The following is a 57,671-nucleotide window of genomic DNA, read 5'->3' on the forward strand; positions in this document are numbered from 1 at the left end:
TGTGGAGAATTCATAGAGTGCTCTCTTGATGCAACTGTCGTTAAGTCTTTGTCGCCGTTGAGCGAAATAAAGTCGTGCCGCAATTTGTGGTGAGGGGATTCATCCCCGCTGGGCTGCGTAGCGGCCCCAAAACGGGCTTCCGCGGTGCGTCAGGTTGACTGAGACCAGCCTCAATGGGGCTGCTACGCAGCCCAGCGGGGATAAATCCCCTCGCCACAAGAGCGGAGCACAACCCTACCTCCTTTGACTGCCGCGCCAGTCCGGAGTCATCTCAACCCTGAGCCGCTTCAAACACCCGACGGAACTCGGCCTTTTCAGCGTCGGTCAGCGGCAGCAGCGGTGCACGGGCATTGCCGGCCTGGAAGCCTGCCAGCTCGGTGCCGTACTTGACCTTCTGCACGAACTTACCGCTTTCCAGGTTGGACATGATCGGGAACAGATTGCGCATGACATTCTGCGCACCGGCCAGGTCACCCGCCGTGAACTTCTGGTAGAAATCGACGACTTTCTCCGGGAAAACGTTGGCCGGACCACAGATCCAGCTGGTCGCGCCCCAGATGAAGAAGTCCAGCGCCTGGTCATCGGAGCCACAGGACAACTGGATCTTGCCCTTGTAGTTCTCACCGATCTCGATACCGCGCAGCAGGTTGCCGCTGCTTTCCTTGATACCGACCACACGCGGGTGATCCTTGAGCGCCTGCATCACATCGAAACCGACCTCGACGTTGGTGCGCACCGGGTAGTTGTACAGCACGACGTTGATCTGCGGGAACGCTTCGAGGATCGCGTTGTAGTGGCTGAGCAGCTCTTCCTGGGACGGCAGCGCGTAGTACGGCGGAGCGATCAGCAGATTGTTATAGCCGGCGTCCACCGTCTGCTTGACCTGCTCCAGTACTTCACGGGTGCAGGAGCCGTTGGCACCGGCAATCAGGGTGCCGCGGTCACCGACCACTTCCTTGACGGTCGTCAGGATCTGGCGACGTTCGTCGTTGGTCAGTGCGTAGTATTCACCGGTGGAGCCCAACGGCACGAAGCCATGGACACCCGCTTTCAACTGGTGCTCGATGATGTCGGCGAGCATCGTATGGTCGACCGCACCGGATTTGTCGAAAGGGGTCACGAGCGCAGGCAGAATGCCTTTGAGTTCAAGCATGGGAGTTCTCCTGAAAGAGAGTGGGTTTAGTAGGCATAACGCCGGAGCATGCGGGCCTCGACCACGCCGACCAGACGCGTCAGTGGGAAGGCCACGAGGAAATAGATGACCGCGACGGCCGAGAGGAACTCGACCGGCCGGGCCGTGCTGTTGGAAATGTTCTGGCCGACGAACATCAGGTCCGCTACCCCGACCGAAGAGATCAGTGCACTTTCCTTGAACAGGCTGACCACGTTCGATAGCAACGGCGGGACCGCACGCAACAGGGCCTGGGGGAAAATCACGTAGACCACCTTCACCCGCGGGGTCAGGCCCAGGGCGGTACAGGCGTCATGCTGCTCGCCAGCGATGGACTTGAGCGCGCCGCGGAAGGTCTCGCAGGTGATCGCCGCCATGTACAGGGTCAGGGAGATCAGCACCGAGACGTAAGGGGGAATATCCAGGCCAAACACCACCGGCAGGCAGAAGAAGATCCAGAACAGCTGGATCAGCAACGGCGTGCCCCGGAAGAACTCCACGAACAACGTTGTGGGCACGGTCAGCAAGCGGATGCGGCTATTGCGCAGCAGGCTGAGGAAGAAGCCGCCCAGGCTGCCGATGATCGCGCAACTGACGGTAAAGACCAGCGTCAGCGCCAATCCCTTGAGCAGCACGTGCCAGTAGGAAAGAACGATGGAAAAATCGAGCGTCATGATGTTTTCCTCAACGTGCCGTCGCAGCGTCCTGCCGGCGCTCGACGTATTGCACCAGTTGGGCAATCGGCAGCGACAGGACGAAGTAGATCAAGGCGATCAGGGTGTAGGTTTCCAGCGGCCGATAAGCCTCGGTGGCCAGGCTCTTGCCCACATACATCAAGTCCGAGACCGCGACGATGGCGACCAGGGCGCTCTGTTGCAGGGTACCGATGCCGTTGGTCATCAATACCGGCAGCGCGTTGCGCAGGGCCTGGGGCAATACCACGTAGAACGTCCGGTGAAACGGCCGCAGGCCCAGGGCTACGCAAGCATCCAGATGCTCGCGTGGCACCGCCTGGACCCCGGCCCGATAGGCTTCGGCATTGAACGCGGTGAGATTCAGACCCAACGCCAGGAAGCCCATGGCAACCGGGTCGATGAACACGTTGAACAGCATCGGCACGCAATAGAAAAACCAGACGATCTGCAGCAGCGCCGGCGTGCAACGGAAAAACTCGATAAACAGTTGCGCGGGCCAGCGGATGAAGAACCAGCGGCTCATCGCCAACAGGCACAGGCCGAAGCCGCACACAACGCCGATGAGGTTGGAGACCAGCGCCAGTTCCAGGGTTACTTTCAATCCTTCCCACAAGGCGCCGAAACTGCCATTGAGGAAATGAAAGTCGAATTGATAGTTCATGGCGTCGGCCCTCAGTCCAGGTGCAGGACTTTTTCCAGGAATTCGCGGGTACGGGCTTCTTTGGGCTGGGTGAAAATCTGCTCCGGCGGCCCCTGCTCCACCACCTTGCCGTTGGCACAGAACACCACCCGGGTCGCGATGTGACGGGCGAAATGCATGTCGTGGGTGACGATGATCATCGCCATCTTCTGTTCCGCCAGCTGCAGCATCACGTTCTGCACTTCGATGACCATTTCTGGATCGAGGGCCGAGGTGACCTCATCGAACAGCATCAGCTTGGGTTCGAGCATCAGTGCACGGGCGATCGCCACGCGCTGTTTCTGCCCCCCGGATAATTGACTCGGATAAGCGTTGAGTTTGTTTTCCAGGCCAAGGCGCGCGAGATAGGCACGGGCCTTCTCGGTGGCCTGGGCCTTGGACAGGCCATGGACCTTCATCGGCGCCAGGGTCAGGTTGCTCAATACCGACAAATGCGGGAACAGGGTGTAGTGCTGGAAGACCATGCCGATCTGGGTGTGCAGCGCCGCGTCCAGCGGCTTGCCTTGACGCTTGCTGCCGCAAATGTACGGCTTGCCCTGGAAATCGATGCTGCCGCCCTGGATCCCCTCCAACCCCATCAACACCCGCAACAGCGAACTCTTGCCGCTGCCGCTCGGGCCGATAATCACTAACCTGTCGTCGGCACGCATGTTCAGGTTGAGGTTGTCCATCACCACAAGCTGCTCGCCGTAGGACTTGCAGACACCGCGCAGTTGGATGAAGTCGCCGACAGCAGCCATGTTGCTGGCGTGCGCCGGCTGTGGCTGGGCAGCCACCAGTTGGGGAGTGTTCATGGAAAAGCCTCCAGGAGAGCCGCCACGCTGGGCAGCCCTCGGATTTGAGCAGGATTACTGAACTTTATTGGCGGCGTTGACTTGTGCGGAGGCCTTGTCGACCAGTGCATCGATCTCGCCCGCTTCACGACGCTGACTCAGGTAGATGTTCAGCACCTGAAGGTCGGCGGGTGAAACGTCGCGACGAATAGCGAAGGAAACCCCTTGCTTGGCAATGGCTGGCTTGGGCATGACTTCCTTGGACCAATCGGGGTTGGCCAAGGCGAACAGGTGGTTGGTATCGCTGGCGTCGGCCAACACATCGGCGCGCTTGGACATCAGGGCCAGGCGGGTTTCATCCGAACCCGGCAGGCGCACGATGGTTGCCTGCTTGATCAGCGCCGAAACCGCCTTGTCCGCAGCGCTGCCGGACATCACGGCGATGGTCACGCCGGCCTTGTCGTAGTCGGCAATCGCGGTGCCGGCACCGGTCAGCTTGGGGTTGTCCTTGTTGACCAGCAGCGAGATCTGGTAGTCGGTGGCCGGCACGGTAAAGGCCACCGCCAAGGCACGTTCCGGGGTCTGGTTCAGGGCCATGGACAAGTCCCACTTGCCACTCTGCAGCCCTGCCACCTGGTTGTCCCAGACAGTATCGACAAACTCGACCTTGACCTTCAGCACCTTCTCGCCGAAATCCCGGCACAGGTCCACGAAATAACCACTGTATTGAGACGTCGCGGCATCGCGCATCACGTAGGGCGCCGCCACCGCCGCGCCACAACGCAGCACCCCGGCTTTTTGCACATCTTTCCAGACCTGGGATTCAGCGGCCTGGGCAGGCGCCAGGGCGAGCATGGCGCCAAGAGCCGTGGCACCGAGGATCGCATTGCGAATGGAGCGAGGAAGGAACCGAGTCATTTTTGAATCTCTCCGTAACGTTGTTGTTTTAGGCAGGGAGTTTCATTGCATGCTTTTTTGTGTCTCTCATTGTGCGCATTGCTGCATACAGATTAGGACTGACGGAAAGAGAGTGTCAACAGGCCCGAGAAAACTTTTCCGGAACGACGAGCGACGCGGTGAGCCGTCGGTTGGACGGCCCACTAGAAAATATGGGGGGGGTAGACAGAGGGAGGCAGGTTCAGCGGGACTGCTGGAGAGCGTCCAGAAAGCGTTCGAGAATGAGGTGCTGGCGCCGCCCCTTGCGAGTGGCGATGGCCAGCTTGGCTTCGAAAAACAGCCGATCCGGACTCAGGGCCGCCATCAGTCCTTTCTCCACCCAGTTCGCAGCATAATGATCGGGCAGGAAACCGATGTAGCTACCGGTCAGTATGAGAAAGGCAATGCCCTCGCGGTCGGTCGCGGAGGCGGCAAAGTTGAGCAACTGATGCAAGCCGATGGCTTCAGCGGTCATCCGATAGCTGGGCACCACGGCGTCGGCGGTGGCGAGCTCTTCGTTACTGATGGTGCCAGCCCGCTGGAAGAACGGATGCTCGACACTGCAGTAGAGATTGGAGCGTTCTTCGTAAAGCACGCTGTAGTCCAGGCCCGAGAGCGGTGTGATCAGCGGCACGGCTCCCACGTGCAGACGCCCGTCGAGCAGCCCCCGCTCGATCTCCCCCGGCGTGCTCATGCTCAGGTTGACCCGCACCCCCGCACCTTCGGCACGCATGGCCTTGAGCGCCCGGGTGATGCGCATCCTGGGTTGGGTGACGAGATTATTGACGATGCCGATATTCAGGTCGCCGCGTAGCTGCTGATGCATCTGGTTGACTTCACTGCGGAAGCCTTCGATCGCGACCAGCACCGTCTCCCCGGCGCGCAATACTTCACGCCCTTCATCCGTCAGGGCAAAGCCGGCACGTCCCCGCTGGCACAGACGCATGCCCAAGCGCTTCTCCAGATCGCTCATGTGCAGGCTGATGGCCGAGCGACTGATACCCAAGGTGCCTTCCGCACCTGCAAAACTCCCGCACTCCACGACCGTTTTGAAAACCCGCAACAGGCGCAAGTCAAAATCACTGACCTGATTGAGGGGAGGCTTTTTCGGCATTGGTGAGTTTTCCAATATGTGAGTTAAAGTAATTATAGATTTAACTCATCTATCGAAGCGGCACAATCCAAGAGGAGCAACGCAGATACCAGTCTCCCTCTCCCGTTGGCTTCATCGAGTCGAGCAGCAAATGCACTGATTTTTCAGAAGGTCTACAGTATTTCGCCGACACAGGTCTGATACGCTAGCCGGCTCGCACGCAACGCCATCCCATAACAACGACTAAGGAGAGTTGACGGACATGATTGTGGGCATTGACCTGGGCACCACCCATAGCCTGATCGCGGCATGGCGCGATGGCGCTGCACAGCTGGTACCCAATGCGCTCGGCGAATGGCTGACGCCCAGCGTGGTAGGCCTGGATGATGAAGGTCGGATGATGGTCGGCCGCGCGGCGCTGGAACGCTTGCAAACCCACCCACAAGTCACCACCTCGCTGTTCAAGCGCTACATGGGCAGTGCCCGCCTCACCACACTCGGCAACCGCCAGTTCCGTGCCGAGGAGCTGTCGGCGATGGTCCTGCGCAGTCTGCGCGAAGATGCCGAACGGCACTTCGGCGAGCCGGTCGAGGAAGCCGTCATCAGTGTCCCGGCCTATTTCAACGATGCCCAGCGCAAAGCCACGCGCATCGCCGGTGAGCTGGCCGGGTTCAAGGTCGAACGACTCATCAACGAGCCCACCGCCGCCGCCCTCGCCTACGGACTGCACCAGCGCGACAACGCCAGCACGTTCCTGGTGTTCGACCTCGGCGGCGGCACCTTCGACGTGTCCATCCTGGAGCTGTTCGAAGGGGTGATGGAGGTGCGGGCCAGTGCCGGTGACAACTACCTTGGCGGGGAAGATTTCGACACCTTGCTCCTCCAGGCTTTCGTCGCCGCCCAGGCCGGCTCTGCCGCAGGCCCGGTGCCCCTGGACGACGCGCAGTTGTTCGGCCGCCTGCGCCGTGAAGCCGAACGCGTGCGCAAAGTCCTGGGGCATGAGCCGAGCGCCACGTTCTCGGCGCGCCAGGGCGAACGCGAATGGCGCCATGAATACACCCAGGCGGCAATGGCCGAACTCTACGCCCCGCTGCTGACCCGACTTCGAGCCCCCATCGAGACAGCGCTGCGCGATGCACGTATCCGCGCCAGCGAACTGGACGAAGTCATATTGGTGGGAGGCACCACCCGCATGCCGCTGGTTCGCAAGCTAACGGCCAGCCTGTTCGGACGTTTCCCCTCGATCCAGCTCAACCCCGACGAAGCCGTGGCATTGGGCGCCGCCGTGCAGGCGGGGCTGAAAAGCCGCGATGCAGCACTCGAAGAAGTGGTGCTCACGGATGTCTGCCCGTATTCGATGGGGATCGAGATTTCCGTCGAGTACGGCAACAAACTCGAAACCGGGCACTACCTGCCGATCATCGAACGCAACTGCGTGGTGCCGGTGAGCAAGGTCAAGCGCGTGGTGACCTTGCGTGACCAGCAGAAGGTGGTTCTGCTGAAGGTCTATCAGGGCGAAAGCCGCCAGGTCAGCGAAAACATTCTCCTCGGTGAACTGGAAATAGCCGTGCCGCCCATGCCGGCGGGCGAAGTGAGCATCGACGTGCGCTTCACTTATGACACCAACGGCCTGCTGGAAGCCGATGCACTGACCGTCCAGACCGGGGAACGGCGCAATCTGGTGATCGCCAACAACGCCGGCGTGCTTGGCGAAGAAGAGATCGCCCAACGCCTCAAGGCCCTGGAGTCGTTGAAGGTCCATCCCCGCGACGAACAGCCGAACACCTTGTTGATCGCCCGGCTTGAACGCCTTTACCAGGAAAGCCGCGGCGAACTGCGTCATCGGGTCGACGACCTGGCCACGCGTTTCGCGCAAATGCTCGACACTCAGGAACTGCACGATATCCGTGCCCTGCGCATGCAGATCTCCGAGCAGCTCGAAGCACTGGAGCAGGATGTCTGGCGATGAGCTGTTGGGAAATATTGGGGCTGCCGGAGGATGCCGACAAGCGCAGCGTCAAGCGTCAGTATGCCAGCCTGCTCAAACGCTATCGGCCCGATGAAGACCCCGAGGGCTTCCAGCGGCTGCGAGAGGCTTATGAACAGGCGTTGGAGTGGAGTGAATGGCGGCAGGAGGAAGTGGTCGTCGAACCGCCGTCCGCGCCCATTGACTTACCCCTTGCGCAGTCGCTGTCCCAGCCGCAGGCATCACAAGGCCCCTCCCCAGCCCAGCGCCTGGCTGCGCAATGCCTGGAAGCGATCACCGCGACCAACCTCGCGGATCGCCTGGCCCAGGCTCGCCTTTACGGATGCGCACGGGAATTCGAACACGGCCTGCTGCAGCATTGCCTGATCGACGAAGACCACTACGCGCTCGCCGAGGCCGCCATTGGACATTTGCACTGGCTGACACCCTGGCAACACGAGGACCTGCCTCGTGCAGCGCTCGAACAGCTGCGCGGCAAGCTCATGGAATTGGCCGAGGTCCGCCTGAATGCAGCTTGCGCCGACACCGCACGCTTCCTCGAACTGGCCCGGGAACTGGCTGCCAGCCCATGGCTGCAAGGGCTGGATGCGCGCCAGTGGTTGAACCAGAGCCTGGCCATCGCGCTCTTGCAAGCACCGGTCTGGTCGGAACAACTGTTCGACGCCATTTGTGCGCAGCAGGGCTGGAAGCAGACCGGCCACCATAGCCCCTGCCCCGAGCCGTGGTGGAGTCAACTCCTGGCTCGCAGCCATTGCCACACGTTTCTCCAACAGCAGGAGCGTCTCACTGGGCTTTTCGACAGCAGCGAGTCTCAAGCAGCGCGCATGCTGTTCGGAGCTGCCGACGAAGACGCCCGGATACGCTTGAGCCTGACCTTCAGCGATGCCGATTGGAAGGCTTGCGAAGCGTTATATCGCACCGTCGAACTTCGCTATGCACAATTGCTGTATCAGATGCCGCAACTGGCACCGGACAACTGGCGACCGCTGCGTCGGCGACCACCGGTCCTGGCCGTGCCGCTGGCGATCCTCAGCACATCCGCCTGTATGAGCTGGTTCCTGGAATATCGCCTGGGTGGCTCGTTCTATACCAGTGTGGTCGACATGCTCCTTCGCGCGATGCTGCTCGGCGTCGTCGCCTGGGGACTCAACGCAGCCTGCAAACCGCTGAGCCGTATCGCCTGGCGCCTGGACCAAAAGCTTCATGCGCGCTTCGGCCAGTGGCTGAGCCTGCGACGTCCCGCCCCGCTGCCGATCCGCGAGAGCCTCTGGGTCGGATTGCTGGGTGGGGTCATCTACCTGGCCGGAGGCATGCTCGGCGCAGTCACTTACTTCAGCAGTCTCGCCATATTGGCGCTCCTGAGTGGAAAAGCGTTCTCCGAACGTCGCGCGTCCCTTCTGTCCCGGGTCTATGAGCGGGTGCCTGGGGACATCCTGATCGGGCTCCTTCTCGGCATCCTTGTTCCCCTGCTTCTGCTGGGCAGTGTTCTGGCCGGTAACGCATCCCTCGCCGCGAATGAAGGCCTGCAGGCCTGGCCGCAGCGAACCTGCGCCGCCCGCCAGCTCACGGCCTCCCCCTGCCCATCCCAGTTGTCCGCCAACCAGTGGCACGTGCCCAACGCCACCAAGGCAGGCCAGCCATGATCAGCAGCCGAGCGTTCGCAACCGCCGTGCTCGCCTCGTTGGGCCTGAGTTGGTTGGTCCAACAGATAGACACGGCGAATATCGACTATGGGACCCGTTTGCGCTGGGAGGCAGTCCAGCAAATAAATACCTGCCTGGTGGACGGCGCCGACCTGCTGGAACAGCGCTACAGCGATTACCGCAACCTCGTTGCTCAATCCCAGGAAAAAAACGGGCCCTGGAAGGGTTTTGCCGGCTTCGGCATGGGCTCGGGCGATGTCATGCCTCCCCAGGGCGCGCAACCATCGCCATGCTATCGGTGGTTCGGCGGCGGCGAACCCGGTGGCCTGCAGTACCTGGCCAAAAACTACCTCGGGGCGTATGACAACCTGCGACCGAGCGCCGAGGCCGCTGAACGATGGCTTGCGACTCGGGTGCAAGACCGCCCCCCCTTCGACCCCATCGAGCGAGCCCTGAACCTGCGGCTGCAGGACGCGCGCGACCAGGCGATACCTGTGCGCCAAGCCCTGGAGCAGCCGCAGTTACTCATTCGCGAGGAGCAACTGGCATCCATCGAAGAACGCCTTGGACACGATCAGCATTGGTACACGCTGCGCTTCATGATCCGCGCCCGCCAGACCATCAATGCCCTCGACGCGATGGCCAACGGCGCGTCACTGACGCCGCAGCAGTTGTCCAGCCTGCAGCAATCCCTGGCAAGCAGCTGGTCGGACGCCGATGCCTTCGTAAAGGCACGGCCGCGCCTGCGTTCAGCCAATGACGGCCCGCCCGTCTGGAGCCAGATCAGTCTGTCGGGCGAGGAATGGCTGGCCGCCCTCAACCGCCTGCAACAACACTGGGCCTCCGCAGCCGATGCGGCAGAGCTGAACCAGGACCTGGCCGCCGCCCGGGCCGGTTACGACGAGTTGCTATCGCGGTACAACTTGGCGGTGGCGAAGCAGTATTGATTGACGGGTTTGGCGCTCCAGTGCGCAGCAGTCCTGTTTTCAGGGCTGCTGCGCATCCCTCGCCCGACAGTGCTCTCGCGACCTTGAGCAAATACGGCTAGGCGAACACCTATCGGCATCACCGATCCTGTCGCCCAACGTCCTTCCAGGAGCCTGTACCCGGTGCCAGCCAAATCGACCGATGCTGCCTACATAAAGCGATTCAACACTGTACTCGCCTACATCGGCGCCAACCTCGAGGGCGACCTGTCGGTGAATACGCTGAGCCAGGTTGCGAACTTCTCGGCGTTTCACTTCCACCGGCAGTTCACTGCATACATGGGGTTGCCTGTCGCACGGTACGTGCAACTGATGCGCCTGCGACAGGCGGCCAATCGCCTGGCGTCGCGTGCGGATTATGCAGTGCTGGAGGCAGCCCTCGATGCCGGCTTCGAAAGCCCCGAGGCGTTCAGCAGAGCCTTCAGGCGAGCGTTCGGCGTGGCGCCGAGTACATTCAGGCAGCAACCGAGCTGGCAGGTCTGGAATGCGGCGTTTGAAGTTCCCCACTTTTCCAGGAGCGTCATCATGCAACTACATATCGTGGACTTTCCCGAAGTCAGGGTCGCCGCACTCGAACATCGCGGCCCGGCACAACTTCTCGATGAAAGCGTGCGCTATTTCATCCAGTGGCGCATGCAGAGCGGACAATCGCCAGTGGCATCGAGTCGTACTTTCGGCATTCCCTTCAGCAACCCCGACACCACGCCGCCGGAGGCGTTTCGCTTTGCCATTTGCGGTGAGATACACCAGGCAGTCACGCCGAACACCTTCGGCGTACGGGAAACCCTCATCGCCGGCGGCCGCTACGCCGTGGTGCGCCACGTGGGCTCGACAGATCTCATCAGCGAGAGCATCTACCCGATCTACCGCGACTGGCTGCCGAACAGCGGAGAAGAGCTTCGCGACCAGCCGCTGTTCTTTCACTACTTGAGCGTGTACCCAGAGACACCGAAGGACCAGTGGGAGACGGATATTTATGTGCCATTGCAGTAGAGGTCTCGGGACTGTGGGAGCGCGCCTTGCTCGCGATGGCGGCAGCACAGCCAACATCCCGGCAAGTTGACCCACCGCTATCGCGAGCAGGCTCGCTCCCACAATGGTTCGAGGATGTACGCAGCCTTTTGCATACGCCACAAAACCCTGTGGGAGCGAGCCCTGCTCGCGATGGCGTCAGCACATTCAACACCTGCGTGACTGACACTCCGCTATCGCGAGCAGGCTTCAGATCGGCCTGTCCGCGACCCTGGCATTCCATTGTGCCCGGTAGCGCTCACGCCACCCCGGACTGCCTTTATCCAGCCACTCCAACGTCGCCTCGATACTGTCCGGGCTGATGATGAAGTGATTGATATGTTCCTCGATCCGCTCGTGGGACAAATGCAGCGAATCCAGATAGCCGGTGAAGGACTTCGCCAACACGACGTACTCATCGCCTTGCTGGCGGCGGCCGGTCCAGGCGGGTAGGCCTGCGACCATCGCCGCCACGTCCTGGCGACCTTCACGCAGGTCCAGGAGCAACAGGCTCGCGCCGCCGTCACGTCCGATCGGCAGCAGTCCGGTCGCGGGGAAGCCGGGTTCCGCTCGCAGTTGCTCCAGCTCGAAGGGGTTGGATTCATACGCTTTATCCGGATCCAGCCCATACAGCGAAAAACTCAGCAGTTCCTCGTCGCCGTTGGCCAGGGTCGCGACGACATCGTATTCCACGCAGGCGCCGTTGCAGGTCTTGAGAAACCGCCGGTAGTCTTCCGGCAGGCGGGCGCCAAGGCTGGTTTCCAGTTGCGAGATGGCAAGGTCCGTGGCACCTGCGCGGGTTCGTTCGAGGATCAATCCGTGATATTCCATCATTGGGGCTCACAAGTGCATGACGTGAAGGCGGTACTCGACCAGTGGCCTGTACGTTAATTTGAGTGGGCGAATCAGTCGCGCATTAGCCCTTGGTCGGGGTCTTATCGGTCGGTTTACGCTTTTTGGAAGCAGCCACCTTGTATTCACCGGTACCGGCCTCCGTTGCCAGGTGTGCGACCAATGGCTCGTTGCGAGCGCTGTATTGCGCGGGCTTCCTGGCGTTAGGGCGAGCGGTTTCAATCGGGGTCGGCTTGGCCGGGACTGCCGAGAGGAAAGCACCCGGCTCCATCGCAAACCGTTGTGCCAGCGCGTACGCCATCTTGTGGCTGATGGGCCGATCCCCACTCAACACCTTGGACACCGCCGTCTTGTCGCCAATCTCGGGGAGGTCCGAACCCGTGAGCCCAAGCGTCTCCATCAGGTCCCGGATCAGTTGCACCGGGGTGCATGTCGCTTCAAAAGCGGCGGTGGATTCGCGAAACTGGTCGGAGTCGCGCTGGTAGGCCAGTATTTCGTCTTCGAGTTCGACGAGGATTTTCTCCTCGACCTTGCTCAGTTCACGCCCGTCGGTGAGTTCGTCAAGCAGATCGGTCGCACGCTCATAGTCGGCGGGTGTCCTGATGCCATGCACGAACTCGCCACGCAGACGCTCCAGCACCGCGTGTAGCTCGCCAAGCGTTGCGATCACGGTCTGAAAGTCATTCCTGACTGCGCTCATCGTTTTACTCCTTTGTTTCTTGCATACCAGACGTTGGCAACGTCGTAATCGGCATGTGTGCAGATGTGTTTGACGTAGAACTTCTGTCGGATGTAGTGGACTCCCCCTATCACCCTGAGATTGTTGCCACCTACGTCAATCACGACCCAATTCGCTGTGGCCCTCGGTTTGAACAGGTCGATACCGTGGGTACCGAACAGTTTCTGCAGGTCCGCGAATGCTGTCGGACGGGCCATCTTCAACAGGCGCCGGCAGCGATCGAGCCCGGCCTTGTCGTTCGGGTACAAAATGGCGGCAGCGTCAAAACGTGATGGCTTGAGTATATCCATAGGCTTCCCTGTCCTTGAGTCGGATGCTACTCCAGTTGTGTTTTTTCACAACCGGAATTTTTCGGCAATGGTGAAGGTCAAGGAGCGTTCTCCGGAAAATGGTCGCGCTCCTCCTGCTGATACTGCCTGGGTGTGCAGCCAAACTCCCGACGAAATACTGTGTGCAGATATTGCGCCGACTTGAACCCACAATTGCGGGCAATGTCAGCGATCGCCAAATCCGCTCTCTCCAACCCACGGGCAGCCGCGGCCAACCTGAACCGCAAGATCTCGTCATGCACGCTGCACCCTCGCTCCTTGCGGAAATGCGCTTCCAGCGATGACCGCGACACCCCCACATACCCCGCCACCTGCGCGGTCTTGATGCCCTGGCAAGCGTATTGACGAATGAACAGCAGCGCCTGCATGACGTAGGGGTTACCCAACGGTTGATGCAGGCTCGAGGCCTGCACGTTGATCGCGTCGGGTGGTATCAGTATCTGCGTACCCGTGGACGGCATACCGTGCAGCATCTGATGGAGCAATCGCGCGGCAGTGCGGCCCATGGTTTCGGTGCCTTGGATCACCGAGCTCAGGGGCACTCGGGTCAGGCTGCGGGTCAGAGGGTCGTTGTCGATGCCGATCAGCGCCACTTGTTCCGGCACGGCGATGCCGGCGGTCAGACAGGCTTGCAGCAGTTGGCGGGCGCGGGCATCGCTGACGGCGATGATGCCGATGGGCTTGGGCAGGCTCTGCAGCCAGGCGATCTGCTGTTCAACCGCGCTGTCCCACAGCGGCGCGCTGGTGCCCATGCCGCGATAAACCTCGGCCGGCAAGCCATCGCGTTGCACCAGCGAACGGAAGGCTTTCTCCCGCTCCTGAGCCCAGCGATTGGCCTGTGCTTCGGGCAGGCTGAAACAGGCGAAGCGCGTGAGGCCAGCTTCGATCAGGTGCTCGTAGGCCAGCTTCATCAGCGCGAAATTGTCGGTGGCAACATAGGGAATGCCCTTGGGATAAGCGCGCTCATCCTGATAGGAACCGCCCACCGCCACCACCGGCAAGCGGATCCCGGCCAACGCTTCGCCAATCAGCGGGTCATCGAAGTCGGCGATGATCCCGTCACCCTGCCAGCGTTCGATCCCCTTCAGCCGGCACAGGAAGTCCTCCTCCAGGAACAGGTCCCAGGACGCTCGGGTGCTGCTCAGGTAGTTGCCGATGCCGCTGATGATGCCGCGGTCGTAGATCTTGCTGCCGTTGAACAACAGCGCAATGCGGTGCACGGGGGGGACGGTTTTCATTGTTTTTTCACCCTGGGCCGGTGAACACAGCCTAGGCGTGTGAATCTGGAAGCTCAATACAAAATCGAACGACTCGTTGGTGATTTTCATAATCATCAGCCACAGGGCCGGCGTTAGTATCGAGACACCGCCAAGAATAAAAAGGATATCGCCCATGCCGTACTTCCCCGGTGTCGACAAGATTCGCTACGAAGGCCCCGCCAGCGATTCGCCCCTCGCCTTCCGTCACTATGACGCTGACAAGCTCGTCCTCGGCAAACCCATGCGCGAACACCTGCGAATGGCGGTGTGCTACTGGCACACATTCGTCTGGCCAGGGTCCGACGTGTTCGGTGCCGGCACCTTCAAGCGCCCCTGGCAACACGCCGGGGACCCGATGGAACTGGCCATCGGCAAGGCCGAAGCCGCCTTCGAGTTCTTCTCCAAACTGGGCGTCGACTACTACTGCTTCCACGACACCGACGTCGCCCCGGAAGGCAGCTCGCTGAAGGAGTACCGTAACCACTTCGCGTTGATGACCGACCACCTGGAGCGCCATCAGGAACAGACCGGAATCAAGCTGTTGTGGGGCACCGCCAACTGCTTCAGCAACCCGCGCTTTGCCGCCGGTGCCGCCACCAATCCAGACCCGGAAATCTTCGCTTGCGCCGCCGCCCAGGTGTTCAGCGCCATGAATGCCACCCTGCGCCTCAAGGGGGCCAACTACGTGTTGTGGGGCGGTCGTGAAGGTTACGAAACCCTGCTCAATACCGACCTGAAACGCGAGCGCGAGCAACTGGGTCGCTTCATGGGCATGGTGGTCGAGCACAAGCACAAGATCGGCTTCAAGGGCGACCTGCTGATCGAGCCCAAGCCCCAGGAGCCGACCAAGCACCAATACGATTACGACAGCGCCACGGTCTTCGGCTTCCTGCAGCAATTCGGCCTGGAGAACGAGATCAAGGTCAACATCGAGGCCAACCACGCGACCCTGGCCGGGCACAGTTTCCATCACGAAATCGCCACCGCCACTTCGCTGGGCATCTTCGGCAGCATCGACGCCAACCGTGGCGATCCGCAGAACGGCTGGGACACCGACCAGTTCCCCAACAGCGTTGAGGAAATGACCCTCGCCACCTACGAAATCCTCAAGGCCGGCGGGTTCAAGAATGGTGGGTTCAACTTCGACGCCAAGGTCCGTCGCCAGAGCGTGGACGAGCTCGACCTGTTCCACGGCCATGTCGCAGCGATGGACGTCCTGGCCCAGGCCCTGGAGCGCGCAGCCGCCATGGTGCAGAACGACCGGCTCCAGCACTTCAAGGATCAACGCTACGCCGGCTGGCAGCAGCCGTTCGGCCAGGCGGTGCTGGCGGGCAAGTTCAGCCTCGCCTCGCTGGCCGAGCATGCCTTCGTCAACGAGCTCAATCCCCAGGCGGTCAGCGGCCGGCAGGAGATGCTCGAAGGCGTCGTCAACCGGTTCATCTATCCCTGACTCCGTGGAATTCGCCGGCGCAGCGAGGCTGTTACATTCTCGCGACAAATCTCTGCCCGCAGCGCCTGGCGACTCTCTACAGTTCTACCGGCATCACGCTCATCGTCAGGCAGTGTCTTTCAAACAAAAATAAAAGGACGCACCACAATGAAAAATGTAAAACGCACGTTACTCGCCAGCGCCCTGGCCCTGCTGTCGCTTCCGGTCATGGCCGATGCGGCGCACCCGAAGATCGGTTTCTCCATTGACGACCTGCGCCTGGAACGCTGGTCCCGGGACCGCGACTACTTCGTTGCGGCGGCGGAAAAAATGGACGCCAAGGTCTTCGTGCAATCAGCCGATGCCAACGAGCAGAAGCAGATTTCGCAGATCGAAAACCTCATCTCCCGTGGCGTCGACGTGATCGTCATCGTGCCGTTCAACGCCACCGTGCTGACCAACGCCGTCGCCGAAGCCAAGAAGGCCGGGATCAAGGTGGTGTCCTACGACCGGCTGATCCTGAACGCCGATATCGACGCCTACATTTCCTTCGATAACGAAAAGGTCGGCGAAATGCAGGCCAGCGGCGTGCTGAAAGCCGCGCCCAAGGGCAACTACTTCCTGCTCGGCGGCGCCCCCACTGACAACAACGCCAAGGTCCTGCGCGAAGGCCAGATGAAGGTGCTGCAACCGGCCATCGACAAGGGCGATATCAAGATCGTCGGCCAACAGTGGGTGAAGGAATGGAACCCCACCGAAGCCTTGAGCATTGTTGAAAACGCCCTGACGCGGAACAACAACAAGATCGACGGCATCGTCGCCTCCAACGACGCCACCGCAGGCGGCGCCATCCAGGCCCTGGCCGCGCAGAAAATGGCCGGCAAGGTACCGATCTCGGGCCAGGACGCCGATCTGGCAGCGGTCAAGCGGGTGATCGATGGCACCCAGACCATGACCGTCTACAAGCCTCTGAAGCTGATCGCCTCCGAAGCCGCCAAGCTCTCGGTACAGCTAGCGCGTAACGAGAAGCCGTCCTTCAGTTCGCAGTACGACAACGGCAGCAAGAAAGTCGACACCATCCTGCTTACCCCGACCCCGTTGACCAAGGACAACATCGACCTGCTGGAAAAAGACGGTTTCTATACCAAGGCGCAGATCGCCGGGCAGTAAGTTGAGCACCACCGGTCAGTGAAACACAGTCCTTGTGGGAGCGAGCCTGCTCGCGATGGCGGTCGCACATTCAATATTGATGCAAGCTGAACCACCGCTAAGCGCTCGTCCGAGCGTCCCACAGGGAATTGACCGGCAGGCTTATGTGTAAGACCTTCCCACGAGTCCTTGCCATGTCCGATTACCTGCTGCAAATGAACGGCATCGTCAAAATCTTCGACGGTATCAAAGCCCTGAATGGCATCGACATCAAGGTCCGGCCGGGGGAATGCGTCGGCCTGTGCGGCGAGAACGGCGCCGGCAAATCCACCTTGATGAAAGTCCTTTCGGCGGTCTACCCCTATGGCACCTGGGACGGTGAAATCCTCTGGGACGGCCAGCCGCTCAGGGCGCAATCCATCAGCGAAACCGAAGCCGCCGGGATCGTCATCATTCACCAGGAATTGACCCTCGTACCCGATCTTTCGGTGGCCGAAAACATCTTCATGGGCCACGAACTGACCCTGCCCGGCGGGCGCATGAACTACCCGGCGATGATCCACCGCGCCGAAGCCCTGATGCGTGAGCTCAAGGTGCCGGACATGAACGTCTCGCTCCCGGTGTCGCAATATGGTGGTGGCTACCAGCAACTGGTGGAAATCGCCAAGGCGTTGAACAAACAGGCGCGGCTGCTGATTCTCGACGAACCTTCATCGGCCCTGACCCGTTCGGAAATCGAGGTGCTGCTGGATATCATCCGTGACCTCAAGGCCAAGGGCGTAGCCTGCGTCTACATCTCCCACAAGCTCGATGAAGTGGCGGCGGTGTGCGACACCATTTCGGTGATCCGCGACGGCAAGCACATCGCGACCACCGCCATGGCCGACATGGACATCCCCCAGATCATCACCCAGATGGTCGGGCGGGAAATGAGCAACCTCTACCCTACCGAACCCCATGACATCGGCGAGGTGATTTTCGAAGCCCGCCATATCACGTGCTACGACGTCGATAATCCCCGGCGCAAACGGGTCGACGATATTTCGTTCAGCCTCAAGCGCGGGGAAATCCTCGGCATCGCCGGGCTCGTCGGTGCCGGCCGCACGGAACTGGTGTCGGCGCTGTTCGGTGCCTACCCCGGCCGCCATGAAGGAGAAGTGTGGCTGGATGGCCAACCGATCGACACTCGCACGCCCCTAAAGTCGATCCGCGCCGGCCTGTGCATGGTTCCCGAAGACCGCAAGCGCCAAGGGATCATTCCAGACCTGGGCGTCGGCCAGAACATCACCCTTGCGGTGCTGGAGAATTTCTCGAAGCTGACCCGCATCGACGCCGAAGCCGAACTGGGCAGCATCGACCGGGAAATCTCGCGCATGCACCTCAAGACGGCGAGTCCGTTCCTGCCGATCACCAGCCTCTCCGGCGGCAACCAGCAAAAAGCCGTGCTGGCGAAGATGCTCCTGACCCAGCCCCGCGTGCTGATTCTCGATGAACCGACCCGCGGCGTGGACGTTGGCGCCAAGTACGAGATCTACAAGTTGATGGGCGCGCTGGCGGCCCAAGGCGTGTCGATCATCATGGTTTCCTCTGAACTCGCTGAAGTGCTGGGGGTTTCCGACCGCGTGCTGGTGATCGGTGAAGGCCAGTTGCGCGGAGACTTCATCAACCACGAACTCACCCAGGAACAAGTGCTCGCTGCCGCGCTCAGCCACCCCGATGGCCATAACAATAATGATCGGAAGTCCGCGTAGATGAATCAGGTCAAACAACTCTTCTCCCGCTACAAAATGCTCGCGCTGGTGATCGCCGTGGCGATCATCTGGCTGTTCTTCAGCTGGCAGACCGACGGCGGTTTCCTGACCCCGCGCAACCTGTCCAACCTGCTGCGGCAGATGTCCATCACCGGCATCCTCGCCTGCGGCATGGTGTTGGTGATCATCAGCGGGGAAATCGATCTGTCGGTGGGCTCGTTGCTCGGATTGCTGGGTGGCCTGGCGGCGATTCTCGACGTGGTCTATCACATACCGCTGCTGGCCAACCTCAGTCTGGTGGCCCTGTGCGGCTTGGTCATCGGCCTGGCCAATGGCTTCATGACCGCCTACCTGCGCATCCCTTCGTTCATCGTGGGGCTGGGCGGCATGCTGGCGTTTCGCGGGATCCTGCTGGGCATCACCGGCGGCACCACCATTGCCCCGGTCTCGCCGGAGCTGGTCTACGTCGGCCAGGGCTACTTGCCGCAAACCGTCGGTGTGGCGCTGGGCGTACTGCTGTTCGCCCTCACTGTTTTCCTGACCTGGAAACAGCGCCGCAACCGCGCCCTCCATGGCCTGGCGGCACACTCGCTGGTGCGTGACGTGTTGCGCGTGGTGGCGATTGGCGCGGTGCTGGCGGGGTTCGTCCATACCCTCAACAGCTACGACGGCATTCCGGTTCCGGTGCTGCTCCTGCTGATCCTGCTGGGGGTATTCAGCTACGTCACCAGCCAGACCGTGTTCGGACGGCGTGTCTACTCGGTGGGCAGCAACATGGAGGCCACGCGGCTGTCCGGCATCAACGTGCAGGCGGTGAAACTGTGGATCTTCGGCATCATGGGGGTGATGTGCGCCCTCGCCGGCCTGGTCAACACCGCGCGCCTGGCAGCGGGCTCACCCTCGGCCGGTAACATGGGCGAACTCGACGCCATCGCCGCCTGCTTCATCGGCGGCACCTCGATGCGCGGCGGCTCCGGCACCGTCTATGGCGCCCTCCTCGGCGCGCTGGTCATCACCAGCCTGGACAACGGCATGTCGATGCTCGACGTCGACAGTTACTGGCAGATGATCGTCAAGGGCAGCATCCTGGTGCTGGCGGTGTGGGTGGATGTGAGTACGCGGGTTGGGCGGCGTTGATGGGGGCCTGGCCTGCTGAAAATCTCGTAGGAAATCCGCACCCGTGGCGAGGGAGCTTGCTCCCGCTGGGGTGCGTAGCAGCCCCAACCGACCGCCTCATCTCGCCAGGTACACCGTGGGCTCAGGTTTACGGTGACTGCGTCACCGAGCGGGAGCAAGCTCCCTGGCCACAGGGAGCGGAGGTTGGATCTCATTGGCGTCCCCCTCGCACTGCAGCTCGTCTCGCTGGTATCCCCGCTGTTTCGTACGGGGCAAGGAGAATATCTGGTCTATAGTTTCCCTTCAGGCAACTGATATTTTTCGCAGGGACGCGCGGGTGTCATTCAGGGAGCACATCATGTCGATCCAACGGACAAGTGGACTGAGACTGGCTCCCGGTATCACGGCATCCGAAGACACCACATCCAAGGGCTTGAGCCATATCTTCCGAGATTGGCTCGGCCATCTCAGGGAAGCCTATATCCTGCTGCCGCTGTTGTCCGTTCTGCTCCTGCTTGCCCTCTGGTCCGCCACCCTCTACCTCATCAAGGTCGAACAGACCCGTGCCCAGCGCAACGCAGCAACGGTCAGCCAGGAAATCGGTGCCACGTATGAGGCGCAGATACTGCGTGCGGTGCGTGAGATCGACCAGACCCTCAAGCTCGTCAAGTACACCTACGAGGCCGAGGGCGAGCGCAACCCGCTGCCGCGGCTCAAGGAGCGGGCGCTGTTGCCGCCGGCCCTGTTGTTCGATGTCAGTGTGGTCAACGCCGATGCCAAGCCGATCGCCAGCACCCGGGCGAACGAAACGGGACCTGCCAGCGACCCGGATGAGCTGCGGACATTGCGCAACAACGATACGCTGCTGATCAGCCGTCCCTGGAAGGACCCTTTGTCCGGTGAGTGGCGCTTGCGCTTCAGCCGTCGCCTCAACGCGCCGGATGGCGTGTTCTCGGGTGTCGCCAGGGTCGACGTGGATGCCGCGTATTTCACCAGCAGTTACGATGCCGCGAAACTCGGTGAGCGAGGCGTGCTCGGGCTGCTGGGCACCGACGGTGTCTTTCGGGTACGGCGCACCGGGGAGTCGGTCCGGGCCGGCGATACGGTCGACTATGAGGCGTTGGTGCCGGATACCGAAGACATCCAGACATCGTTGCTGACCAACAGTTGGGATGGTGTGCGGCGCTACACCAGTGCCCGCCAGCTCTATGACCTGCCCTTGGCGGTGATCGTCGGCTTATCCGAAGAAGAACAGCTGCTTGCCGTGAACCGGCAAGCCCAGACCCATCTGCGGCGGGCAGCGGGTGCCAGCCTGTTGCTGGTGCTGCTCGCCGGCTTGCTGAGTCGAATGAGCTGGCAGCTTGCGCAAAGCCGGCTGCAGGCCGCCGAAGCCAAGGTGGCCTATGCCGAGCGCGTCGAATACCTCGCCTATCACGACGCCCTCACAGCGCTGCCCAATCGCAGCCTGTTCAGCAAGCTGTTGATTCAGCACATCCACGAAGCCCATCGTTATCAGCGACAAATGGCCGTGCTGTTCCTCGACCTGGACCGTTTCAAGCAAATCAACGACACCCTCGGCCACGATGCCGGCGACCAGTTGCTGCAAGAAGTCGCGAACCGCCTCAAGGGTTGTCTGCGCGAAAGCGATATCGTTGCCCGATTGGGCGGCGACGAGTTTGTGGTGTTGCTGCCCCAACTGTCCGATGAAAAATATGCAGCGGCCACCGCCCAGAAAATCCTCTCCGCCATTGCCCGGCCCTTCAATCTTCGAGGGAAAGAGTTCCGGGTCACGGCCAGCATCGGTATCAGTCTCTTTGCCCGGGATGGCCAGGACGAACAAACCCTGAAGAAAAACGCCGATATCGCGATGTACCAGGCCAAGCAACAGGGGAAAAACACCTTCCAGTTCTACTCCGAGAAGCTGAATGCGGAATCGTTGGAGCGGCAGACACTGGAACTCGGCCTGCGTCATGCACTTGAACGTAACGAGTTCCGTCTGCACTACCAGGCCAAGCGGGATATCCGCAGCGGCAAGATCACCGGCATGGAAGCCCTCCTGCGCTGGGAGCATCCCGACCTGGGACTGGTGGCCCCCATGCAGTTCATTCCGGTGGCCGAAGAGACCGGCCTGATCGTCCCTATCGGTAAGTGGGTGCTCAGGACGGTCTGCGAGCAGAACGTGGCCTGGCAACAACAGGGCCTGCCGCACCTGTGCGTCGCCGTGAACCTGACGGCCCGCCAGTTTGTCGATGAACACCTCTTGAGCGACCTTGCGACGATACTGGCAGACACCGGCATGGACGCCCGCCTGCTGGAGCTGGAGATCACCGAAAGCCTGCTCATGCAGAACGTCAGGAAGACCCTGCAGGTGCTGACCGGTCTCAAGGAACTGGATATCCGGATCGCCATCGATGACTTCGGTATCGGCTACTCTTCGCTCTCGGCCCTCAAGCAGTTCCCGCTCGACTCGATCAAGATCGACCGCTCGTTCATCCGCGACGTCACCAGCGTGGCGGAAGACAAAGCCTTGACCGAGGCCATCATCACCATGGGCAGGAGCCTCAGCCTGACCGTGGTCGCCCAGGGCGTGGAAACCAAGGAGCAAGCCGACTTCCTGCGGGACAACGCCTGCGACGAGTTCCAGGGGTTCTACTTCAACAAGCCGGTACCTGCCGATCAGTTCAAGGCATTGCTGCAAGCACAGGCCGCGCGACCCGCCACAGGCGTGTAGGCGTTCATTGGGGATCGGACGGCAGTACCCTGACGCTGCCATCCACTTCACGCGCATCGATGTAGCCGATGGAAGCGGGATTGCCGGCGACATGCTTCTTCACTTCCGCACCGTTCGAAACCGTCTCCGGGGGCTGGCCCCGGCCGGTAAAAATGATTTTCGACCAGTGCGTCTTGAGCTGCGCGGCAGATTTGCCGGTGTAGGTGCTGTAGAACTCATCGCGGGCCGCAGAGCCCTCAGGCTGGTCGATTGGAATGGCCTGACCGCCCTCGGGAAAACGACTGGTCTTGCCCAGGAAAATATTTGCCACCTGATTGCTCGCCAGCGCTTTCACCGGGCTGGCCGTCGAGACGATCACTACCACGTCAGCCATTACAAGCGTGCTGGCCGCATACAAGACCACTACCGTCACGGCACATCCCGTGCCCTTGAGAAACCGCATGATCGGCCTCATCAGAAGACAAAATCGACAGCGAGGCTGAGCACGCTGAACGAGCCACCCGGCTCGAAACCCGGCTGGAAGTTGGTCAACGGCCCCGTCGTGATGCCATCCATCCGGGTGTGGTCGTACTGCAATTTGGCGTCCATGTTCTTCGTGAAATCCCAGCGTACGCCCAGTGACAGGGTTTGCTGACGGCTGCCGGCGCCCAGGATGGCGTTGAGTGTCCCGTTGAGTTCCGCCGCGGCATCGGCCGGGCCCGGTGGCAACGTCGAAGTGTCCAACCCTTCGCTGGACGTGTCGCTCAGCGTCTTTGACCGCGCATACGTGATGTAAGGCGTGAACGCCTCGATCCGGTAGCCACCACTGACATACCAGGCGCTCACCTCACCAAACACCGCATGACTGTCGAAATGCCCCCATTCGCCCATGACGAACCAGTCACCCGGATCATAGATGGCCCCAACGCCGACGAAATTGAAGTCCTTGCCCTTGGTGTCGTAGCGATTGGCGATGGCGTTGCCTTCCTCGCCGAACTGCCGGAAACCCTCGAAGAGCGGATTGAACGGCTCGTAGGTCAAGCGCGTGTGCTGATAAGTAATGCGGGTGGTCAGGGCACCGTATTCGGTCAGGTTGGAAACACCCCATGAGCCTCTGGCCCGTGTCTCGCCCGTATCGTTGGGCATCCGGACCGTGCTCTGGCCGACGTTGCCTTGCACGGTATTGATGACATCGCCCATGTGCAGCCGGTAGCTGAGATCCATGCCATCGGTCGCAGTGACGGGGATCATGCTGTAGACCTCCCCCGGTGGGCGCACCCAGGGAAGCGTATAGCCGACCTTGCGGGTGTCGGAGAACAGGAAGGCCGGCTGCACCGTGCGGCCGATACGCAGGCTGAAATCGGGGGTGACCTGATACTTGAAGTTCGCCCATTCGACGTAGGGACGGTAGCTGTTGTCATAACGCTGTTCCGAGATCACCTGCACCACCGCCGAGAGTTCCGGGGTGAAGCGTGCCGTCACTTGCGCACCAACCAGGCTGTCGACATCGGCACTCCAATTGCGCGCGTGTCCGGCGCCGTTGGGCTTGTAGATGCTGGAGGTGAAGTCGGCCTTCTTCTCGCTGGAATGAACCACACCGACCGTACCGAAACTGCTTACGGAAAACGTCGGCCCGTCGGCATCGGCGGCGTTGGCCGTGCAGGCATAAAGCGACATCACGGCCAGGGCCAGCGGACTGAGTCGAGGCGCCATGGAGTCAGTGCGGCCTCGACGGGAGAATCCACCCATCCAGGCAGGCTATTGCTACGGGACCTTGTTCGGGATTTTCTGAAGGAATTGCCACCATTCGTTCCAGTCCTTATGACGTCGGTTCAATACCATGAGCGAATTGTAGACGACAAAACTCCCCGTGCCCGGATCATGCAAGGGTCGCCTGACTCAAGCCCTTGATGGGCAGCTCCAGGGTGAACGTAGCCCCCTGCCCCGGTCCGTCGCTTTGCGCCCTCAGCACACCGCCCATTTCCATCGCCGCCAGGACACAGCTATGCAAACCGAAACCATGGCCCTCTTTGCGTGTGGTGAAGCCATGGGCAAAAATTCGCGTCAGGTTCTCCTCGGCGATCCCTTCGCCATTGTCGATCACCTGGATGATCAGCTTCTGCTCCGCCGTCAGCTCGGCATGGAGGGTAATCAACGGCTGCCGATCCGACATGTCGATCATCGCGCCGCTGGCATTCTTGATCAGGTTGACCATGATCATCAGCACCCGATGCTTGTCCAGCTGCACCGCGGGCACTGCGGAAAACTCCTTCAACACCGTGACCCGACGGGCCTTGATAATGCCCGCGTTCATGCGCAGCGCGTCCTCGAGCAAGTGCTCGACCTGCACGCTCTCACAGAGACTGGACACGCCCGAGTACGACTGCTGGGCTGCGACGACTTCCTTGATGTGATCGATGCTCTTGGCCAACTGTTCGAGCTCGTCGGACATGCTTTTCTGTTCCACAGCCAACGCTTCCGTCACCTGATTCAGATACCCCGGAAGCAACTTGCCTTTCTCGTCTTCAGAGAGAAACTGGCCCAGGTCCGCGGCATGCTGGTTCATCAGTTGCATCGCTTTGCTTAACCCCAGGGCTTTGCTGGTACGCAGCTTCTGCGTCAGGACCTCGGCGGAAACATTCACGCTGTTGAGCACGTTCCCCACATTGTGCAGAACGTTGGTGGCGATCTCCGCCATGCCGGCCTGACGGGCAACCGCCACCAGTTGGGTCTGGGCTTCGGCGGTGCGCAAACGACTTTGCGCCAACTGCCAGCTCGTCCGGCTCAACAAGACAACCAGCAATACCAACAACAGACTGCCTCCTGCGGCCCGCCACTGATAGGTATGGGCCAGCTCGGTGACGGCGGCCAGTTGTTCCTCTTCGGATAACCCGACGATCACCGCCAGGGGCAGGTCATAGAGCTGGCGGGCACTGGTGTAACGCCGCACCCCGTCCCAACTGTTGGTCAACAGCTGCGCCTGGGTGTCCTCGCTGTCCGGGACCAGCGCCCCATAATCGACCGCATCGCCGGCCTGGATCGACTCCCCGGTACGCCATACCCGGAAGACCCCATCGGTGCCCAGCAGCCCGAGCACACCCCGCTCCCCCAGTTTCGAGGTGTCATAGCTGCTGGCGAAATAAGCCGCATCGACCTCGACCCTGGCGACACCCGAAAACGCCCCATCCGACGCATCGAGACGACGACTGAAACGCAGCCGCCACTCATCCGTCGAAGGGTCTTTCCAGGGATGGCTGATCAACAGCGTGTCATTGTTGCGCAGGGTTCTCAGCTCATCCGGGTCGCTGGACGCTGCCGTTTCGTTGGCCCGCGTGCTGGCTACCAGCTTTGCGTCGGCACTGACCACACTCACATCGAACAACAGGGCCGGCGGCAACAACGCCCGCTCCTTGAGCCGGGGCAGCGGATTGCGCTTGCCCTCGGCCTCGTAGGTGTATTTGACGAGCTTGAGGGTCTGATCGATTTCGTGAACCGCCCGCAACATCTGCGCTTCGTAGGTCGCGCTGATCTCCTGGCTGACCGTGGCGGCGTTGTACCGGGCACGCGCCAACTCACTGTTGATGAGGTAGAAGGTCGTCATCCAGATCGCCAGCAACAGCAGGACGGCGAGCAGCGGAAACAGGACGTAGGCTTCCTTGACATGAGCCAGCCCACGCCGAAGCCCCCGCCCCACACCCCCCGAGGCGGTGTCCGTCGACGGGTTGATACCGGTGACCAACCTCAATCCATGGGGCCGTTGAAACAGCATGCTGTGCTCCCTGCGTCGTATCAGCACTTCAGATTAGCGGGCACCCGCCGGGGCTTGGGCTCAAGGAGATGCCAGGAATCGCTTGCGGCGTCCGTGCGCGGCAGATTGCCGATGGGTTCGCTGGAAACTATAGATCACAAACCGCGCGGGCGAACCCGAAGCTGCTGGGATACCGCTATCGCGAGCAGGCTCGCTCCCACCCTGGTCGTGGGCGGGTCACAACATCGGCCACGACGCCAATCCCTGTGGGAGCGAGCCTGCTCGCGGTGCCGGCAGCACATCCAACACCCATGCAAGACCGCTGCGCCCCCTGTGGCGAGGGAGCTCGCTCCCGCTCGGCTGCGCAGCAGTCGTGTGCTTTGCCGAGGCCTACACAACGTCAACCAACATCACCGGCAAGTGGGCCGAATTCCTACGTGAAGGTGGGAAAGTGGTGGCTTGTGGTGCTTGTGTCGTGAGGCCTATATTTTTCCTCGTCGCCCGAAATGGCGATTCGGGTTTGGCGACCTGAATACAGAGAATGCGAAAGCTACCGGCTCATTTGCAGGTATCGACGCACCCGCAAAGCCGCTATATTCCGCGGTGGCTGTGCGCGGGAGATCTTCGGATCTGCCGGTTTTCTCTGTAATCGGTTCGCCAACCTGCGTACAGCCACCACCCATCGTTTGGCGACGACTGGGTGATGGCTTCAGCCAATCAAACAGAGATCTTCAAAATGAATCGATACATGCCTATCACTGGCATTGACTGCGTCCCCGCTACCCTTCTCATCGACACTGAAGCACCGCTCGATGTGCTCTTCGAAACTGCCGACTACCGTATTCGTAGCGTGACCCAGGTGTTGGAGAATATTGCGTTTCGCTCGGAGATCAGCTCGGATACGGTGGTGCTTTCTGATTTTTGCAAAATGCTGACGATAGCGTTGCGCGATGGATGTGATGTGATGGATGTGATTGGGAGGCGGTTGCGGGAGCAGGCTGCCGAATAATCAAAGCGGGCGACTGAAGGTCGTCCGCTTTACTCTCAGGCAGTATGTACTGGCGGTTCGTCAATATTCCAACGTCTTGATTTTGCGTAAGAACATTCGGGGAGTCCTCAGGGACAGATTTGCCTGTCCCTGTTTTTCCGTTTCGATTACCTAGGAACAACGACAGGAATGATCATCGGCGAAGGCGGCGCGGGTGGGTTGATCATGCCTTGGCTTTCCACTATCGGCACGCCTTTGCGCTTGATGCTTTCGAACAGATTTTCCGTGGCCGCTCCATCGATATATCCCCCCTCATCAATGGATGCACTGAGTGCCAATTGACGGCGCTCCTCGGTCAGCTGGAGCTGTTTGGTACGCAGGAAGGTATATAACGAAATTTCCTTCAGCGCCGACAGATCCACATGGGCGATTTCGACATATTTCAGCGCCTTGGGGTCCCATCCCTGCATGTAAAGCCCCTTGGAGGTCAGCGCATAGGTACAGAAATAGTAGGTGCCCGTATTCGAGCCTGGGGTTGAAACGACCAAGGAACAACGACCGTGCTGGAGAATGGGATCGGTCAGCTCAGGATAATCTTTGACAAGTTGCGAAGGGAACTGCGTGCGGTCGTAGTAGATCGTGGCTTTGTCGTAGGGTGTTGTATTGCAAGCGGATAGAAGCATTGTTGTTGATAGGAGGAGAGACGAGTAGAAATGACGCATTGGTTATCCTTAGGTGATTAATTTAGAGCGTGTGGAGGCTAAGACGGAGATGCCCTGTGTGTGTGTGTGTGTGTGTGTATGTGCGTCCCCTTTTTTAGATCCTACCTGCCGCGAACAAGCAACTTCACATATGCAATATTTCGGAAAAGCCACCGAAAAGACAACACTAAAGTCAAGGGCAATCCGAACCATACAAAAACATCAACAAACTCTATCGCATATACAAGAGAGATCATGGCCGTTAACACAAAAGATACAGCGAGCGAAATCAAACAAAACACCGACAACACAAAAATCAGAAGCCCGGACAGAATAACCGATTGAGCAAAAAAATTTCTACTTCCCATTTCCAGCCTCCTTATATACATCCACAGCTTTACTACCTACCCCGCCAACATAAATCCCCAACGCCGTACCATAAGGAGTTTTCATACCGGCAAGCGGAACAAAATAATTGTTATCCATTTTTCTAACGGTAACACCAAACAATGATTTTGCATTTAAACCGTCCGCAGCACCAACTTTTAAAGGAACCTTCACAAAACCTGCTCCCGCCGAAAGCACTAAATCTGCGCCACTATAGACCAATGGACCGTAGCCTCCAGGAAGTGCTGAGAAGACGTCCTTTACCGGATTAGAGGGCCCGTCCTCACCGAGCCAGATATGGTTATACATACCTACCCCCCCCTCATACGCATTACCCGCACCAAAAACAGCCATAGGACCGCCAAAAACGCATCCTGCTGCAGTAGAACACAATGTCCCACCTGAGATCATCCCCGCACCACCTAAGACCGTCTGCAGACCATCCTTTCCTAGAGGTATTGCATCACGAGTAGTAAAATCCGCTACAGAATCAAAATAAGTGTAGTTGAACAGCCCCTTTTCCCGCTGCGCATCGGCCCACTCTAGTTCATTGCTAAGACCTACCATCTCGGACTCCGAGATATAGTTTTCTCGATATTCGGCGCTTCCGCGATCAAACTGCGCCCAACATTTAATAATATAGCACGTAGCTTTATCTAGATTTTCCTTTGTAAAGTCCCCCTTCTCGACTTCACGCTGCTTTGCCAACTCCTCTTCTCGGTGAGCTTGCCGATTGTATACTGTTGCACTCTCTGCAATATCAGCACCCATCTGAACATCCCCTCCCACAGCCGCAGCCGCAAGAGTACCTGTCAATTGAGAAACCAATACCTCAAAGTTTTTATTTTGACCTACTATTCCTGTTAGTAAGTTACTCGTTGCTTCACTAGCACCTGCGGCAACAGCTCCTGTTTTAAAGTCGCCACCCATAGCCTCAGCCAAAAACCCGCCCATTAAGGCATGAGCAACAACCTTCTGAAAACTGCCGTCGGGAAACTTGATGGTATCGCCAACCCAGTTAAACCCTGTAGCCATTGCCACATTGCCAGCCTCTCCTGCCAACGCCGCACCAAGGTTATCACCAAAGCTACCCCCACCAATGGCAGTAGAAATGCCGCTGGACAGCACTGCACGGCCTCCGGTCCGTATAGCGACGTCAGTGAAGTTATTGCTGCTCAGCAGGTTTGCGGATTTCGAACCTTGTGATGCGGCAGCAAACCAATTTTCGTCCGCGTAGTTGAGTACCCCGGCAGTGACCCCGGCAATAGCCGCTCCCTTCAGGCTATCCGCACTAAATGTTTCCTTAAGCACAGCCCCCAAATTGCCTTTGTTATTGATGGTACTGGTCACCGCCGTAGTCGCCAAACTGGTGGCAATAGCCCCCCCGGCACCGGCGCTCACAATTCCCAACCCTGCGGGCCCCATGACAACAGACATCAAGATGGCAATGATTAACTGCGAAGCAGGCCCAAGCCCGGAGTTGCTGTATTTGAACGACTCGTGAATCTCTTTCACTTGCCGCCAATCCACATCACCCCGCGCTTCAGCCTCTTTCAGCCAAGCCAGTTTCGGATCCGCCTTGACCATCGCGTCGATGGATTGGCTGACCGTTTCCTTATTGACCTGCCGGACATCAATCTGTAGGCCATCTACGGCCTGGATCATGATCTTGCCGGCGGCGACCATTTGCGTCTGGCGCAAGGTTTCGTCGGTGTTGCCCTTCCCTTTGGATGATGTCCAGAAAGCATCGCCATTGCTTTTGGTATGGCTCTCGTCGTGGAGATCTTTCACACCCTCAAAAGCAATCGCCCCACCGCTCTGCAACATCAGGTCATTACCACTCTCCAACTTGGCAGCCTGATAACGCTGGTCATCCCCGCTGCGCAGTGTCAGATCCCCACCGGTGGTAACCTCACTGCTTATATTCGTGACCTTCGTGACCTCGTCATGCCGCATTTGCTTCTTGCCGAAACTGCCTTTCTTCTTTTTGTCATACAGCGAGTAGTCGGAATCCTGTGCCGCCAACACTTCAAGTTTGTCGCCGGCCACCAGGTAAGCTTCGTCGCCAGCGCTGATGCGACTTGAGATGAGTGCCAGGTCTTTTCCGGCTTTCATCGTGACATCTTCGCCAGCGCTGATCATGCTGCCGATCTGTTTGACGTGGTCTTCCTGGGCCGTGACTTTCTTCGTCTTGTAGTAGGAGTGGGTTTCGTTGGCCCCGGAGGAGACAGTCATGTTCCCCACCGCATCCAGCGCAACATTACGATCAGCGTTGATCTTGCTGGCGACAGCGTTGAAATCCTGCCCGGCGTTCACGATGACATCGCGCCCGGCCTCCACATCAGACCCAAGCTGGGTGATGGAGCTTCTGCGCCTGCCACCGGAATAGGAGCTCTGCTGTTGCGCCGAGACAATATTGGCGTCCCGACCAGCATCGATCCGGGTGTCACGACCGCTGACCATGACGCCGCCAATGTTGTTGAGGTCCTGGCCGATCCCCATGGTCAGGTCGTTGGCAGCCTCTATACGTGCGGCATTGTCCGCGTAGTCCTGTCGCTGGTTGTAACCTTTGTTGCTGACCGTTGCGGTGGTAATGGTGCGCTCGTTGGTCACATCCCCTGTGACCGCATTCATGCTGATGTCACGACCAGCGATGATCCCGCCGGATTTATTGACGATGTCATTGCCCGCCAGCATGTCGAGGCGGTTGCCAGCTTCGATCAGCCCGCGGTTGGCGGTGTTCTGGCCGGCGGTCGCGGACAGGTTTTGAGTGGCCCGTAGCGTGCCGGCGTTCTCCAGGTCCTTACCTGCGATCAAGGTAACGTTCTGACCGGCAATCAACGCGCCGTTGGGGGCCAGCCGATTATTGGCCTGGGCGAGGTAGAGCACCGGCACCAGGACTTTTTCTCCGTTCACTTCGTGCTCTTCGAGCCAGACGATGTCATGGGTCAACGCAGCGACTTGCTGGGCGGTAAGGGTGACGCCCATTGACAGGTTGAGGGCGTCTTTGCTGGCGATGGCGTTGTTCATCAAATACTTGAACATCGCGTCGTCGGAGGTCTGACCGTCGATGAAGCGCTGGCCGGTACGGGCAGCGACCGCTTGCTGGATCAAACGCTGCTCGAACAGGCCGTCGCCCAGGCGCTTGGCGCTTAGGTCCGGGTCGTAGCCAAGGTTCTGCAGCAAGTAATCCGAACTCATGAATGACTTGAGCTCGGTGAGTGCCGGGTTGGTTTCGATGAGGTATTTGTGCGGGTTGGCCGCCACGGTGTGGGTGGGCAGGCCTTGGACGCGGTTGAGCGTGAAATCGGTGGTACGGGCGGGCAAGGTGCCCGCCCCTGTGGCGTCCGGGGTGCTGGTGTCGAAAGTACTTGCCTGTCCGACGGGCAGTGCATGCTGACTCTGGACCGGGGTGATGCTGGCGCTGCCGATGGTCCAGTTCCGGGCCGCATTCTGAGCCTGGGATGACGCGTCGCCAGCATCCTGCTCGCTCAACCGGAACAGGCCATTCTGGCCGGTCGGAAGGGTGAAGCCCGGGAGTGTCAGGGGGTTTATTTGTTGCTGGGACAAGTCCGGTGGGAGCTGGCTGTTGAGGGTGATGACTGTAGTTCTGCCTGAGCCTGACGCGGTGGTGGTGGCGGTACGAGGTGAAGCCGGGATGCCGGCAGAGAATGGGCGTTCGACACCGTTGGTGATTTTGTTTGTTGCGGTGATGGCGACGTTACCGCCGGCTTGGATGGTAGCGGGGACGAGGTTGTCAGATGAGGTGGAGGAGATGACTACTTGATTAAACGGGGTAGCATTTTTTATGAAGTCTGGTAACGCTGTCCGAATGCCGGTCGAATACTGGGAAGTTCCAAACTCAATTTCTGGAAGTACCCTGTCTCCATTTCCGCCAAGCCTTATAACTACTGGGCCAAATCTTTGAAAATACTCCTTCTCGAAAGGTTTAGCGCCATCCTGTCCTTTTTGAGAATAGATAATAGACTCCACCCCTGATCCATTCCAAAAATGCATGCCGCCGCTATATTCAGCATCATTGTAAGCATTGTATTCAACAAGAGCAGCCATTTGGTTATAAGTTGGATCATAGTAAGAGTAATACCCCTTACTTACGAAATCCCCTAATGCAGAACCCGAATTTTCAAAATCATCTACAGAGACATCTATATTGCCGACTGCAGACACTGACGAGTTCAAGTTCGAGAAGGTACCACCTCTAACAACCATATCACCTGAAGCATTCAACAAGGCAGCCTTGGAGGTATTATCTCCCGAGACAGACACCCGATATTTCTGCTCATACACATAGTAGGAGGCGGGCTGCCGGTCACTGAAATAACGAGGGAGTGAATCACAGCTGTAGCAACCGAACCCTATCGCCGAAGAGTACTCCTCAGCCTCAGTCTTAAAATCCCCTCTCTTATTGATAATCGAATCCGCATTAATAGAAAAGTCCCGACCGCTCTCCATCGTGCCCGAATCATTTTCCATCAACGCCGAGCGCCCACCCTGGTCATTCAGCGCGATATCAATATCACCCAACGCATAAACATCGGACTTGCGGTTGGTCAAGCTTCCCACCCGCAACTTCATATCCGCACCGCTGAACAAAAAACCACCTTGATCGTTCAGCAATGTAGAAGCCGTCAGCTTCAACCCATCTGCACCGGCAACCGTTCCATAGTTATTGAGAGTGCCCGCATTGATGTTCAATACGCCAGCCGATGTAAGCCGCCCGTAATTGTTCAGGTTAACCAGGCCACCGCGCCCGCCAATCGTCGTGGTCCCGCCGCCGGTGATACTTGCCGCACTGCTCAAGTCGATAGCAGCGGCATCCACCGTCATATCACCGAGGCTGGTGATCCGGCCATTGCCGCTGTATCGACCCGTGAGTTGCAACCCCAGGCCACCATCGCTGGCGATCACCCCGTCATTGGTCCAGTTGCCGCCTGTGCCGATCAGACTGCTGGAAGCCAGCAATTGCCCGCTCGCGGTCTGGGTGAAGTTATTGACATTGATATTCAGTGTGCCGGCTTGCAGGACGCTGCTGTTGGTCCAACTGTCAGCGTTAAGCGTCATTGCACCACGGGTGACAAAGCTGCCGCCCGCGTTGATGACGTTGTTGGTGGCAATGCCGAAGTTACCGCTGCCGATATGCAGGACGCTGCCGTCCGTATTGAGCAGACTGCCAACACCCAGGCTTAGATCAGCGTTGGCGGTTTCCAGGGTGCCGTTGCGGTTGTCGAACAGCCCACCAATCTGGAAATCGGTCTTGCCGCTGACACCCAACGCCCGCAACTGCCCCGTCTGGTTATCCAGGCTCGCCGCCTTGATCGCCAGGGTGCTGTCGCTCTCGATGATGCCCAGGCGGTTGTTCAACGCACCGGTGAGGTTCAGATCAATCTGGCTACCGGCAATCTGTCCGTCGTTGTCACCGCTGTTGTCGAAATCGTTGGCGGTAACGCTGACCTTGCCCTTGGCATACAGGCCGCCGTTGCGGTTGTCGAAGTTGCGCGTGGTGACGCTGGCGTCGCCGGTCTGCGCCGAGATGCGGCCGCCGTAGTTGTCGAGGCCGCCCAGGGCGATCAGGTTCAGGCGCTGGGCTTGGGTGATGCCGCCCTGGCGGTTATTGTTCAGGTCGTAGCCGTTTTTCAGCACGCCGCTCAGTTGGGTGGTAAGCAGCCCTTGCAGGCTGGCGAGCACGCCGCCACGGTTGTCCAGGTTGCGGGCGACAACCATCAGGTCACCGGCCTTGGCCTGGAGGCGACCGCTCTGGTTGTCGATGTCGTTGGCGACGGTCAGGGTCATGGCGCCCTGGCTCTGCACGGTGCCCTTGCCGTTGCTGAGGCTGGCAGCGTCGATCTGCACGCCGCCGTTCTGGCTGTAGATCAAGCCATCGGCGTCGTTCTGCACGGTGCCGGTGCTGGTCAGGACGAGTTGGTCATTGGCGGCGACGGTGCCGCGGTTGCGGTTGTCCAGGCCGGCGGTGAGCAGGGTCAGCAGGCCCTGGCTGGCGATCTGGCCGCCCTGGTTGGCGATCTGCGTGGCGCGCTCGACCCGCAGCGGGCCGGCGCTGGCAATCTTGCCGTTGGTGTTGGTCAGCGCACCGAGCAGGTCGAGGGTCACGGCGGCATTGCCGATCAACTGGCCGCCGGTGTTGTCCAGGGCGGAGCCGGTGAAGTTCAGCGCATTTTGGGCGTTGACGGTGCCGGCGGCATTGCCGAGGGTCATGGCGTTGATGACCAGGGCGGCACCGCTGTCGATCAAGCCGCCTTGGGCGTTGTTGAGCAAACCGCCGGTGACGGTCAGGGTCTGGTCGCCGCCGCTGGATAGGATGCCACCGCGGTTGTCCAGGCTGGCGGCGCTGACGGCCAGTTGTTTCTTGCCGACCAGCGCACCGGCATTGCCGTTGAGCAGCGCGCCGCTGAGGGTGACGCTGACGTCTTCGTCGCGGCTCGACAGGGTGCCGCTGTTGCGGTTGTCCAGGCTCGTGGCGGTCAGGCCCAGGCCCTTGAAGCCGGACAGCAAACCACCCTGGTTGATGACGTCGCGGGCGCCCACGGTCAGCACGCCGTTGCTGATGAGTTGGCCGGCGCTGTTGTCCAGGTCGCGGGCGCTGAGGTTCAGGTCCTGGCTGGTGGAAATCTCGCCGTGTTGGTTATTCAAGTCCCGCAGGTGCTTGAGGCTGAGAATGCCGGCAGTGGTGATGAGGCCGGCGCTGTTGTCGAGGTCGCCGGTGGCGGCGCCAAAGTCGATGGCGATGGCGCTGCCCAGCAACGAGCCTTGTTGGTTGTTCAGGTCGCTGGTGTGGATGTTCAAGGCATCGGTGGCGTTGATCAGCCCGTTGCTCTGGTTGTTCAACGGGCCGCTGAGGGCCAGGTCGAGGTTGGCGCGGCTGGTCAGGGTACCGCCGTTGTTGTTCAGGCTCGCGGCTTCGACGTCCAGCGCAGCGGCGGCGATCAGGCCCTTGAGGTTGGTCAGGGCGTTATCGATGCGCAGGGTCAGGGCCTGGTTGCTCAGCAGTTTGCCGTTGTCGTTGTTCAGGCTTTGCGCGGCCAGGGTGAACGCCTGGGCGCTGGAGATCTCGCCGCCGTCGTTGTTGACGCCCTTGAGGTTCTTGAGGACCAGCAGCGGTGCGTTGATCAGGCCGCCCTGGTTGTTGAGCTGGCCCTGGTTGAGGTCCAGGGTCAGCGCCGTGTTGCTGAAGAGTTGGCCGCCCTGTTGGTCGAGGTCGGTGACGCTGGCGGTGAGTGCGCCGTTGCTGGCGATGCGGCCGCCGTCCTGGTTGGTCAGTTTTTGTGTGGTCAGGCCGAGGCTGGTGCCGCTGCTCAAGCGGCCGGACTGGCTGTTGTCGAATGCACCGGTCTCGACCCGCACGCCTTGCTTGCCGCTGATGGTGCCGCTCTTGCGGTTGTCGAGGCTGGCGCTTTTGACGGTGAGGCCGGCGTCGGTGAGGATTTCGCCGCCCTGGTTGAGCAAGGCATTGTCGAGGGTGAGGCTCAGTGCGCCGGCACTGGAGACGCTGCCTTGTGTGTTGTCGAGGCTACCGGTATCCGTGGTCAGAGTGCCTTCGCTGCTGATCAGCCCGGCAGCGTTGGTCAAGGCGTTGTCGAGGCGAATATCCAGGCCTTGATCGGCGACGAGACTACCGCCGCTGTTGTCCAGGCTTTTGCCGACGACCGTGGTGGTGCCGGTGCTGAACAGAAGGCCCTTGGTCTGGTTGATGATTTCCGCGACTTTCAGGCCCAGGTCGGTGCCGGCCAGAACCTTGCCGTTGTCACTGTTGTTCAGGCGCTGGCCGTCGATGTCGATCCCGACTGAACTGGAGATTTCCCCGCCACGGTTGTCGACTGCGTCGACGTCAAGTTTCAGCGCTTTTGTCGCGCCGACCAGACCGCCATTGCGGTTATCCAGGCTCTGGCCGCTGACGGTCAACAAGCCCTGGGCAAGCAGCTCGCCGCCCTGGTTGGTCAGTTGGGCGACATTTGCGGTGAGGTCGGTCTTGCTGGAGATGCGCCCGCCGCTGTTATCGACGCCAGTGGTTTCCAGGCGCACCGGGCCGACGGCGCTGAGCAGGCCGCCGGCGTTATTCAGTTGCGTGCCATCCACCCGCAGCCCTGCCTGGCTGCTGAGCAGGCCTTGCTGGCTATTGTCCAAGGCAGCGACGGTCAGTTGCATATCCTTGGCGGACAGGACCTTGCCGGCGCGGTTGTCCAGGCTGGCGGCCGTCACGGTCAGCATCGCACCGGAACCCAGCACGCCGTTCCGGTTATTCAGGGCCCCGATCAAACCGATGTTCAGGGCCACGTCGCCGGTAAGCAGGCCGTCGCTGTTGTCGAGGGTGGTGCCGATGAGCTGGGTGGTCGCGGCACTGGAGACTTCGCCGTCGTGGTTATTCAACTGCCCGACAGTGGCCGTGAGGTTGCCATTGCTGCTGACGGTACCCTGGGTGTTGAGCAGTGTGTCGGCGCTGACGGTCAGCGTATTGCTGCTCAATACCCGGCCGTTGTTCCGGTTGTCGAGGGTGCCGGCCTTGACCGTGCTGGCCTGCCCGGCGCTCAAGGTCCCGCCCTGGTTGCTCAGGGTCTGCGCCACGTTGGCCGTCAGGTTGCGACTGGCGATCACGCTCTTGCCGCTGTTGTTGAGGCTTTGTGCGGTGAGACTCACATCGCCCGTGGCGTTACGGGTGCCGTCGGCGTTGACCCCGGCTTCGATGACGCCGTTGTTGGTCAACTGCCCGCCGCTGCTCAAGCTGATCCGGTCACGGGCGGCGATGTTCTGCTGCGAGTCCAGCGCGCCGCTGGTTTGCATATTGACGCTGGCACCGTACACCGCCCCTTGCACGTTGGCGCTGGCGGCCTTGGCGGTGACCGCGCCGGTGGCCGAGGTGTCGACCATGCTCAGATGACCGTTGGCGTCGAGCTGGATATCGCCACCGCTGGCGATCAACTTGCCGTCCAGCTTCACGCCGACACCGGCCTCGGTACCCACCAGCTTGATCGCCCCGGCGTACATGCCGCCCAGCGCTGAAGAGTCGATGGCCAGTTGCGGTTTGGCGCTGCCGTCATCGGCGCGGGCGGTGGCATTGAGGGTGGATGCGTCGACGTCGTTGCGGCCGGCGACGATGGTCAGGTTCCTGGCCTGGATTTCGGCGTTGATTTTGGCGCTGCGGGTGATGATTTCGAAGCGGTCGACGTTGTTGGCGTTCAGACCCGCGCCTTCGACGGTGACGCTGCCCTGGTCAACCTGATAGCGGTCCAACCGGCCATTCTCGATGATCGGTTTACCGGTGGTCAGGGTCGCCTTCGGGGTGTTGATGAAGCCGCAGCCGTTGCAGGTAATGCCATAGGGGTTGGCCACGATGACATGGGCCGACTGCCCCGCCACTTCGGTGTAGCCGCGCAACTGGCTGGGGCTGCCGCCGTTGACTTCATTGAGAATGATCCGGGCCGCCGTACCCTTGAGGTTCGGGTTGCCGAGGATGATCCCGCCCAGCTGCGTGGATTGGGCGGGGTTGGTGGCGTTGTTGAGGATCACGCCGTTGCTGCCGACGTTGTAGTCCTTGAACTGGTTGTGGGACAGACCGCTGCCGTTGGGCTTGGCGATGTTGACGATGGGCACGCCGTTGCCCGCCTGGCCGAGGCTGGTGCCCGGCGCACTGACCACGATGCCGTCGGCCTGGGCCCACATCGGTTGCCAGAACATGACGTTGGCCAACAGGAACGCCAGGCCGCGCTTGGGCATGCCGCAGAACAGATCGCGGTTTGTGTGGGCAGCAGAAGGTTGGCGGTCGTCCATGATCAGGTCTCGTTACGAGGGGTGCAGAAGTGACATCAAAATAGTGGCGCAATGGTAAAGAGCCATCATTTTGGCGTCAACTTTTGATTCGCCGGGAGAAAGAGGTTTCGTCGGAAAATCAAGGCTATGGGAAATTCCGTCTTCGCGAGCAAGCCCGCTCCCGCAGGAGAACTCAGGGTGTATGGGATTTATGCGAACGCATCGAGACTTGTGGGAGCGAGCCTGCTCACGATGGCGGAGGTTCATCCAGCATTGATGCAAGCTGACCCGCCGCTATCGCGAGCAGGCTCGCTCCCACAAGGACAGCGGTGAATAGCGGCCCGCTGACGCTGGTCACCATCCCGTAACAAATTGTGAATAGCATTTCCGTTGGTACTCACAACCCAACCCTTCCGCCATGCCGGCAGCAGTACATCCACCACGAGCAGCTTGGTTGCCGTGGCAAAGAGAGCCGGAACTGCGCTTCCTCCATGAACCGGATGTCATCATGACCACCCCGACCCTTGTCTCAGATTCGATAAGCCCTATCTCAAGACCGCAGCTCAACCGCAAGCCGAGCATGCTGACCCTGATCGTATTTTTTGCCGTGCTGGCCACCGGGCTGCTGTTCACCGCCTATAGCCTGGTGCGTGACATGGGCGAGTTCGGCACCGTGGTCACCACCTGGACGCCGTTCCTGTTGCTGGGCGTGGCGCTGCTGATTGCCCTGGGCTTCGAGTTCGTCAACGGTTTTCACGACACTGCCAACGCCGTGGCGACGGTGATCTACACCAACTCCATGGCGCCGAATTTCGCGGTGGCCTGGTCGGGGTTCTTCAATTTTCTCGGTGTGCTGCTGTCCAGCGGTGCGGTGGCTTTCGGCATCATCGCCCTGCTACCGGTGGAGCTGATTCTGCAAGTCGGCTCGTCGGCCGGTTTCGCGATGATCTTCGCCCTGCTGATCGCCGCGATCCTGTGGAACCTCGGCACCTGGTGGCTGGGCCTGCCGGCGTCGTCTTCGCACACCTTGATCGGCTCGATCATCGGCGTCGGCGTGGCCAATGCCCTGATGCATGGCCGTGACGGCACCAGCGGGGTGGACTGGGCCCAGGCGGCCAAGGTCGGCTACGCCCTGCTCCTCTCGCCCCTGGTGGGTTTCGGCTGTGCCGCGCTGCTGTTGCTGGCGCTGCGGGCCTTCGTCAAGAACCGCGCCCTGTACAAGGCACCGGAAGGCAACACCCCGCCACCGTGGTGGATTCGCGGCATGCTGATCGCCACCTGCACCGGCGTGTCGTTTGCCCATGGCTCCAACGACGGCCAGAAAGGCATGGGGCTGATCATGTTGATCCTGGTGGGGACGCTGCCGATGGCCTATGCGTTGAACCGCACCATGCCTGCCGATCAAGCCTTGCAGTTCGCCGCCGTGGCCGAAGTCACCCAGCAGGCCCTGGTCAAAAGCGCACCGCAGCCGGCACCGGCAGATCCCCGGGCGGTCCTCTCCGACTTCGTCCGCAGCAAGGAAGCCACGCCGCAACTGGTGCCTGCCCTCGCCGCCCTCACCGGCGCCATCGGGGCCGAGGTCAAGGGTTACGGCTCGTTGGCCAGGGTGCCCGCCGAAGCCGTGGGGAACGTACGTAACGACATGTACCTGACCAGCGAAACCATCCGCCTGATGGACAAGAACAAAGTCGGCCACTTCGACGCCGACACCAGCGGCAAGCTGCAGCTGTTCAAGCAGCAGATCGACAACGCCACGCGGTTCATTCCGCTGTGGGTGAAGATCGCCGTGGCCATCGCCCTCGGCCTCGGCACCATGGTCGGCTGGAAGCGGATCGTGGTGACGGTGGGTGAGAAGATCGGCAAGAGCCACCTCACCTACGCCCAGGGCGCCTCGGCGGAAACCGTCGCGATGCTGACCATCGGCGCTGCCGACATGTTCGGCTTGCCGGTGTCCACCACCCATGTGTTGTCGTCAGGGGTGGCCGGGACCATGGTCGCCAACGGCTCGGGATTGCAGATGCGCACGATCCGTAATCTGCTGATGGCCTGGGTGTTGACGTTGCCGGCGGCGATTCTGTTGTCGGGCAGCCTCTACTGGCTGCTGACCAAACTGTTCTGACGGATGTTTTGCTGTCCACGGCGTAATAACAAGTCGTCATGACCCTGAACCCTGGCGCTACTGCTCCGGTAGTAGGCGCCAGGAACCGCCGGTATTTGCGCTGCCTGGCTACACAGGCGACTAGATTTTCACCATCAACTCTCCCCGCCTGTCCGCCTCCCCGTGTAACACCTCGATCACCCAATCGATAAACACCCGCACCCGCGGCGACAGTTGTCGGTGGGGTGGGTACACGGCTGAAATCGGCCACAGCGGCACCGCGTAGTCGCTCAGAACCTGGACCAGGCGCCCTTCGACCAACGGCTGCTGAACGTGGTAGCGCGGCACCTGGATCAGGCCGAAACCAGCCTCGCAGGCGCTGACGTAGGCATCGGCATTATTGACGGTCAGTTCGCCTGGCATTTGCATCTCGCGCACCTGCCCCGCCACCTCGAATTCGAAGGGGAAGTATCGGCCATTGCCGGAGGCGAAGCTGATGGCGCGGTGCGTGGCCAGATCCTCCAGCTGCCGAGGCGTGCCCGAGCGGGCCAGGTAGTCGGGGCTGGCGCAGGTCAGTTGATGCAGTCGCACGATGGGCCGTGCCACCAAGGCCTGGTCGGTGATGTTACCGGCGCGGATCGCGCAATCCACGCCTTCGCGTTGCAGATGCACTTGCCGGTCGTGAAAGCCGATGTCCAGCTGCAGCGCCGGGTAGCGTCGATAGAAGTCCGCCAGACGCGGCAGGATCCAGTGGCAACCGAAGGCGATAGGCATGTCTACCCGCAAGGTGCCGCGAGGTTGGCTCCGTTGGGCTGACAGCGAACCTTCGAGGTCATCGAGATCGTCGAGCAGTTGGCCGCAGCGCTGGTAATAGGCTTCACCATCGAGCGTGGCGCGCACTTGCCGGGTAGTGCGCTGCAACAGTTGCACACCCAGGTGCGCTTCGAGCTGCTGGATCAGCAGGCTGACGGTGGCCCGGGGCAGATTGAGGTCATCAGCGGCCTTGCCGAAACCGCCCAGCTCGACAATGCGCCGGAATACCTGCATGGCCTGTAAACGGTCCATTGGTTCGTCTCACTATTCAGAAATCACGAATAGTTAAATCAATATCCACTGATTTATCCAGGCAATCGTTTACCGGAAACTGAGCCTGTCATTCATCTGCAGGAGCAACATCATGAAAACCCGCCAACTGGGCCACCAAGGTCCTTACGTTTCCGCCATTGGCCTGGGCTGCATGGGCATGTCGGATTTCTATACCACCGGCGTCGACGAACAGGAGTCGATTGCCACGCTGCACCGGGCGCTGGAGCTGGGGGTGACGATGTTCGACACCGCCGACATGTACGGTCCTCACACCAATGAAGAACTCCTCGGCCGGGCGTTGAAAGGCAAGCGTGACAGCCTGTACCTGGCGACCAAGTTCGGCCTGGTGCGCAGCAGCGATCCCCATGCCCGAGGCGTCAACGGCCGGCCCGAATACGTCAGGCAATCCGTCGACGGCAGCCTCAAGCGCCTGGGTACCGATTACATCGACCTCTACTACCAACACCGCATCGATCCCCAGGTACCCATTGAGGAAACCATCGGGACCATGGCCGAGCTGGTCAAGGCCGGCAAGGTCCGCCAGATCGGCATCTCCGAGGCCAGCGCCGACACCATTCGACGGGCGCACGCGGTGCATCCACTGGCCTCGGTGCAAAGCGAATATTCGTTGTGGTCCCGCGAGCCCGAACACAATGACGTGCTCGACACCTGCCGGCGCCTGGGCATCGCGTTTGTCGCCTACAGTCCGCTGGGCCGTGGTTTTCTGACCGGCGAGCTGAAGACACCGGAAGACTTCGCCCCCGACGATTATCGCCGCTTCAACCCGCGCTTCCAGGCCGACAACTTCAACCGCAACCTGATGCTGGTGGACAGGGTCAAGGCACTGGCTGCGAACAAACACATCAGTGCTTCACAGCTGGCCCTGGCGTGGGTGATGGCCCAGGGTGACCACATCATCCCGATTCCGGGGACCAAACAGCGCAAATACCTGGAGAGTAATGTGGCGGCCGTCGAGGTGGTCTTGAGTGCCGACGAATTGGCCCAACTGGATGAGATTTTCGGCGCCAATGAGGCGGTGGCGGGCGAGCGGTACGATGCCCGGACGATGACGTTACTGGATGGTTGAGTGGCGTGGCACGGCTGACGTCATCGTCGGCTGAACCACCGCCATCGCGAGCAGGCTCGCTCCCACATTGGATCTGGGGTGGACGCAGCTTTTGCATACACCACCAGCCCCTGTGGGAGCCGGGCTTGCCCGCGATGGCGTCAGTACATTCAACACTGTATGACAGACACTCCGCCATCGCGAGCAGGCTCGCTCCCACAAGGGATTCGGGGAGAACGCAGTATGTGCATACACCACCAGCCCCTGTGGGAGCGAGCCTGCTCGCGATGGCGGTGGTTCCTGTCGGCAAAAATCAATTTGCCATCAAATCGCCTTGCAAAAAGACGACGCCCGTCTAGATTCAAAACTGTCTTCACAAGCGCAACCCAACGTACCTGGGTCAGCCCCGAGCGAGAGTCTCTATCGACCTGAAAACCACCAGACGCAGCTTTTAGATTACTGACACGGAATCAGTCAAAAATATAAAAGAGGGATGCTTTGATGAAGCGTAGCCGGTGGTTTCGTGCGCTCTCGCAAAATAGTCCAGCCATGCCTTTCTGGCTGTCACTGATCTGCTTCTCAGGCCTGGTGATCGCCAGCTTCGTGCTGTTCGAACAGCAGATTCAGGACTTCCTGACCCACCTCAACCTGTACCTGCCTACGACGCCGTCCCAGAAACTCAACCTGGCGCTGTTGCTGATTGCGCTGTTGACGCTGGACGTGGTGTTGCCGGTGCCGTCGAGCATGGTCGCGCTGTTGGCGGTGGCGATGCTTGGCAGCGTTGGTGGCTACCTGGTGATTTTCCTCGGGCTGTGCCTGGGGGCCGGGTTGGGTTATGCCTTGGGCGCCGGTTATTTCCGGCTGCTGTCCGGCCGGTTGGGCCTGCATCGGCGTCAACCAGGCCAGCTGGGGTATCGGCTGGGCACGCTGTCGTTGATCTGCCTGCGGGGCGTGCCGGTGCTGGCGGAAACCTCGGTGGTGGCGGCAGGGATGCAACGTTACCCGCTGCGTGCGTTCGTGCCGGTGACGGTCCTGGCCAATGCCGGCCTGGCGCTGGCCTATAGCGCCATCGGTACCTTCCTCGTCGAGCAGAACGCGTTGCTGGTGACCCTACTCGCCAGCATGGTCTTGCCCGGGCTGTTCATCGCCGGGTACAGCCTGTTCAAGGCCCTGCGCAAGCGCGACACCGAACAGCCTCTGCGCGGGCGTTTCGAGGTCAGTTACGACTACCCGGTGATATTCACCGATCATCTGTTCGACCCGCTCAATCCCTGCCTCCACCGCCAACTCACCACCCGGCAGCGAGGCCCGGTGACGGTGCTGGTGTTCGCCGATGAACAACTGCTGCATAGCCTCCCATCGTTGCTGGAGCAGATCGACGCCTACTTCGCCGCCCACTCCACGGACCTGCATCTGCAGGCGCCGCCGATTGCCGTACCGGCCGGCGAACTGAGCAAGGATGCACAAGTGTTGCAACAGCTCTACAGCGACATGCTGCAGCACGGCCTGGACCGGCATTGCTACGTGCTGGCCCTGGGCGGTGGCGCGGTGCTGGATGCGGTGGGTTATGCCTGCGCCACTTTCCACCGGGGCATGCGCCTGATCCGTATTCCGAGCACCGTGTTGGCCCAGAACGACGCCGGCATCGGCGTGAAAAACGGCATCAACGCCTTCGGCCAGAAGAACCTGCTCGGTGCGTTCTACCCCGCCACGGCGGTGATCAACGATTTCCAGCTACTGATCAGCCTCAGCCATCGCGATCAGATCGCCGGCTTGGCCGAGGCGGTGAAAGTCGCGCTGATCAAGGACCAGGCTTTCTTCCAATGGATGGAGCAACAAGCCGACGCCCTCGCCCGCTTCGATCATGCCGCCAGCCGCTATGCCATCCGCCGCTGCGCCGAGCTGCACCTGGCGCATATCACCGGGGCCGGCGACCCATTCGAGCGCGGGAACGGTCGTCCGCTGGACTACGGCCACTGGGCAGCGCACAAGCTGGAAAATCTCAGTCATCACCGGCTGCGCCATGGTGAAGCGGTGGCGGTGGGCATCGCCTTGGACAGCCTGTACGCCAACAGCCTGGGACTGTTGAGCGATGCCGACAGCGAGCGCATTCTGCGCCTGCTGCTCAAGCTCGGCTTCTGTCTCAACCCTGCGGAACTGAGCCTCAAGGATGCCCAGGGTTGTTCACAGGTGTTGCTCGGGCTGGAAGAGTTCCGCCAGCACCTGGGCGGGGAGCTCTCCATCCCCATGCTCAATCGGATCGGCGAATCCCTGGACCTGCATGAGATCGATGCCGCTCGAATGGAGCAGGCACTGCAGCGGCTGTCCGCCCTCGGTGATCCGGCGCTCACCCTGAGCGAAGGCTGCGCGCAATGAGCCAGGCACCGCTGAATCTCAAGACCTGGATGACCCTGGGCCGGGTCTCCAACCTGCCCACGGTATGGACCAACACCCTGGCCGCCGCCCTGCTGGCCAGCAGCGCCGGAGCCCTGGCGCCGCCGTCGTCCCTGGTGTGGCTCCTGCTGCTGGTCGCTCTGTCGCTGTTGTACCTGGCCGGCATGTTGTTGAATGACCTGCTGGACGCCGACTGGGACCAACAACACCAGAATCCTCGCCCCATCACCCTGGGCCTGGTCAGCCGCCAGCAGGTGCGGTTGGCTACGGCGTTGTTGCTGCTGCTCGCTGCCGCGGCACTGCTGGGCCTGAGCCGGTTGATCGATCAACCGCACTGGCTGCTGGGCAGCGCTACCCTGCTGGTGGCCTGCATCCTGGGCTACAACGTGTTGCACAAGAAGTACGCCCACAGCGTCTGGCTGATGGGCGCCTGCCGCTCGGCGCTCTACCTCACGGCGGCGGCCAGCCTGGCGATTCCGCCGGGGCCGATCTGGCTGTGCGCGATGCTGCTCGGCGTCTACATCAGCGGCCTGACCTATCTGGCGCGCCAGGAACACCGCAATCAGTTGCTCAGCCGCTTGCCCCTGCTGCTGATGCTGAGCCCGTTGGTGCTGGCGTTCTACTCCAACAGCCTCTGGTTCTGGCCGGTCATGCTGCTCTGGCTGGGATGGCTGGGCCGCAGTTACTGGCGTCACCTGGCGCAACCAAGGCAACGGCAAGTACGGGCGTTCATCGGTGCCGGGCTGGCAGCCCTGCCACTGTTCGATGCCCTGGTGCTGGCGGTGGCTGACCAACCACTGGGCAGCCTGGCCTGTGTCCTGGTGTTTTTCCTGCTCCCACACTTCCAACGCTGGGTCAAACCGACATGAACACGGACGTTACCGCGCCGTCATCGACGGCCCTTGAAATGCGGCAGGATTGCCTCACCGAACATCGCCAGCTGTTCACGCAACAGCTCGACGATGCCGAGCGACAATGGTGGGATCAGGCCCGGGAACAGCTTGCCCGACACCCGGACGCGACGACCGCGGCGCTATTGAGCAGCCAGTGCAAGCGTCATCTCAAGGAACATGCGCTGCCCGGCAAGGCCGACTGGAGCACCGTGCAGCTCACACGGGCGTTGTTGCTGGCCCAGGTGCTGGAGCTACAGTCCGCCGCCGAGCAATTGCCCTTGCTCCGCCAGTTGTTCCTGTGGGGCGACGACCAGGAAAAGATCGCGCTCTTGAAAGCCCTCGACTGGCTCGACAGCCAGGGGGCGTGCGTGGAGCTCGCCTTGCAAGCCGGGCGCACCAGCAACAGCCAGGTGTTTGCCGCTCTCGCCCTGGACACCCTCTATCCGTCCCGTCACTACGACGACCGGGCCTTCCATCAACTGGTCTTGAAGGCCCTGGGCATGGGACTCGATGTGCGGCGCCTGCTCGGCCTGCCACAGCGGCGCAGCGTCAGCCTCAACCAACTGGCTCTCGACCTGCTGGCCGAACAGCTCGCCGCCGAACGCACGGTGTCCGCCGGGTTGCCGCGGGTCATCGACTTCGACCTGCTCAGCCCGGCGCAGCGCCAGCGCCTGGTCGGCCTCGTCCAGCAGCGACGCCTGCCGCCGGAATGGCACGACGACCTGGCCCACATCTCACTGAACTGATGCCCGACGGCTCCCTGCTTTCTTGATGAGGACTCACCATGCCCAAGTACTTCGATCCGCACATCCATATGGTCAGCCGCACCACCGATGACTACCAGAACATGGCGGCTGCCGGCATCACCGGGGTCATCGAACCGGCCTTCTGGCAGGGCCAGGCCAGGACCAGCGTCGGCAGCTTCATCGACTACTTCGACACCTTGCTCGGTTGGGAGCGCTTTCGCGCCAGCATGTTCGGCATTCATCACTTCTGCACCATCGGCCTCAACCCCAAGGAAGCCAATGACCTGTCGATCGCCAACGAAGTGCTGGAGATCCTGCCACGCTATCTGGTGAAGGACGGCGTGGTGGCGGTCGGCGAAGTCGGCTACGACGACATCACCCCCGAAGAGGATCGCTTCCTCGCCGCCCAACTGGAACTGGCCCGACAGTTCAACCTGCCGGTACTGGTGCACACCCCGCACCGCGACAAGATCGGCGGCACCAAGCGAACCCTGGCGGTCATTCGCGAAGTCGGGATTGCCGAGCATCTGGTGATCATCGATCACCTCAACGAATTGACCCTGCCCCTGGTGCTGGAAACCGACTGCTGGCGCGGCCATTCCATCTACCCCAATACCAAGATGTCGGAACAGCGCATGGTCGCCCTGTTGCAGCAGTACGGCACCGAGAAAATGGTGGTCAACAGCGCCGCCGACTGGGGCATCAGCGACCCGCTCAAGGTGCCGAAAACCGGCCAGGCCATGCTGGCGGCCGGCTTCAGTGAAGCGCAGGTCGAGCAAGTGCTGTTCCACAACCCGGTGGACTTCTTCGCCCAGAGCGGCCAATTGGACAAGACCCAGGTCAGCACCCCGTTGCCCATCGACCAGCGGCGGCAATGGCAGGAAAACTCCGCCCTGCGCGGCCAGGAACCGGTGATCAAATGAACGTCGGCACGGGTTGGCAAGCCGCGCAGGTCGGCTATTGCAGCAACGTGCACCCGACCCGTGACCTGGCCGGGCTGCGCTCGTCCATCGAACAGCACTTCAAGGGTGTGCGTACGCTGCGCAGGCTCGACGAACAGGACAGCGGCCTGTGGATCAGCGCCCTCGCCGCCGCCGAACTGCAACAGACGGCGGCGCGCACGGACTTCCTCAGCCTGCTGCAAAGCAGCGGGCTGCGCCTGACCTCGCTCAACGGTTTTCCTTATGGCCAGTTTCATCAGGGCGCGGTCAAGGCCGAGGTCTACCTGCCCAGTTGGGCCGATCCGAAGCGGCTGGTGTACAGCCTGAACCTGGCGAGGATCCTTGCCCAAGCCCTACCGGTGGACTGCCACCAAGGGGTGATTTCCACCGTGCCGCTGGGTTACGCCACCCATTGGAATGCAATCCTGCACCGGCGCGCCGAACATCAGTTGCGCCAACTCACCGCCTCGCTGCATAGGCTGCATCAGGAGACCGGCAAGAAGATCGTGTTCTGCCTGGAAATGGAACCGGACTGCGTGCTGGAGCACACCGACCAGGCCATCGCCTTCTTCCACCGCCTGCAAGCCAGCGATCCGCACCATGATCATCTGGCACTGTGTTTTGACGTGTGCCACCAGGCGGTGGTCTTCGAGGATTGCTATCAGTCGCTGGACAAGCTGCGCCGGGCCCAGGTGCCCGTGGGCAAGATCCAGTTGTCCAACGCCCTGATCTGTCAATTGCCCCAGAATGTCGAGCGCCGCGAACAGGTCCTCAAGACCCTCGGCGATTTTGCCGAAGCCACCTACCTGCATCAGGTGAAAGCCCGGGACGGACAGGATCGCCTGGCCGCCTGGGCAGACCTCCCCGCCGCCCTGGAAGAATGCGCAAAAAACCCAGGGCAACACCCCGAGTTGCGGATTCATTTCCACATTCCGCTGTTCAGCGAACACTTGCTGTTGCCCGAGCTCAGCGGCAGCCAGATCGCGCTGGAACAGACCTTCGACTTTCTTGCCGAGCATGAGGATTTCCGTCCGGTGCTGGAAGTGGAAACCTACAGCTGGGGTGTCCTGCCGGAGCAACTGCGTCCCACGACCGCCCATGCCCAGCTCCAGGGCATCGCCAGGGAGCTGCGCTGGGTCGAAGAACAACTGCGCCAACGGCAACTGCTGCAACCCCAAGCGCGGGAGGCCTGTGCCAATGTCTTCTGAGCGCCCGCGTCAACCGCTGCTGCTGATCAACGTCGTGGGGCTGACCCCGGCGCTGCTGGGCGCGTCGACGCCGCACATCAATGCGCTGCTGAAGACGGCCAGGATGGCTACCCTGCAACCGGTGTTCCCGGCCGTCACCTCGTCGGTGCAAGCCTCGATCCTTACCGGGCTGCCCCCCTCGGACCACGGCATCGTCGGCAACGGCTGGTATTTTCGCGACCAGGCCGAAGTACGCTTCTGGCTGCAACCCAATGCCCTGATCCAGGGTGAGAAGGTCTGGCACACACTCAAGCGCCAGCTTCCGGGGTTCCGCTGCAGCCAGTTGTTCTGGTGGTACAACATGTACGCGGACGTGGACGCCGCCATCACCCCGCGCCCGCACTATCCCGCCGATGGTCGCAAGCTGTTCGGCCTGTATTCGGCACCGTCCACGTTGCACGAACGTATCGAACAGCAGATCGGCGAGTTCCCCTTCCCGGCCTTCTGGGGGCCGGCGGCGGGCATCGCGTCGAGCCGCTGGATCGTCGACTGCGCCATCGCCGAATTCGCCCTCAACCACCCCGATCTGCAATTGATCTACCTGCCTCACCTTGACTACAGCCTGCAACGCCTGGGCCCTGATCATCCGTCGATTGCCGGTGAAATACGCGCCATCGACAGCGAGGTGGGCCGTCTGCTGGACTTTGCCCAAGCGCAAGGCGCGGCGGTGATGTTGCTGTCCGAATACGGCATCGAGGCCGTCCACCAATCGGTGTCCATCAACCGCTTGTTGCGCTCGGAAGGCCTGCTGCAAGTGCGTCAGTCACTGAGCTGGGAACTGCTCGACCCCGGCGCCAGTGCCGCGTTCGCCGTGGCCGACCATCAGATCGCCCATGTCTATGTGAAACAGGCGCAGGACATTCCCCGGGTCAAGGCGCTGTTGCTGCGCCAACCCGGCATCGAGCAGGTGCTGGACAAAGCCGAACAACGGGCCTGGCACCTCGACCATCCGCGCAGCGGTGAGCTGGTGATCGTGGCCGAGCCAGGGCATTGGTTCGATTATTACTACTGGTTCGACGACCGCAAGGCCCCCGACTTTGCTCGCACCGTGGACATCCACCGCAAGCCGGGCTACGACCCACTGGAGCTGTTCATAGACCCGGCCATTCGTTTCCCCAAACTGAAAGTGGCGCGGCGCCTGCTGCGGAAGAAACTCGGTTTTCGCTACTACATGGACCTGATTCCGCTGGACACCGGACTGGTTCGCGGCAGCCATGGACGCCTGCCCGACAGCGAGCTGAACGGCCCGCTGCTCATCACCAATTGTGATCTGCCGTTACCCCAGCAGCTTGCGGCCACGGCGGTGAAACAACTGCTCCTGGAACACTTCCTGGGGCGCTCTCACACCGACACGGCCAATGCCAAGGAGCTTCCATGCGGCGAGCCATTTCCATCACAGTTCTGAGTGCCCTGGCCGGATTGGCCCAGGCCGAGAACACCAACTCCTTCGACTGCAGCAACTTCCTGCAATTCGGAGCGAACGTCGATCAGACCCGGGCTGCGTTCAAGCAAAGTCCCGAGACCATGGCCTGGAACTGGTTCGTTTGCCTGAACCAGTCCGATGCCAGGGGCTACAACCGTCAGTGGGAGTTGTTCAAACCTTCCGATCAGGTCTACCTGGCCAATGGCGCCAACCCCGGCTCGTATGACAGCCGCATGAAACTACCGGATGAGGTGATCAGGCAAGCCCGAGCCCTGGGGCTGAGCTCGAGTCGTCTGTTTCATAACCTCAACGCCGTCCAACAGGTCGACGGCCTGAGCCTGGAGATGGGCGGCAAAGCCGTGCCTGAGGCACAAAAAGGTCACGTCGTGCGCTTTCAACTGCTGATGGGCCAGGACACCTACGACTACATCGTCAAAAACAACGTCTACAACGTGAATGGCCAAGCGGCCCTGACGAGCAACCTGAACTTTCCGGCCACGGCCTGGGAGTTGAAAGCCTCCTGGCTGTGGATCGGCACGGACGCGAACTACAAGACGCAACTGGAAAAAGATGGCTACTACGTGGCCCAGGCCTACTACGCCGTGGGCACCAGCTACCAGGTCGGTTATGCGGCGTTGAGCGGTTTGCATGTCGTCAACAAGCTGGACGCCAGCTGGGTCTGGTCCACCTTCGAAAACCTCAATAACCACAAGTACACCGTGACCAAGGGCCATCCACCCAAGCCGATGACAAACCTCACCGGGCCGACACCGGATGCCATACCGGTCAATACGCGGTTCCAGGCCAGTAACCCGGCGCTGTCGAAGTACGAGCTGATCGGCGTGGAGTTCCAGCCCATTACCCAGGTCCTGGCGAACTCGCAGCTGGAATCGGCGTTCCAGGACTCGTCGTCCTGCCTGGCCTGCCACAGCACTGCCGCCTACTCGAAGAACAACGGTTACTTCAATTTCGCCATCCCGAGCTCAGGCGGGCTCACCTATCCCACTGCACCGCTGCCGGACAAAGCCTTCAACGGCTACAACAAACTGGATTTTGTCTGGTCGCTGAAACGCGCCCAGTGGAAACGCTAAGGAGAGCACGACATGAGCGTATTGAATTTCCCCCGCATCTACCTCAACGGCGAAATGTTCTGGAACCCGCCGACGGCCAATAACAATGATGTGTACCCGCTGTATGACGCGGTGCAGATGGACATCAACTGGCCGTTCATGCAGCACTTCGGCATCGACCAAAAAAATGCCCCCGACACACTGATGCCATGGACCCTCTCGACGCAGTACATGGCTAACATGCCGACCTATGTGCAGCAGGTACCCGGCAATTTCAATCCAAAACACGATCCCTACATGCCCGCCGAATGGGATCTGTTCGGCGACAACGGCTGTGGCCTGGTGAACTACGGGAAAACCACCTCGACCGTCATCGGCGGCGAACTGCAGGCCAATACCTACATCGACCAGGATCCGCTGGTCGGCTTGCCATACCAACTGCTCGGCAGCCCCCTGGGCAGCTCTGCCCCGACTCCGGCACGCTTCGTGGACATCAGCCCATGGCAGAACACGTTCACGGCGCTGTATTTCGACAAACTGGTGCTGGGGGACGGGTCCTGCGGCCTGACGCTGAACCGCAAGTACCGGATGATGGACCGTTTCCTGAACTTCAGTTGGGGCGCCCTGGGTGGGCTGGTGAATGTCAGCACCACCTGGCAGACCTGCTTCCCCAAGGAAAACCTGGAATGGCTGATCGGCCACTCATCCCTGCTGAGCAACCTCCAGCAGCAGATGAAGCAGCAAGGAGCGCAGGGCCTGATGTTCCGGTTTTCCGCCTACCTGACCTGCTACGACAAGAACGGAATATTCAACGATTACCCCCAGCGCCTCAACACCCGTTCCAACAACCCGGAAGTCATGGCGCATGTGCGTGAGCTGTACAACAAGGGCTTGAACAACGTCAATCAGATTTTCTTCAACCCCGCCTACAGCCGCACCTCGGCGGTGCTGGGCCTGTGGTTCGCCAACGAATACCCCACCGCCCCCGCCGGGCTGCGCCTGGTGCCCAACCAGCCAGTGACGATGACTCAACCGGGGCAGGATGATCAAAGTGCAAGCCTGGGGGTGATCTCGGCGCAGTTCACCGGCAACGTCCTGTCACTGGACCTGAGCAACACGTTTCCATGCTATCCGGTGAACCCCGACGCCGACATCCTCGTTCCGGAGAAATTCAACTCCGGCGGCTACCTGCTGGGCGTGCGCAAGCAAGGGCAATTCACCGCAGCGGCCGGCTTCGGTTTCGAGCAGTACCAGCAATCGGCCTTCGAAAAACGTTCAGGCATCCTCGACCTCATCCTCAGCAACGAGACCAAGGGGGTACTGCAGTCCGGCCCCCTGCTCCTGCAACAGCGCAACCCCGCCCCAACCCCTTCGATAATGGCCGCCCAGCAGCAACTGTGGACCGCCGAAGTGATCGAGAGCGGCAGCTTCATCGACGTCGGTGAGCGCAAGATGATGAGCATCATGGTGCAGAAAAATGGTCAGCCAGCCGCCAACACCACGTTGTATGTGGCGGAGTATGGCAATCCCTTCATGGTCACCAGCAGCAACTATTACCTGGCATTCAGCAACGCAGCCGACTTCACCCTGTTCTACGACAACCCGTCGGACCGTACCAAGAACACAGCCAACCTGCCGCAGTTCACCGATGCGGCTACGGTCGACCTCTATCGCAGCACCGGTAGCGGTCGTCGACTGACCGACCTGCAGGACGTGTCCCAACCGGTGGGCACCCCGGTCGGTTATCAAGACTTCCTCCATCATTCCGGGACACCGGTCGCCGTCAACCTGCGCCCTTGCCTGGTTCTCGAGAAGGGTCACACTGGCACCGGCACACTGCAGGACAAAAAGGCCAGCAGCATCAGTTACTCCTACGCCATCATCACCACCAACGCCCAAGGCATCGCCCAGATAGGCTACCGGGCAGTGGCGCCGGGCTTCCCCACCTTGCGCTTCTTCGTGCAGGAAAACGACAAGAAACCGGTCATTCCCTTCAGCTTCCCGATCACCCAGACCTTCGTCGACTTCCTCGCGCCGATACGGGTCCTGCCCGTGGACATGAAGTTGCAAGAGGACTTCATCAGCACCTGGAATGGCATGTGCACGGCCACGGACGCTCCGGAAAAGATATGGAGCACGTTCATCTTTCCAAAGGTCCTGAAGACCTTCTATTACCTGTACCCCATCATGAACAAGTACATGCCGCTCGATTCCCGCACGCGTGTGGAGGGCGCCGTCGATCAGTTGATCATCTTGATCAGCAAGGAGAACCAGGAAGAAAGCACCCTGGCAATGCCCATCACCCGCGACCTGTCACAAAGCCGCCGTGCCGTGCTGGAGCTGTGGGCCAAGCGCCTGGTGAAGCTCAACTTTCCGCCCAGCACACTCAGCATGAGTGACTACAACAGCCTTTGACGATTTCACCCAGGAACACCGGGTGGCGAGCCCGCCGCCCGGCACTTCACAGGAGTATCGATATGAAAGCCAACCTTTTGAGCCGACTGTTGCTACTGATCCTGTTGTTCAGTCCGGGGCTGTTCGCCCAGGACAGCGGCGCGGTGTACTTCACCATGGGGGTGCACAACACCGAGGGCTGTAACGAACAGAACGGCAACTGCATCGCCAAACGCGCACCGGGCGACCCTTCGGATCCGTTCTTCCCGGCGTTCTGGATCAGCGACTGGACCATGTACCGGGTGATGCACAACTACGAGAAGAACCCGCCGCCCTACAGCAATCCGCCCACCACCCTCGCCCCGGCGGACTACACCGTCTCCCGCGGCACCAGCTACTACGACACCACCTACATCCCACCGGATGGCGACGGCTTCGGCGCGATGATGGAGCATTACGAGAAATACTGCCTGCCGATCTTCCCGATCAAGAACAACAACTACACCTGCTCCTTCGTATCCCTGGGCAACAAGGCGTACTTCCTGACGTACCCGCAGGATCGTCCCAAGGACATGCCGGCCTGCTGCATGTTCTCGCCGATGAACCATCCGCCGCGGCAGGATTTCATCCAGCACCTGCCCTACAGCGCGGCGCGCAGCCAGAACCTCAATGGCAGTGTGCAGGCCTATGCCCTGGACCTCGACTCACCGCAGGGGCCGATCCTGTTCGGCTACGCCTTCTACAAGCAGATGTCGGGGCAACCGCCCTACCGGCATCCGCAGTCGTTCTACTTTTCCGGCGACGCCAGCGTCGCCAACGCCCCCATCGTCAGCCAGAACTACACCAACTTCCGCATCGCCAAGCCCGACCCGGCCCAGACCTGGGCACAGGTCGCTGCCATGTGCCCATCGAATCCGCCGCCCTGCCAGTTGTTCGAGCCCCCGGCTTCGCAGAGCAACGGCCAGAAGGCCCAGTGGAACAAGCTGATGCAGCGCAAGCCCTGAACACTCACAAGGATTTATGTGACTAGGAGATTGTGGCGAGGGAGCTTGCTCCCTCGCCACAACAAGTTCCCTCGCCGCAAGTAAATCGACTCAAGACGAAGGATTGCCATGAAAACGTTCACCATGATGATACTGGGGCTTGCCAGCCTGCCGGCCCTCGCCCTGGATCAAACCCAGAACCAGAGCAAACCGACACAGGCCGGCACCCTCAATTGCCAGCCTCCCACTTCCGCGCCCGCCGCCAACGCCAGCCAGGACCTGTTCGATCAGTACAGCTGGCAGATGTTCATCGCCCTGAACTGGCCCGCCCAGAATGGGCAACGCGGTGATCCCGACTGCAGCAAACAACCTGGGGACGCCGGCTACACCGTCTGGCAAACCTACAAGACCGTGGAGGAAATCTTCCTGCCGCAGGGGGCGGATCCGGGCCCCTGGAATACCCCGCAAAAAGCCAAGAGCCTGGGCATCATCAACATCGCGGCGTTGAAAAACAGCACCCAGGTGAACGCCGTCGACCAGGCCGTCGGTGGCTGGCTGATCGACCAGGCCGGCAACCCGACCTACTACGATATCTCGGCCAACGAGACCTCCTACGACTACATCGTCAATAACCAGTACTACAACGCCGATGTCGTCTCCAAGGCCAACAACATCAACTTTCCCAACGGTGTCATCGAGATCAAGTCGAGCTGGCGCATCCTGACCACCAGCGACAACGCCAGCCGCTACCTGACCCAACTCGCCCGCGTCGCCACGTTCGATGACCAGGGCCAACGCACCGGCGTCACCGAGGCCTATCTGGGCCTGGTGGGTCTGCACATCATCACCAAGGTGAACGGTTATCCGCAGTGGATCTGGTCGACCTTCGAGCAGATCGACAACGTGCCGCCCAAGGCGCTGGTGCATGGTCAGTGGGTCGATCAGCCGGCAACGGGCATGGCCTACTCCTACTTCAATGCCAACGCACCCGCCGCCAGCCTCAACCAGTCGCCCTGTGACTGGCAGACCCAAGGCGCACACCTGGTCTGCGTGCCCAAGTCCGGCACCACGTTCCAGACCCCCAACCCGTTGAACCGGGTCACGCCGATTGCCGAGGTCACCGACAAGGTGAACGCTGACTACCGCAGCAACCCCGACTTGCAGAAAAGCGTGTTGAAGTACTACCAACTCATCACCACCCAACGCCCGTTGATGCCGGACAACCCTAGTAATCCCCTGGGCCAGCCGACCCCGTCGCTCTCGGCCAACGTGACCATGGAGAGCTACATCCAGCCCAACAGCAGCTGCATGAACTGCCACTCCATGGCGACGCCGATCAAGAGTCCCTACAAGTCCGATTTCTCCTACCTGTTCAAATTCGCCAATTCGCCGGTCATCAAATCCATCAAGGACGAGGAATAAATCATGAGCATCCTGAACGGACCTCGACTGAATTTCTGGGGTGGCATCCGCACCGACGTCAGCCTGCCGAACAACTCCCCCACCATTCCTTACAACGGCAACGATGACTGGCCGCTCTTCGACCTGACCACCTCGACCCTGGCACCGGGTGCGCAGTCCTACACCGACGACCAGTTGAATGACATGATCAATGCCCCCAACGGCAACTACTACACCGCCGGCGGCTGGAATCACTACGGGCAACACGTCGTCGACATGCAGAACGCCTTGATCAGCTCCCAAGGGATACCGGGCGGCATCAGCACCACCGGCGACCTGGTGGGGCAGCCGGTCTACCTGCTCGGCTCAGTGGACCCGGTGACCCAACAGGGCCCGGTTTCCGGCCCGATGATGGTGGACCTGGACCCCACCTCCTCGACCACCACCCAGATATTCGTCGGTGGCCTGCAGATCGGCGGCAACAGCGACATCCAGTTGTTGATCCACTGTAATACCGTGTGCAGCAGTTTCGACGTGGCCGGGCGTGTGCTGCTGCCGGCGAAGATGGACGCGCCGGGCTCCTTCCATGCCAGCGGCACGTTCCAGTTGACCTTTCCCCTGAGCAGCATCGTCAGTTGGAACCAGAACAGCGCCGGTCTGCGCTCGATCATCCAGGCGCCAGGCGCAACGGGGATCGTCCTGCGTTTCGTCATGTTCGAGATGTGCCCGACGATGACCACCGAGCAACTGGACGCCGACTACGCGGCCGGCAAGTACACGCCCAACCCGAGCATCGGCCGGGTCATCGGCACACTCGCCCCGGCTTTCGCCGACGAACCGCTGAGCTGCCAGCCGGGCCGGCAACTGGTCAATCAGGCTACGGGCAATGCCGGCTATGCCGAGCTGGGCACCAGCAACGGTTACCTGAGCATCGACATGGTGAATGTCATTCCGAAGGAAACCTTCCGCGCCGTCAGGGACGACATCACCAGCCCCATCGGCCCCAACGCCAACTACGGCCCCGTCACCCTCTCGGCCGGCACCACCGCCCTGGCGACCTTGGACCCGACCAGCAGCCCGCTGCTGAACTACTACGTGTATGGCGGCATCGTCGACTTGCCCATGACCGCCAGCCAACAGCAGGCGGTGCGGACCAACGCCCTGGCGATCAACGCCCCCGGCAAGGTCGCCGGCACCACACTGCAAGCAACTGAATCGACCTATCGACTCTATGCCGACCAACGCAATGTCTATCTCGAAGACTATCCCAAAGGCCTGTCGATCACTCTGCAGGTCCGATACCTCGGCGGCCCGGTGACCAGTACCACCGAAATCGGCCTGAAAGCGGCTCCGCCTGCCGCGTATACGGAACCGCAGTATTGGGATTTCCTCGACTTCCCCGACTCGCTGAGCGTCAACCCCGGCCAGCTTTCCGTCAGTTTCCCCGTCACGGTCAAATCAGACAGTGCCGCCCAGGCGGGTTTCGTGGCCCTGACCTGCACCGCCAACGGCCTGGACAGCAGCGCCTGTTTCACCAGCTTCCGCAAATACGCCCAGACCGATTTCGGCATCCCCAAGGGCACCACCATCACCTGGCCGCTGATGTACCCCAATGTCCTGCGCTTCCACTACCTGGCGTTCCCCGCCATGTCTCGCTACATCCCGCTGAACCAGCCCGACGCGATCATGGGCGCCAAGAACGCCATCCTGGCGCGAACGTCGGATGCCTACAAAGGCACCACCTTGTTCATGCCCGTGGTGCGCTCGATGTCGCCCTGCCAGCGGGCGCTGCTGCGGGCCTACCTCACCGGTGAGCCGTGGCAACCGCCGCAGTGATCGCGTCCACCCTTCATGACGGAGAGCAGCATGTCTATCCATATCCCTGCGCAGCCCAGCGAAAGCCTGCGCCCGAGTACGATCATTGCCGAAAACCTGTTGAACCCTCGCGGCGTCTGCGTGCGGGCCGATGGCAGCCTGTTGCTGGTGGAGGCCGGCT

At 60.8% G+C, this 57,671-nt stretch carries 41 protein-coding genes (2 of these 41 running past the window's edge); 24 read left to right on the forward strand and 17 right to left on the reverse strand.

Annotated features, from left to right (window positions below; translation table 11 throughout):
* From N005_RS23195 to N005_RS23225, 7 genes are all read right to left on the reverse strand, one after another.
* Window positions 1-14, reverse strand: the 5' end (the start) of a protein-coding gene (locus N005_RS23195) for an NAD(P)/FAD-dependent oxidoreductase (RefSeq protein ID WP_047703322.1). Its footprint begins 1,270 nt before the window's first position; the window shows 14 of its 1,284 coding nt (coding positions 1-14); its start codon is at window positions 12-14; the stop codon falls past the left edge of the window.
* Between the two features lie 257 nt (window positions 15-271).
* Window positions 272-1,153 carry a 4-hydroxy-tetrahydrodipicolinate synthase gene (dapA, locus tag N005_RS23200; protein ID WP_047703323.1) on the reverse strand — a complete coding sequence of 294 codons (882 nt, stop codon included), beginning with the start codon at window positions 1,151-1,153 and terminating at the stop codon, window positions 272-274.
* Window positions 1,154-1,179: 26 nt separating this feature from the next.
* The gene (locus tag N005_RS23205; protein ID WP_047703324.1) at window positions 1,180-1,845 is read right to left on the reverse strand and encodes an amino acid ABC transporter permease; all 666 of its coding nucleotides are present in this window, start codon (window positions 1,843-1,845) and stop codon (window positions 1,180-1,182) included.
* Between the two features lie 10 nt (window positions 1,846-1,855).
* On the reverse strand, window positions 1,856-2,527 hold the full coding sequence (locus N005_RS23210) for an amino acid ABC transporter permease (protein ID WP_047703325.1): 672 nt from the start codon (window positions 2,525-2,527) through the stop codon (window positions 1,856-1,858).
* Between the two features lie 11 nt (window positions 2,528-2,538).
* Window positions 2,539-3,360 (reverse strand): amino acid ABC transporter ATP-binding protein, encoded by an 822-nt coding sequence (locus tag N005_RS23215; protein ID WP_047703326.1) that lies wholly within the window; start codon window positions 3,358-3,360, stop codon window positions 2,539-2,541.
* Window positions 3,361-3,414: 54 nt separating this feature from the next.
* Complete coding sequence (locus tag N005_RS23220) at window positions 3,415-4,257, reverse strand: substrate-binding periplasmic protein (protein WP_047703327.1); 843 nt, start codon at window positions 4,255-4,257, stop codon at window positions 3,415-3,417.
* Window positions 4,258-4,477: 220 nt separating this feature from the next.
* A complete protein-coding gene (locus N005_RS23225; protein WP_047703328.1) occupies window positions 4,478-5,389 on the reverse strand; it encodes a LysR family transcriptional regulator in 912 nt (303 codons plus the stop codon).
* A gap of 241 nt (window positions 5,390-5,630) precedes the next feature.
* Between N005_RS23225 and N005_RS23230 the strand changes: the two genes are divergently transcribed.
* The 4 genes from N005_RS23230 to N005_RS23245 all read left to right on the forward strand — a co-directional run bounded on the left by N005_RS23230 (window position 5,631) and on the right by N005_RS23245 (window position 10,977).
* A complete protein-coding gene (locus N005_RS23230; RefSeq protein WP_047703329.1) occupies window positions 5,631-7,337 on the forward strand; it encodes a molecular chaperone HscC in 1,707 nt (568 codons plus the stop codon).
* Window positions 7,334-8,998, forward strand: coding sequence for a J domain-containing protein (locus tag N005_RS23235; RefSeq protein ID WP_047703330.1), 1,665 nt, complete (start codon window positions 7,334-7,336; stop codon window positions 8,996-8,998). The genes N005_RS23230 and N005_RS23235 overlap by 4 nt, the downstream gene beginning before the upstream one ends.
* Window positions 8,995-9,945, forward strand: a complete 951-nt coding sequence (locus N005_RS27850) for a DUF3829 domain-containing protein (protein ID WP_052126456.1) — start codon at window positions 8,995-8,997, stop codon at window positions 9,943-9,945. Before N005_RS23235 ends, N005_RS27850 begins: the two co-directional genes overlap by 4 nt.
* Before the next feature lie 162 nt (window positions 9,946-10,107).
* A complete protein-coding gene (locus tag N005_RS23245) occupies window positions 10,108-10,977 on the forward strand; it encodes an AraC family transcriptional regulator (RefSeq protein ID WP_047703331.1) in 870 nt (289 codons plus the stop codon).
* A gap of 228 nt (window positions 10,978-11,205) precedes the next feature.
* Here the strand turns inward: N005_RS23245 and N005_RS23250 are convergent, their stop codons facing one another.
* From N005_RS23250 to N005_RS23265, 4 genes are all read right to left on the reverse strand, one after another.
* Complete coding sequence (locus tag N005_RS23250; RefSeq protein ID WP_047703332.1) at window positions 11,206-11,829, reverse strand: SMI1/KNR4 family protein; 624 nt, start codon at window positions 11,827-11,829, stop codon at window positions 11,206-11,208.
* Window positions 11,830-11,911: 82 nt separating this feature from the next.
* Complete coding sequence (locus N005_RS23255; RefSeq protein ID WP_047703333.1) at window positions 11,912-12,547, reverse strand: helix-turn-helix domain-containing protein; 636 nt, start codon at window positions 12,545-12,547, stop codon at window positions 11,912-11,914.
* On the reverse strand, window positions 12,544-12,876 hold the full coding sequence (locus tag N005_RS23260; protein ID WP_047703334.1) for a type II toxin-antitoxin system HigB family toxin: 333 nt from the start codon (window positions 12,874-12,876) through the stop codon (window positions 12,544-12,546). Before N005_RS23260 ends, N005_RS23255 begins: the two co-directional genes overlap by 4 nt.
* A gap of 77 nt (window positions 12,877-12,953) precedes the next feature.
* Window positions 12,954-14,153: a XylR family transcriptional regulator gene (locus N005_RS23265; RefSeq protein WP_047703335.1), complete on the reverse strand. Its 1,200-nt coding sequence runs from the start codon at window positions 14,151-14,153 to the stop codon at window positions 12,954-12,956.
* A 154-nt stretch (window positions 14,154-14,307) separates the two neighbouring features.
* Between N005_RS23265 and xylA the strand changes: the two genes are divergently transcribed.
* From xylA to N005_RS23290, 5 genes are all read left to right on the forward strand, one after another.
* The gene (xylA, locus tag N005_RS23270) at window positions 14,308-15,624 is read left to right on the forward strand and encodes a xylose isomerase (RefSeq protein ID WP_047703336.1); all 1,317 of its coding nucleotides are present in this window, start codon (window positions 14,308-14,310) and stop codon (window positions 15,622-15,624) included.
* Between the two features lie 147 nt (window positions 15,625-15,771).
* Window positions 15,772-16,773: a D-xylose ABC transporter substrate-binding protein gene (gene xylF / locus N005_RS23275; RefSeq protein WP_047703337.1), complete on the forward strand. Its 1,002-nt coding sequence runs from the start codon at window positions 15,772-15,774 to the stop codon at window positions 16,771-16,773.
* A gap of 173 nt (window positions 16,774-16,946) precedes the next feature.
* Window positions 16,947-18,503: a D-xylose ABC transporter ATP-binding protein gene (xylG, locus tag N005_RS23280; RefSeq protein ID WP_047703338.1), complete on the forward strand. Its 1,557-nt coding sequence runs from the start codon at window positions 16,947-16,949 to the stop codon at window positions 18,501-18,503.
* Window positions 18,504-19,640 (forward strand): sugar ABC transporter permease, encoded by a 1,137-nt coding sequence (locus N005_RS23285; RefSeq protein ID WP_047703339.1) that lies wholly within the window; start codon window positions 18,504-18,506, stop codon window positions 19,638-19,640.
* A 337-nt stretch (window positions 19,641-19,977) separates the two neighbouring features.
* On the forward strand, window positions 19,978-22,350 hold the full coding sequence (locus N005_RS23290; protein WP_047703340.1) for a putative bifunctional diguanylate cyclase/phosphodiesterase: 2,373 nt from the start codon (window positions 19,978-19,980) through the stop codon (window positions 22,348-22,350).
* Between the two features lie 4 nt (window positions 22,351-22,354).
* Here N005_RS23290 and N005_RS23295 read toward each other — a convergent pair whose 3' ends face one another.
* The 3 genes from N005_RS23295 to N005_RS23305 all read right to left on the reverse strand — a co-directional run bounded on the left by N005_RS23295 (window position 22,355) and on the right by N005_RS23305 (window position 26,098).
* A complete protein-coding gene (locus N005_RS23295; protein ID WP_047703341.1) occupies window positions 22,355-22,792 on the reverse strand; it encodes a type 2 periplasmic-binding domain-containing protein in 438 nt (145 codons plus the stop codon).
* A gap of 11 nt (window positions 22,793-22,803) precedes the next feature.
* Window positions 22,804-24,042 (reverse strand): porin, encoded by a 1,239-nt coding sequence (locus N005_RS23300; protein ID WP_047703342.1) that lies wholly within the window; start codon window positions 24,040-24,042, stop codon window positions 22,804-22,806.
* A gap of 166 nt (window positions 24,043-24,208) precedes the next feature.
* A complete protein-coding gene (locus N005_RS23305; RefSeq protein ID WP_047703343.1) occupies window positions 24,209-26,098 on the reverse strand; it encodes a sensor histidine kinase in 1,890 nt (629 codons plus the stop codon).
* 715 nt (window positions 26,099-26,813) lie between these two features.
* Here N005_RS23305 and N005_RS23310 point away from each other — a divergent pair.
* Complete coding sequence (locus N005_RS23310; protein WP_047704119.1) at window positions 26,814-27,086, forward strand: hypothetical protein; 273 nt, start codon at window positions 26,814-26,816, stop codon at window positions 27,084-27,086.
* Window positions 27,087-27,232: 146 nt separating this feature from the next.
* Here the strand turns inward: N005_RS23310 and N005_RS23315 are convergent, their stop codons facing one another.
* Together N005_RS23315 and N005_RS23325 are read right to left on the reverse strand one after the other, a co-directional pair.
* Entirely contained in the window at window positions 27,233-27,787 is a 555-nt protein-coding gene (locus tag N005_RS23315; RefSeq protein WP_047703344.1) for a hypothetical protein, read from the reverse strand.
* Window positions 27,788-28,123: 336 nt separating this feature from the next.
* The gene (locus tag N005_RS23325; RefSeq protein WP_052126457.1) at window positions 28,124-37,954 is read right to left on the reverse strand and encodes a two-partner secretion domain-containing protein; all 9,831 of its coding nucleotides are present in this window, start codon (window positions 37,952-37,954) and stop codon (window positions 28,124-28,126) included.
* Between the two features lie 487 nt (window positions 37,955-38,441).
* Between N005_RS23325 and N005_RS23330 the strand changes: the two genes are divergently transcribed.
* Window positions 38,442-40,052, forward strand: a complete 1,611-nt coding sequence (locus N005_RS23330) for an inorganic phosphate transporter (RefSeq protein WP_047704121.1) — start codon at window positions 38,442-38,444, stop codon at window positions 40,050-40,052.
* A 120-nt stretch (window positions 40,053-40,172) separates the two neighbouring features.
* Here the strand turns inward: N005_RS23330 and N005_RS23335 are convergent, their stop codons facing one another.
* Window positions 40,173-41,096 carry a LysR family transcriptional regulator gene (locus N005_RS23335; protein WP_047703346.1) on the reverse strand — a complete coding sequence of 308 codons (924 nt, stop codon included), beginning with the start codon at window positions 41,094-41,096 and terminating at the stop codon, window positions 40,173-40,175.
* Window positions 41,097-41,208: 112 nt separating this feature from the next.
* Here N005_RS23335 and N005_RS23340 point away from each other — a divergent pair, with 112 nt between their 5' ends.
* The 13 genes from N005_RS23340 to N005_RS23400 form a co-directional block, all read left to right on the forward strand.
* Window positions 41,209-42,204: an aldo/keto reductase gene (locus tag N005_RS23340; RefSeq protein ID WP_047703347.1), complete on the forward strand. Its 996-nt coding sequence runs from the start codon at window positions 41,209-41,211 to the stop codon at window positions 42,202-42,204.
* A 480-nt stretch (window positions 42,205-42,684) separates the two neighbouring features.
* Window positions 42,685-44,559, forward strand: a complete 1,875-nt coding sequence (locus tag N005_RS23345; RefSeq protein WP_047703348.1) for a 3-dehydroquinate synthase — start codon at window positions 42,685-42,687, stop codon at window positions 44,557-44,559.
* Complete coding sequence (locus N005_RS23350; RefSeq protein ID WP_047703349.1) at window positions 44,556-45,446, forward strand: UbiA family prenyltransferase; 891 nt, start codon at window positions 44,556-44,558, stop codon at window positions 45,444-45,446. The genes N005_RS23345 and N005_RS23350 overlap by 4 nt, the downstream gene beginning before the upstream one ends.
* The gene (locus N005_RS23355; RefSeq protein WP_047703350.1) at window positions 45,443-46,216 is read left to right on the forward strand and encodes an EboA domain-containing protein; all 774 of its coding nucleotides are present in this window, start codon (window positions 45,443-45,445) and stop codon (window positions 46,214-46,216) included. Before N005_RS23350 ends, N005_RS23355 begins: the two co-directional genes overlap by 4 nt.
* A 38-nt stretch (window positions 46,217-46,254) precedes the next feature.
* Window positions 46,255-47,139 (forward strand): TatD family hydrolase, encoded by an 885-nt coding sequence (locus tag N005_RS23360; protein WP_047703351.1) that lies wholly within the window; start codon window positions 46,255-46,257, stop codon window positions 47,137-47,139.
* Window positions 47,136-48,365 carry a metabolite traffic protein EboE gene (gene eboE, locus N005_RS23365; RefSeq protein ID WP_047703352.1) on the forward strand — a complete coding sequence of 410 codons (1,230 nt, stop codon included), beginning with the start codon at window positions 47,136-47,138 and terminating at the stop codon, window positions 48,363-48,365. Before N005_RS23360 ends, eboE begins: the two co-directional genes overlap by 4 nt.
* Window positions 48,355-49,809, forward strand: coding sequence for an alkaline phosphatase family protein (locus N005_RS23370; protein ID WP_047703353.1), 1,455 nt, complete (start codon window positions 48,355-48,357; stop codon window positions 49,807-49,809). Before eboE ends, N005_RS23370 begins: the two co-directional genes overlap by 11 nt.
* Window positions 49,779-50,918 carry a hypothetical protein gene (locus N005_RS23375; protein ID WP_047703354.1) on the forward strand — a complete coding sequence of 380 codons (1,140 nt, stop codon included), beginning with the start codon at window positions 49,779-49,781 and terminating at the stop codon, window positions 50,916-50,918. Before N005_RS23370 ends, N005_RS23375 begins: the two co-directional genes overlap by 31 nt.
* 12 nt (window positions 50,919-50,930) lie before the next feature.
* Window positions 50,931-53,312: a hypothetical protein gene (locus N005_RS23380; RefSeq protein WP_047703355.1), complete on the forward strand. Its 2,382-nt coding sequence runs from the start codon at window positions 50,931-50,933 to the stop codon at window positions 53,310-53,312.
* A 62-nt stretch (window positions 53,313-53,374) separates the two neighbouring features.
* A complete protein-coding gene (locus N005_RS23385; RefSeq protein ID WP_047703356.1) occupies window positions 53,375-54,295 on the forward strand; it encodes a hypothetical protein in 921 nt (306 codons plus the stop codon).
* Between the two features lie 108 nt (window positions 54,296-54,403).
* The gene (locus N005_RS23390) at window positions 54,404-55,696 is read left to right on the forward strand and encodes a hypothetical protein (protein ID WP_047703357.1); all 1,293 of its coding nucleotides are present in this window, start codon (window positions 54,404-54,406) and stop codon (window positions 55,694-55,696) included.
* A 3-nt stretch (window positions 55,697-55,699) separates the two neighbouring features.
* Window positions 55,700-57,511: a hypothetical protein gene (locus tag N005_RS23395; RefSeq protein WP_047703358.1), complete on the forward strand. Its 1,812-nt coding sequence runs from the start codon at window positions 55,700-55,702 to the stop codon at window positions 57,509-57,511.
* Window positions 57,512-57,541: 30 nt separating this feature from the next.
* Window positions 57,542-57,671, forward strand: partial view of a hypothetical protein gene (locus N005_RS23400; RefSeq protein WP_047703359.1) — the 5' portion only. Its footprint extends 920 nt past the window's final position; 130 of the gene's 1,050 nt are visible here — the first part of the coding sequence; the start codon lies at window positions 57,542-57,544; its stop codon lies off the right edge, out of view.

It is taken from the genome of Pseudomonas mediterranea CFBP 5447, from assembly GCF_000774145.1.
GTDB classification, from domain to species: Bacteria; Pseudomonadota; Gammaproteobacteria; order Pseudomonadales; family Pseudomonadaceae; genus Aquipseudomonas; species Aquipseudomonas mediterranea.

Coding starts and splice junctions, on each gene's coding strand:
- N005_RS23380 (WP_047703355.1), top strand. CDS start 50,931: ATGAGCGTATTGAATTTCCCCCGCATCTACCTCAACGGCGAAATGTTC.
- N005_RS23210 (WP_047703325.1), bottom strand. CDS start 2,527: ATGAACTATCAATTCGACTTTCATTTCCTCAATGGCAGTTTCGGCGCC.
- N005_RS23305 (WP_047703343.1), bottom strand. CDS start 26,098: ATGCTGTTTCAACGGCCCCATGGATTGAGGTTGGTCACCGGTATCAAC.
- N005_RS23375 (WP_047703354.1), top strand. CDS start 49,779: ATGCGGCGAGCCATTTCCATCACAGTTCTGAGTGCCCTGGCCGGATTG.
- xylF (WP_047703337.1), top strand. CDS start 15,772: ATGAAAAATGTAAAACGCACGTTACTCGCCAGCGCCCTGGCCCTGCTG.
- N005_RS23250 (WP_047703332.1), bottom strand. CDS start 11,829: ATGATGGAATATCACGGATTGATCCTCGAACGAACCCGCGCAGGTGCC.
- N005_RS23350 (WP_047703349.1), top strand. CDS start 44,556: ATGAGCCAGGCACCGCTGAATCTCAAGACCTGGATGACCCTGGGCCGG.
- xylG (WP_047703338.1), top strand. CDS start 16,947: ATGTCCGATTACCTGCTGCAAATGAACGGCATCGTCAAAATCTTCGAC.
- xylA (WP_047703336.1), top strand. CDS start 14,308: ATGCCGTACTTCCCCGGTGTCGACAAGATTCGCTACGAAGGCCCCGCC.
- N005_RS23330 (WP_047704121.1), top strand. CDS start 38,442: ATGACCACCCCGACCCTTGTCTCAGATTCGATAAGCCCTATCTCAAGA.
- N005_RS23325 (WP_052126457.1), bottom strand. CDS start 37,954: ATGGACGACCGCCAACCTTCTGCTGCCCACACAAACCGCGATCTGTTC.
- dapA (WP_047703323.1), bottom strand. CDS start 1,153: ATGCTTGAACTCAAAGGCATTCTGCCTGCGCTCGTGACCCCTTTCGAC.
- N005_RS23300 (WP_047703342.1), bottom strand. CDS start 24,042: ATGGCGCCTCGACTCAGTCCGCTGGCCCTGGCCGTGATGTCGCTTTAT.
- N005_RS27850 (WP_052126456.1), top strand. CDS start 8,995: ATGATCAGCAGCCGAGCGTTCGCAACCGCCGTGCTCGCCTCGTTGGGC.
- N005_RS23335 (WP_047703346.1), bottom strand. CDS start 41,096: ATGGACCGTTTACAGGCCATGCAGGTATTCCGGCGCATTGTCGAGCTG.
- N005_RS23290 (WP_047703340.1), top strand. CDS start 19,978: ATGTCGATCCAACGGACAAGTGGACTGAGACTGGCTCCCGGTATCACG.
- eboE (WP_047703352.1), top strand. CDS start 47,136: ATGAACGTCGGCACGGGTTGGCAAGCCGCGCAGGTCGGCTATTGCAGC.
- N005_RS23225 (WP_047703328.1), bottom strand. CDS start 5,389: ATGCCGAAAAAGCCTCCCCTCAATCAGGTCAGTGATTTTGACTTGCGC.
- N005_RS23360 (WP_047703351.1), top strand. CDS start 46,255: ATGCCCAAGTACTTCGATCCGCACATCCATATGGTCAGCCGCACCACC.
- N005_RS23205 (WP_047703324.1), bottom strand. CDS start 1,845: ATGACGCTCGATTTTTCCATCGTTCTTTCCTACTGGCACGTGCTGCTC.
- N005_RS23370 (WP_047703353.1), top strand. CDS start 48,355: ATGTCTTCTGAGCGCCCGCGTCAACCGCTGCTGCTGATCAACGTCGTG.
- N005_RS23295 (WP_047703341.1), bottom strand. CDS start 22,792: ATGCGGTTTCTCAAGGGCACGGGATGTGCCGTGACGGTAGTGGTCTTG.
- N005_RS23235 (WP_047703330.1), top strand. CDS start 7,334: ATGAGCTGTTGGGAAATATTGGGGCTGCCGGAGGATGCCGACAAGCGC.
- N005_RS23345 (WP_047703348.1), top strand. CDS start 42,685: ATGAAGCGTAGCCGGTGGTTTCGTGCGCTCTCGCAAAATAGTCCAGCC.
- N005_RS23385 (WP_047703356.1), top strand. CDS start 53,375: ATGAAAGCCAACCTTTTGAGCCGACTGTTGCTACTGATCCTGTTGTTC.
- N005_RS23285 (WP_047703339.1), top strand. CDS start 18,504: ATGAATCAGGTCAAACAACTCTTCTCCCGCTACAAAATGCTCGCGCTG.
- N005_RS23310 (WP_047704119.1), top strand. CDS start 26,814: ATGAATCGATACATGCCTATCACTGGCATTGACTGCGTCCCCGCTACC.
- N005_RS23315 (WP_047703344.1), bottom strand. CDS start 27,787: ATGCGTCATTTCTACTCGTCTCTCCTCCTATCAACAACAATGCTTCTA.
- N005_RS23220 (WP_047703327.1), bottom strand. CDS start 4,257: ATGACTCGGTTCCTTCCTCGCTCCATTCGCAATGCGATCCTCGGTGCC.
- N005_RS23355 (WP_047703350.1), top strand. CDS start 45,443: ATGAACACGGACGTTACCGCGCCGTCATCGACGGCCCTTGAAATGCGG.
- N005_RS23230 (WP_047703329.1), top strand. CDS start 5,631: ATGATTGTGGGCATTGACCTGGGCACCACCCATAGCCTGATCGCGGCA.
- N005_RS23395 (WP_047703358.1), top strand. CDS start 55,700: ATGAGCATCCTGAACGGACCTCGACTGAATTTCTGGGGTGGCATCCGC.
- N005_RS23215 (WP_047703326.1), bottom strand. CDS start 3,360: ATGAACACTCCCCAACTGGTGGCTGCCCAGCCACAGCCGGCGCACGCC.
- N005_RS23255 (WP_047703333.1), bottom strand. CDS start 12,547: ATGAGCGCAGTCAGGAATGACTTTCAGACCGTGATCGCAACGCTTGGC.
- N005_RS23260 (WP_047703334.1), bottom strand. CDS start 12,876: ATGGATATACTCAAGCCATCACGTTTTGACGCTGCCGCCATTTTGTAC.
- N005_RS23390 (WP_047703357.1), top strand. CDS start 54,404: ATGAAAACGTTCACCATGATGATACTGGGGCTTGCCAGCCTGCCGGCC.
- N005_RS23340 (WP_047703347.1), top strand. CDS start 41,209: ATGAAAACCCGCCAACTGGGCCACCAAGGTCCTTACGTTTCCGCCATT.
- N005_RS23265 (WP_047703335.1), bottom strand. CDS start 14,153: ATGAAAACCGTCCCCCCCGTGCACCGCATTGCGCTGTTGTTCAACGGC.